The sequence below is a fragment of the Mesorhizobium sp. M1399 genome (assembly GCF_040317735.1).
Taxonomy (GTDB): Bacteria; Pseudomonadota; Alphaproteobacteria; order Rhizobiales; family Rhizobiaceae; genus Mesorhizobium.
In genome coordinates this window covers 1-57,359 of sequence record NZ_JAMYKZ010000026.1, presented here as the reverse complement: position 1 = coordinate 57,359, position 57,359 = coordinate 1, and the positions used below count along the sequence as shown (strand labels likewise).

The window sequence follows — 57,359 nt, the reverse complement described above, 5'->3', positions numbered from 1 at the left end:
ACGCTTGGCTTAGCGCCTGAAGGCTATGCTCATTCAGGGTATCGATGCAGTTCCCCAAGGTCAGCGCCGCCCCCACGACCATCGGTTTCTCTACGCGCCCCCATTTCACTTGCTGGTGAGCAAAGCTCAATGCGCGCTCTGGGTTCGCCTCCCAGAAGTAGATACCGTGACCCAGCCAATCGTAATCGTTCTCGCTTGGCTCGAACTTGTTTCCGGCAAGAATCTTCTCACCGACCGCTTCGTCGCAGCCATGATAGCCCAGTAGGAGATTGGTGCTGAGTGCGTGATACATGCCAATCGTAGTCCTGTCCGTTCTTCGCGGGCCTTCCCAGAGCCCGCTCGGTCAACATCAGGCGGCGGGGCGTGCTCGTGTCAAGGGCAAGCCCCTCCTAAGGCGTCAGATGCGAAGGGACGATTTTAAATATTTTATCCGCAAACGGTGACTGCGCCAGCTTCTGCGTTTCAACGCAGCCTTCGTCGCGACCTGGCTCGCCGAAGCATGGCCGTCAATTGCGGCTCGTTCGTCATGTCCCGATCACTCTCCTGATGTCGAACCGCGGGTCGCCGAGCGCGTCCTGGCCGCCATAATGGGGACAGACATTGGCGATGTTCATGTAATGCGGCCGCTGGCTTAGGGTCACCGTCTGCTGATTGCCGTCCAGCTCGAGCCAAGTGTAGGGCTCGCGAGCAGGCAGCCAAGGCGTGAGCATTTTCATGCAAGCGCCGACGGCAAGGCTTGCCAGGGTTCCATTGGTCCATACGACTTGCGGATTGATGCCGGCGGCGCCATACCTGTTCTCCTCCATGGCAAGATTTTCCGGTGTCAGAAACCCGAGGCAGTGCATGCAAGGCTGCCCTGGAAGGCTTACGATCATCTGACCGGCGACCGCGAAGTGCCTGTCGGCAACCGGGGTGATGTCCATTCCGATGTCGATAAGAGGCACGGCGAAGCGGCGCGCGGCGCGCTCCAGATAGTCACGCTGCTGGTAACCGTCCACGCAGCCGAAAATCACGTGGGCGTCGCGGATCAGGCTATCGGTTTCTTGCCACGTTGTGTCCGCCGAGAGGACCTCAGCCCAGGGACGTATGCCCTTGATCAGACGCGTGGCGATGTCAATTTTCTTGGTCCCGACGACAATGTCGCTCTCGGTTCCACCGACAAGTCGGTTCAAGTTGCTGGCTTCCATAGCGTCCGGATCGATAAGTCGGAAATGGCCGACGCCCGCATGGGCCAATTGTTGGGCGATATGAGACCCGCCACCGCCGAGTCCGGCGATCGCCACGCGCACATTGGCGAGGAGTTGCTCAGCTTCAGGCCCGAGGAAGCTTTGGCGTGAAAAGTCCCGGTCCGCCGTCATATGTAAAACTCCGTGCTGCCGTCGCGGGCGGCTCGATCAATCACCAGGCGGGGGCCGATGGTGCTGAACTCATCGATCTTCACCACCTGCTCAGGCGATAGCCAGACGCGTCCGGCGGCAGTTTTCGGGCTCAGGACGATTGCTCCATGCGGCATTTGCGGGCAGACCTTGAAGAAGTCAGGCACGAACTTAACCTGCTCACGAAGGTCGATCCCGCTAAACCAGAGGTGCTTTGAAAGCCCGTGCATATGGGTGTGGAACACGCCGACACCCTTCAGAAGGGCCAGTTCAAGTGCCTTGCGGAGTGCTTCTGACCCGATCATGGCCCCTACCGACGGATCTCTCACATAGTCGTCGTCAGTGACCGGGTAATAGTCCTCGGCAATCAAGGTGACTCCCTCCGCGCCTTCGGCAGCGCGGACCGTAATGAACCCGACGCGTTCATGAGCAAATGCGTGACGACGCTCGAGGTCCGCGCGGACACCAGACAGAAACGATTCTGTTGCGCGGAAAGTGACCCTCAGGGCCGGTACTGCTGGAGGCGGCGAGGAGATCAGCGGCTTGTCGACGCCAGCTGGCTTCGCGAAAACCGTCTGATAGAGCCAGCGCAGGAACCTCTTCATGATCAAGCCGCCTTATCGCTGGCCAGCGGCGCGAGGTGGGCCGCCAGGATTTCATGATACGGCAGGGCAGGGCTGACGTCCCGCCACGAAAACGAGTGCCAATAGCGTCCGAGCAACGGCACGTTCGTTTCGTTCCAATTGACCGGCCCGCCCACGTTCTCCGCCATGTACAATTTCGTCGGATAGGTCGGATTGTTATGGTTCAGGCAGAGCACCGCATCCGTGACGCGCACCTGGTTGCCCACCCACAGGCGCAACTGCTCCATGAAGATCACATTTCGCCACCCTTCGGTCTTGAAGCTGACTTCACCGGAGCAGAGTTCACGGATTTGATCCAATCCGTCGGGAGGTTCGCCTCCCTCTTCGACGCCGTCGCTGCTCATGACGAACCTCCGGTGCGAGCATGGCTCATGAAGCGCGACCCTTCGCGCACGGTGACGGCGTTAGAATCATCGAGGTCCTTGAGGCCGTTCGGCGTGATTTCGGCAAGAATCTTGGCGGGGTCAACGCCGACCTCGGCCTTCAATTCGCTGACGATCCACTGGCCACCGCGGACGCGCTTCGGCACATTATCGACGAGGATAGTGACCTTATCGTCGCCGTGGCCAGGGTTGCCGCCGCCGTGACCGGGATTGCCGTCACCGCCGTCATGGCCAGGGTTGCCGCCATTGCCGCCCTGGCCGGAGTTGTCTCCGGCGCCGGAATGCCCTTTACCCTTCTCTTCGTCCTGATCGCTCATGTTAGTTCTCCTTGATCCAGAGGCTTACACGATATACAGTTTCTCAACTAATTTGCTGCTATATACATAGTTTTTATAAGTGTCAATGGAGTGATCCATATGAACGATCCGGATGTGCGTTGGACGGTGGCCCAGCGCTACGAATTCATGGAATGGCGTATTTACTGGACGGGTTCGGTCAACCGCAAAGACCTCGAGACGAGGTTTCAGATCTCGTCGCCGCAAGCGTCGGTCGACTTCCGGACTTATCAGGACATCGCCCCCGGCAACATCGAATACGACGCGTCAGAAAAGTCGTATGTGAAGACTCGGAATTTCCGGCCGGTTTTCCTGACGCTGTCACCAGAACGCTATCTGGCACAGCTACGCGCCATTGAGTCGGGCGCGGCGCGCCTGGCTGACACCTGGTTCGAGAAGACGCCGCCGGTAGAGACCACCCCGGAAATGTCACGCGGACCTGAGGCTTATGTTCTCCGAGCGGTGATCGACGCGATCGAGACGCGCTCCCAAATCGATGTCTTTTACCAGTCGCTGAGCCGGACAGGGCGGAGAACGATATGCCCTCACGCCCTGGTCCACGACGGGTCACGTTGGCATTGCCGGGCGTTCTCAGTCGACCGCCAGGAATTTAGGGACTACGTGCTTGGGCGGATCCTTTCGTTCTGGCCACCGGAGCCCTGTGACGTTGATCCTGCCGATGACCTGGAATGGTCGACTGAGGTTGTTCTTAGGATCAAAGCCCATCCAGGTCTTGATGCGGAGCAGAGGGCGGCCATCGAGCACGACTTCCGTCTTGAGGGTGGTGAGCGCAAGCTGAAGATGCGGCTTGCGGTGGCCTTCTATTTCGTAAAGCGCCACAACCTCGACCTGCAGGCCAATCAGGACATCCCTGCGTCGCGCATCCAGCTATGGCTGGAAAACCTGGAAGAGCTGAACAGTGAGATCGCGTCTGCGAAAGAACGCTCCAGACGGCTCATTGCGGGCCGGTCGCCGGCGCGGTGATGTCAGCAAGAGCGAACTAAACTGCTCCCGTTACTCATATTGGTCACCGGCATAAAGTTGGGCGACTTGGACTTCGACAGAATTGGCCTGAGCTTCGGTTCGGGCCTGGAGATCGCCCCGGATGGCATTTCGATTTGTTCACACGGCCGACATCCATCTCGATTCGCCACTTCGCTCGCTTGCGCTGCGCAGTCCCGAGCTTGCCGAGCTGGTCGGAGATGCCAGCCGACAGGCGTTCACTGCGATTGTGGATTTGTGCCTGGCGGAGGGTGTCGATGCGCTTGTGATCGCCGGCGATCTTTACGATGGCGACCAGACCTCGATGAAGACGGCGCGCTTTCTGGCTTCCGAGATGACGCGCCTCCATCAGGCCGGTGTCAGGGTCTACATGATCCGCGGCAACCACGACGCCATGTCGCGGATTACGAAGCAGCTCGTTTTGTCCGACACGGTGACCATTTTTGGCGGCCGCTGCCAATCTGTGGTCCAGTCTGGCGCTGGGGTAGACGTCGCATTCCATGGGCTGAGCTTCGCCAGCCCCAAGGCGCCCGATAGCCTGCTACCCAAATATGCCGCCCCGCAAGAAGGAGCTGCGAACATCGGCATAATGCACACGAGTCTGGCCGGCTCCCCAGGCCATGACGTCTATGCACCCTGCAGTGTCGCCGACCTGCACGGCCACGGCTTTGAGTATTGGGCGCTTGGCCACATTCACGTTCGAAAGGTGTATTCCGGCGCGAGCACGCTCGTGATGCCAGGGATCCCTCAGGGGAGGGACATCAATGAGGCTGGCGAGAAGTCGGTCACGCTGGTGACCATCCGCGACGATCGTTCCGTCGAGATCGAGGAGAGGCTCACCAGTGTCGCGCAATTCGAGCGGGTGAGCGTCGATCTCACTGGGGCATCGGAATGGAGCGAGGCCATCGTCCGTATCCGAGCAGGACTGGAGCATTCCCGGGAGGCTGCGAGATCGCGCTACCTTGTTGCCCGCCTTGGCTTGGTCGGCACGTCTGCGCTTTCGTGGTCGCTGATGCGCGACCGCGACTTGGCTGTCGCGGAAGCCGAGCAGGCAGCGGAGCAGGTAGGCGACACCTGGGTGGAGAAGCTGGAGCTTTCTCTTTCGGCTCCCGCTGTCGGAGATCTAGGAAGTGTTGCCGATCCTACTTTGGAACTCGCGCAGTCCATGCGCGCCAATGCCGGCGTAGAAGCATTTCGATCCGAAGCGCGAGAATTCGTGTTGAAGACGATCGCGGACCTGCCGCCCGATGCGCGGGGCTTCGCCGGCAAGGACGAAGCGGGCCTCGAACAGTTTCTCGACGATGTGCTTGTACGCGGCGTGGACCTGGTCACCGCGAGGCTCAAGGCAGGTGCAACGCGATGAGATTGCGGCGCCTTGATCTGACCCGCTACGGCAAGTTCACCGACAAGGCGATCGACTTCGGAGAGAAGCCGGTTTCAGGTCCCGATCTGCATATCGTTTTCGGGCTGAATGAGGCCGGAAAATCGACCGCGCTTTCCGCGTATCTTGATCTGCTCTTCGGCATTGAAGAGCGTAGCCGCTACAATTTCCTGCACGAGTACAGCTCGATGCGCATCGGCGGACAGCTCGAATTCGAGGGGCGGGTGCTTGCCGTTTCCCGCACTAAAAGCCGCGGCAACTCACTGCACGACGCCGAAGGCCAGCCACTGAGCGAAATTGCCATTTCGGCGCACCTCGCGGGGTTGTCCCGCGAAGCCTATAGCAGCATGTTCTCGCTGGATGACGAGACGCTGGAAGCAGGGGGCCAGGCGATCCTTGAATCGCGTGGCGATCTCGGCAAGCTCCTTTTTACCGCCAGCGCCGGGCTTGGTCATGCCAGCGATGTCTTGGCCGCATTGGAGACGGAGGCAGACGGGCTTCACCGGAGACAGGCCCAGACCACCGAAATCGCGCTGCTAAAGAAGCGCTTCGCAGAGCTCAAGTCACGCAAGAAGACGATCGACACCCTGGCCTCCACATTCGAGGCGCTCGAGACGGAGCGGGTGGAGGCTCAGGATAAGTATGATCGCAGTCTCGCTGAACGCTCGGTGTTGTCGTCGCGCCTGGCTACTATCGACCGGCATGCGCGCGCCGCGCCGCTCCTGGCCGAAATCAAACGCAAGGCGAGCAGACTGGCTGAACTGCCTGACATCCCGTCTCCTTCCAGGATCTGGAGCGGCAGCGTCGCGGACTTGATCGATCAGGACGCGCGGCTAAGAACGCGTCTCCAGGCGAATGCCGATGAAATCGATCGGGCGAAGGAAAAGATCGAAGCAATCGCTATCGACGACGCTGTCTCAGCGATTTCCGAACAGGTGCGAGGACTCGCCGATCGCAAGGCGCGCTATCTGTCCGCGGGCATGGATCTGCCGACCCGCAAAATGGAAGTCCAGATGCTCGACCAGATGGTGGCGAACTGTCTCGCCGCGCTCGGAAGATCGGCCGAACAAGATCCGTCCCGGCTCATCCTGCCGGCTTTTGTGGTTGGCACGCTTCGAACCATGGCCGAACAACGCTCCGGGATCACGACGAGCCTGCGGATGGCCCGTGACGAAGCCGCTGCCGCGCTCGACGGGCTCAACGCTGCACGAGGTCGCGTTGGCGAGGATAGGGCGGTGCCCGAGCCGGCAAGAGCCAGGCTGATGGCAGCCGTGTCGGAAGCGAAGGCCAGCAGCCACGCACGGGAGATAACAGAAGCACGCCCGTTCGAGGACGAGCGGCAAACAAGGTTGGCGGATGCGATGCGGCGGCTCCAGCCGTGGTCGGGAGATGCGGACGCACTTTCGAAAATATCGGTTCCTCCACCGACGCAGATGGCTGCCTGGAAAACCCTGGCCGCTGACCTTCAAAGGGACAAAGCTGTCTTCTCCGAGCGTCTGGCTGAGCATGAACGAAGTCAGGTTGCTCCTTCGTCACGCCTGGCTGCCGTCCGCGCCTCCGTCAATCTCGCCGATGACGAAGCAGCTGCAGCCATTCGACGTGACAGGGAAGCGGCCTGGCGAAATCACCGGGCCGACCTCCAGGCGGAAACCGCAGACGCGTTTGCCACGGCATTGGCCAGAGACGATCATGTCAGCGCGGATCGATTGGCCCATGCGGGCGAGCTGGCAGATCTGCGCGCAATCAAGCAAAAGGCGGTCGAGACCGAAGCGGCAATAGAGCGCCTAAGCTGCCAACTCGCCGGGGTGGCCCAGCGCGCAGAAATGGCGTCCGTTGAAATCAAGCGAATGGCTAGTGCCTTGCTTGAGGATTGCCAGGCGCAGTCGCTCGGACTGCTGATCGGACTTCTCGATGAGCGCCTTTCCGCGCGCGCTGACGCGCTTGCCGCTTGGGATGACCTCCTGCTCGCACGCGCAAGGATTGAACGTGCAACTGCCGAAGGAGAGCGGATCCGTCGCGGATTGGCTGCGGGTCTTCAAAGTGTTGGAATCCAAACCGAAGCCGGGGAGGCTCTGCACGCACTGGTGGTCGCCGCCGACCGCTTTCTTGACAGGCAGGTGAAGGTCGACGCGGAACGAGCGGAAGCGCTGAGGAGCGTCGCCGCTAGGGAAGAGGAGCTGGCCGCCAGGCGGCTCGCTGTTGAAATTGCCGAGAGACGAGAAGGTGCATGGCAGGCCGAGGTCAACGAAACGCTTAAGGGTACCTGGCTCGAACAGGCATCGCCGGGACTGGGCTTGGCAGTGTGCTCGATCAGTTGTCGGAACTGTCAAAGGCACTGCAGGATCGTGAGGCCATGCGCATCCGTATCCGCAAGATGGAGGCGGATAGGACTGCATTTGCTGAAAAGGTGGCCCGCCTTGGTGCGCAGGCCGGCGAGCTTGCAAGCAACGAGGCGCCAGAACAGGTGAGCGTCAGGCTGATAGAGCGTCTAGAGCATGCCGAGCGTGCCCGTGAGGCGAGGGCAAATCTCCTCCTTGACGTTCAGAAGTTGCAGGACGTTCGAGAGGCACTGAACGCGGAGTTCGCGGCACACGAGACGACAAAGCAGGATGTGCTCGATGCCTTTGGGGTGAAAACTCTCCTGGAGGTCGTGGAGCGTGAACAGCTTCGCGAGAGAGACGGCCTGCAGAGTGAAGTGGACGAGCTTGAAGAAAGACTCACGAGCGAGCTCGCCCTCAACGACTTCATCCAGGCGCAGTCATTGCTGGAAGGCCTCGATCTCGATGGGCGAGCAGTTGAAAAGGCTGAAGTCGAGCGGCGGCTCGCCGACCTCGATGCATCACTGCAACAGCAACTCGTCCGGCGAACCCGGGCCACCGACAAGCTCGATGCGATCGGCGGCGACAGCGCAGTTGCCCGGATCGACGCCGAGCGTCGCACCGTCCTTCTTGAAATCGAGGAGAAAGCCGTCCGCTTTATCGAATTGAAGCTTGGCGTGATGTCAGCGGTGAGCGCGCTCCGGGTCTATCTCGAACGTCACCGCTCTGGAATGATGAGCGAGGCCTCCGACGCCTTCGCACTGATAACGCGCGGCCAGTATACAGGCTTGACGACTCAGCCGGTAAAAGGCGGCGAGGTCCTCATCGCGACACAGCGAGATGGCCAATCCAAGGTCGCAGACACTTTGTCGAAAGGCGCGCGTTTTCAGCTCTACCTGGCTCTACGCCTCGCCGGATATTACGAGTTTGCCAAGCTCAGGCCCGCTGTTCCGTTCATCGCCGACATCATGGAGACCTTCGACCATCTCCGGTCGGAGGAAGTTTTCCGCTTGTTCGGCGAGATGGCCAGTGTGGGCCAGGTAATCTACCTGACCTATCACCAGCACTTATGCCACATCGCCAAGGTGGTCATTCTCGACGTGATGATCCACGAACTCGGGTAATTCGAACGGCATTGTTGTTGGCGCGTTCTCGAGCTAAGTCGCATCGCCAACGACCGCTTCGCGCCTGTATTGCGTCATAGGAGAGACGCTTCGCTTGGTTTTTCAATTACGTCAATCTACCGGGTCGCACTGCCTGACCTCGATCGCAGCTCGGACGAAGGGATCTGGTCACTTTGCGAACTGTGGCAAGGTCTGCTTAGGCAGATCCTGCCGTGCGGCGTGAGCACAGACCCGCAATCAGTGAGTCGACCGGGGTTGTGTATCGGCGCCACCATTGAAAAGTCGGGCGACTGCCTTCAAGATCAACTTGGCGCTGAAGTAAGAACCGAAACGTTGGATTTTGCTATCCTTCGTCCCGTCTGCGAAGTCCACAACGGACTTGATGATCAGCCAATGCGGCTGAGGTTCAAGCGCCTCGTGGGATGCCCAGGCCACCGCGAAAGCTTCCATATCGATCCCCAGAATCTTGCGCTGTTGGCTCGCCACGCCGGTGAAGAATTCCTTATGGTTCTGAACGGCCGCGCCCGAGGCCATCGGGCCGATATGGAAACTCGGCATTTCGGACGGACGGTAGCCTGGGCTTTCCCGGTAAATCTCCTCAATCAATTCCACGTCCGACGCCAACTCGGTCAGTATGGCCACCACCTTAGCTGAGGCGGCTGCTTGGAAAGGCGCGGCCTCGAACACAACTTCGCCGCCCATCTCGGTGAACTTCCCGCTCCCGTAGTCCCAAGTGAGGTTTGCGCCGATCGCGTCACCAAGATCGCAGTCTCCCCGTCTGCCGGCGCAAATGCCCGGCATCGCAACTACCAAAGGCCTGAACAGGGCGAGCGCCTTGGCTACGCTGACACCGGCCGATACCAGTCCCATCTGTGGTAGGCACAATGCCATAGCCGAGATTCGGGCATTTCCGAGCGACAATTCCGATCGCCGATAGAGGTGCGGATCGCCACTATAGGTGACGACTTCCCAAGTCGAGTTGGCTGCCCTGAAAAACTCGGATAGCTCGGGGTCCTGCAGGGCGCAGACGATCAACAAGTCGCAACGCGGCAGCTTCACCTCGGTCGAGCCGGCCGCATCCGCCGCAGTGAATTCTTCGCGGGCGCGAAGATATCTCACCTTCTCCATCAGCTTAAGTTTCCACCCGGTCTTGGTCGGGCTCACCTCCTCCAGGTGCCAGGAGTGATCGGCGAACACCCCCCTAGAATGTTCCATCGCGTCTGCATTGGCGGTGAGGCCGAAAATGTACTCGGGCGGCGCGACATCGGCTCCGCGATGGATACGCTTGAGCAACTCCTCTCCGCCAGTGAGATTCGGCGCCTCGCCTATCCTGTGCGGAAGAAACATGTCGATGATCAAAAGATCGAAGTACGTGTTCCTGAGTTCCTTTAGCGCTGCGGCAGCGGTAGTGACTACGACGATATTGTCTCGCCCCACGCCCGACTCCTCGAGCACACCTGCAATCTCCACGACTTTGCCGTTCTCGTCGTCGACAATAAGTACTCGCATCTATGCTTCTAAACCTGCTCTTGTTTCCTTGATAGCGACTTTCCAGTCTACCTGGGACGGGTTGTAGTGCACTGCCCGCATATAGATCCTCGGATATCTAGTTCTAAGTTCTTCATCCAAGCTGCTGAGGGTAATAAGCCGAGGCGCCATGCCGAAAGTCTCGAACATCGAGACGATGATTATTCTGGTCTGGAACCCCATGCGATTTATGCGCATGACGAATTCCTTGCCGGCGAACGGAAGTAGTTCGGTAGGCGCCCCCTTGCTGTCCTCGGCCGAATAGTTCGGCAAGGTCATATCGAGGACGATCAGATCCGGTGCGAACTCTCGAGCCAGGCGCAAGCCAGAAATCAGCGCTGTGGCCTGAAGCGTCGTGTCTTGGCCGAACTCGGCCTCGTAAAAGGCTACGAGCTGCTCTCGCTTCCTAGGGTTGTCCTCGACAAACAAGGTTCGCACGGGATTGCCCTAAATGTTCACAAGGCTGAATATCATGCTGACGCGGAACCGCGACTTTTCCCGGTCCACGCTTACGATCGTGTTCGGCTTACCGTCTCTTACGGTCGACCGGGCGACCTTCGCCAACCCGGAGCCGCCCTCTTTCGGGAGCTTCTTCTCATATTCCCCCGTTCGAATCTTCTCGTTGTTGTCCGCAGCCGCGCGTTCGGCCTTGTCGAGATCCGTGCACTCGCTGGTGAAATCGACGCCCAGAGCGTCGTCGCTTATTACGGTCACGTGCACATCTATCACGGGCGACAGTGATCCGGAATGTTCATAAACATTGGTGAACAGCGCCTTGAAGACCTCGATCAGGATGTGAAGAGAGTATGTGAGCGAAATGCCCGTGTCTCCCGAGAAGTAGATCTTCGGCTCGAAACCGGAATAGAGGCGCTTGGCAATCTTCTGTGCCGCCAGAATTATATCAACCAAACGCAAGGGCTCAACATCGGTTGACCGAGCGACGTTGTGCCAGGAAGCTATGTCCCCTATCGCGTTGCCCAAATCCTGTCTAGCGCGCATGACCGCGTCAGAGAACGGCGACAACCTCTGCTGACCGGTGGCGTTGCTGATGTCCTCCTCGAGCTTGTCTAGCAGCTCGCCAAGCTCTTTCGCCAGGGTGGAATAGACGTAGTTGCGAGCATTTGCCAGATTATTCTCCACGTTGGCCCAGAAGACCGTCGTGAACTCGGACAGAAATGCCGGAAAATCTGAGACTTCGGCGAATCGGGAACATAATGACAGAACCGAAGCTTCGCTCCAGTCGGCGACAACCAAGCCGCTCGGCTTGTCGGGTCGGCGCACTTGAAGTAACTCTTCCTTGATCAGCTCGAGCTTCGAGTCGAAAGCCTCGGAGAAATTCGCTAGGATAGGACCGATCGAATTGGCGAGGTCCTCGTATCCGCTGTCGAGGTAGTAGGCCTTCCAGAAGCAGTTCTCCGAATAGTCGTTCAGGCCCTTTGCGGTAAGGATGTTCTCGGTGCTGAGCGGGCTGCGCAAGTGTGCGGCGACAGCACCGTGGCGCATGCCGAGACTGAGGTAGGAATCGACGCCGTACCTGGGGTCCAGTGCAAATCTCTGAACTAATTCGGTCAGGATGGTCCGTGCAATGTCCAGGGATTCGTTGTTCGGAACCTTGAAAGTGAACATTTCGGAGCTTCCAGAAGTGAGGTGTGCCAGGAACTCGACGTCCGCGTTGCGCTCCACGGGTAGGAGACCGGCGTCGATGAAGTCTCTGAGCCGATTGAACTTCGGAGCCAGATCAGTGATAGCCCACTTCGACAACGCATCTTCGTCGCACTGGACTTTTCCGATGTGGAAACGCTGCAGTAACTCGTCAATTGTCTGCTGTCCGATGATTTCGTGGATTTCGGCACGATAGAATTCTTCGTTCGGCGGGTCTGCGTCCACCAACATAAAGAGGATCAGTATCCGTTGCTCCTCCATCTCTTCCTTGGACAGGAACTCGAGGGACTGCCGGAGCGAGGTCGTGGAGCAAGCCTCGAAGAAGAAATCGATCAGGACAGGACTATCCGCAGGTAGCTCGCTGGGCTTAAGTACCGAGCAGGTGGACAGGTACTGCTCGACGGCGATGTAAACTAAATTCTCCCCCTCCTCGCCAAATTGGGAAGCCGTGCGTGCTAGGGCGACCGCCACTCTTGGATCGCTTCCGATACTTGCGACATCATCTTCGGTCAGCTGCTGGAGCAGCGCAGCTGATGGGAAATAAGCTACTCCAAGGCGGTCTTGGCTCGTGAAGTCATATAGCAGAATGAGCACGTCCTGTATTCTTGCTTCTTCCAATCCGCAAAGGCAGGCGATCCGAAAGAGTTCGCGTTTCTCGAACACGGACGCTACGGACCGAAGCGCTCCCCTCATAGCTTCGAAAGTCAGCTCTACCGCCGGAGCGGCCTCGGCTGACTGTCGTTCACCCGATCCGAAGTGCCTGGAGGCAAGGGTCCGTCTGAAAATCGCCGATCGGACATCGGCCACCGAACGCGCCGTTTTCACCGCATACAGCGACGACGCCTGATATCCCCTCGGACCCTGGGGCTGAAACATGAACTCGTTAGCCAGCGCGGTCTCAAAGATACGGTCCGCAGGAGTTTGCTCGGCATCCGCAATTCCCAAGGTCTCGAGAAATCGGGAGGTTGAGCCGTCCATCAGCGGCAGGCCGAGACGATCCAGATCGATGTCGTTCCTGATGGAGAGGAGAGGATTGGCGCGCCAGTCGCCCACTTCAGACATGAACCCGATAACTTCGTCGATGTAAGGCAATTCGGCGGCGCCGCCCAAGGCTGCGGGGTCCGACGTGATTACATTGACGAGCGCCTCGTACTGATCCATGGCCGGAAAGTACGAGAACATGCCGCCAAGCTTTTCATAGAGGGTATGGTGAAGAAGCGGATGGAAAGTCACCACGTACAAGAATAGCGAGACGCCTTCTTCAGACAGGCTGTTGAATAGAAACCTATTGAGAATGTCCAAGACATCGTCGGGATGGCGGTCTCCCTCACAAGCGATGGCTTTGCAGTAATAAATGAGATTGGAAATGGACGACGTCGAAACATAGGCGTTGCTATTTAGCCATCTCCGCTGCGCGTCCAGCCCCGAGACTCGCGAAGTAGCGAACAGTATCTGTGTGATTGCAGAAAAACTCCACATGTCCTCCTCGATCTCACGCAATGCCGCGTGCAAGGAAGGGCCATAGTCTGGTACCTGCGAGTTCTCGATCCTCACGTTGCCGTTGTGACGTCTTATCTCCGTTGCATGCATGTTCACGGTGGCAAGCGTCCACCTGACCAAGTCCTTAAGGGTACCGTCGGCGGTGTTGATATAATTGGGAAGTTGGAATGACCGCTTAGGACGCAAGGAAACGAGAGGCCGTTGATGGCGGTAGCGAGGGACGTACCATCGGAAAAAGTCTATAAGTTCCGGGAGCGTGGACTTTTTCCAGACCGCATTGACGATCTGTACAGATCCCCCGTTCGCCCTGACCAAAGCCTTGCCATCCGTAAGGGGAGCGGTTTTGCGGCGCGCAGGTACACGCCTGTTATTCTTGCTCTGCTTGCGCTTCATTAACGTCCAACGCCTCTAGATTTCTGCCCGAAAGTAGCGACCTAACCGATTCATTCACACATAGCCATTGGGCAGACTCGCGACGGAAGAACAAAGGGCCGATGTCGCACAAGCTCTTTGCGTTCTTCACGACGAAGCCGAACTAATAGGGGGAAAATCCATGAAAGGTGATGCCTGTCATCTTGCGAACGGAAGAGGAGTGAGATGTCTGGCTCCAAGCACCATGTCGGAAGCCTGGGTCCGTCAGCGGCTTATGAGCTGACCGTCTGCTACCCCTTTGTGAACGACGGAACCCGACCGTCTGCTTTCGTGATGAGTTTCGGGCGCCGGCAGGCGTACGAAAGTCCCCGAGGAAGGAACCCGCGGGCCACAGTCGATGGCTATGGGGATTTCGATTTGCGGCTGATGTCGGCGATTGCACGACCGAGGCTGGGAAGCGCTGGGATGAATGCGGACAGGCCGCCTCGTTGCGCCTCCGCGCGGTATTGCCGGCACGATGAACGGCTTGACGCTGCCCTTTCGGTCTCGGTGATCACCATGGACATGGGTGGGTCCGTTGCCGGAGGCTGAGTACCTACGGCTGAACGCTGGATCATGCCATGCCGGGTCATGGAGCGGTCTCCCGGTTCGTCGCGGTTGCGTCCGGCGGTCCGCGTGGCTGGCTCCAGCGTTCGAACGTCTCGATGACGATCATGCGGCCGCCGCAGCAGGGGCACGACGGGCGGAAGTCGTCCGGTTCGTCCGAGGTGTCGTCATTGGACGGCGCGGCGACGCTCAGCAGTTCACGGGCGCGCGCAAGGCTGGCCTTGCGAGCAGAGCCGGCGAGCAGGCCGTAGTGCCGGATGCGGTGGAAGCCGCGTGGCAACACGTGGAGCAGGAAGCGGCGGATGAACTCGTCGGTCGCCAGTGTCATGACCTGCTGGCGATCGGCGCCGTCGCGGCGATAGTCCTTGTAACGGAAGGTGACGCCGCTCTTGTCGAAGGCGATCAGCCGGCTGTTCGAAATCGCGACCCGATGCGTGTAGCGCGACAGGTAGGCGAGCACCGCTTCCGGCCCGGCGAACGGCGCCTTGGCATAGACCACCCAGCGCTTCTTCCGGACCGGCGACAGGTGGCGCAGGAATGCCTGCCGCTCGGTGAGATGAGCAATTGCGCCGAAGAAGGCTAGCTGGCCGGCGTCGTGCCACGCGACCAGCCGGGAAAGGAACAGGTGGCGGAACAGCTTGCCGAGCACGCGTACCGGCAGCAGGAAGGCCGGGCGCGACGAGACCCAGCGGCTTCCGTCCAGAGCGATGCCGCCGCCGGGCACAATCATGTGGACATGCGGATGGTGGGTCATTGCCGAGCCCCATGTGTGGAGCACGGCAGTGATGCCGATGTGCGCGCCGAGGTGCTTCGGATCGGCGGCGATGGTCAGCATCGTCTCCGATGCCGCCTTGAACAGCAGGTCATAGACCAGCGCCTTGTTGTGGAACGCGATCTCGGCGACTTCGGCCGGCAGCGTGAATACGACATGGAAGTAGCCGACCGGCAGCAGGTCGGCTTCGCGCTCGGCGAGCCATGTACGCGCGGCCGCGCCCTGGCACCTGGGACAGTGCCGGTTACGGCAGCTAATGGGCATCGCCCATTAGCTGCCTTATGGGCAGATCCAGTAATGGGGAGTCGGCGTGGCGTCGCTGACATTTTCTGTGAATCTCGGCGCTTCTTGTCTCCATAACTGGGTGTGCTCGCGGCCCCATCGACTTGGCCACTGATGGCCGGTCACAAACGGGGACGAACATGTTGGAGACCTACTTCTCGGCATCGAAGATTCTGGGGCATCTGCGGAGCGGGCCAAGCGGGCCATACCTCGACGGCTTCGCAGCATCACTCGAACGGCAAGGCTACAGCCCAGACACGGCCGTGCGCTATTTGCGGGCGGCAGCCCATGCCGGCCACATCATGATCGAGCGCGGCGTGAGCCTGGGAGACATCGATCTGGCGGCCTTCAGCGAGCACCTGCGCAGCTGCAGGTGTCCGCGCGTCAGAGGCGGCCGGCGGAACCACCACACCATCTACGGTGCCCGGCTCTTTCGACGGCACCTTATCGAGGTCGGCGTCTGCCGATCCGCGGCCGTGGTAACGGCGCCCGCCGAGCCCAAGTTGGTCACCGACTTCAAGGCCTGGCTGCGCAAGCATCGCGGGGCATCCGATGCCACCATCAGGCTCTACGCTCGCGACGCTGCCGGCATAGTGATAGCGCTCGGATCCGCCCCGACTGGCTGGAGTCCGGCCGATGTTCGCGGCTACTTCATGGAACACGCGAGCAAGTGCGGCAGCGGCACGATCGAGAAGATGACGACGAGCCTACGGGCATTCCTGCGATACCTTGCAGTCGAAGGCTGCTGTCAGGCGGGTCTCGACAACGCCGTTCCAGCTTACGCCCATTGGCAGCTTGCCGACATGCCGCGATATTTGTCGGCCGAGCAGGTCAATCAGTTGATCGCCGCCTGTGATGGTGACACCAGTGCGCGTCGACGTGATCTCGCGATCTTGCTGTTGTTGGCCCGCCTCGGACTGCGGGCCGGCGACGTGGCGCAACTCCGTCTCACCGACATCGAGTGGCAGGCGGGCTCGCTCCGGGTCACAGGCAAGGCGCGCTACGAGGTCCGCCTGCCGCTCCCGCAAGACGTCGGGGATGCGATCGCCGCCTATCTCGAATGCCGTCCGTCCGCCTGTCGTAGCGATCGCGTGTTCCTGCGCACGATCGCGCCTTGCCGACCGTTCCGGAACGGCGATGGAATCTCGTCGGTGATGAAGCGCGTCATGAAGCGCGCCGGCATCGTGACGTCGGTAAAGGGGGCGCACGTCCTGCGGCACACCGCGGCGACCGAGATGCTGCGCTGCGGCGTTCCGCTCGAGAAGATCGGTCTGGTCCTCCGCCACCGAGGCATCGACACGACGGCCTACTACGCCAAGGCCGATGTCGCGCTCTTGAAGCAGGTCGCTCAGCCCTGGCCGGAGGCGCTGTGATGCTGGACGCGATCGAGACCTATCTCGCCCTGCGCCGCGCCACGGGCTTCGCGATGTCGAATGCGGAGTACCTGCTGAAGAGCTTTGCCGCCTTCGCGGCCGAGCGCGCGCAAACGCACGTTGAGACGCAAGCGGCGATCGAATGGGCCGCGCTCGGGCCATCCGTGGCGCAACGCGATGCACGACTCAGAGCCATCTGCCGCTTCGTGCGCCACACCCAAGTCGAGGACGCCGGGCATGAGCTGCCGCCCGCCAATCACTTCGGTGCTCGCAAGAGGCGCCGCACACCGCACATCTACTCGGCAGACGAGATCAATCGCCTGATCGAGGCTGCGCTGCGGCTTCGGCCCAAGGGCAGCTTGCGCCCGCTCACCTTTGCAGCCTTGATCGCGCTGCTCTCGGCCACCGGGTTGCGGATCTCAGAAGCTCTGAGGCTCACGGTTGCCGACGTGACCGGCGACGGCCTGCTGATCCGCGAGACCAAGTTCCGCAAGACGCGCCTGGTGCCACTGCACGACACGGCAGCAGCAGGCCTGGAACGCTATCTGGCGCATCGACGGCCGCGCTCGCACGATGATCCGGTGTTCATCGACAAGCGTGGTCGGGCACTCCGCTACATCGCGGTTAAAGAGCTCTTCGACAGGCTGGTGGGCATAGCTGGCATCCGATCGAGGACGACGCGCCGTCCTCGGCTGCACGATCTGCGGCATACGTTCGCCGTGCGTGCGCTGCAGGGCAGCCCGGCCGGCCGAAGCCGATGCGGGGCGCATATGGCGGCGCTGGCCACCTACATGGGCCACGTCAACATCTATGCGACCTACTGGTATCTCGAAGCTACCGCTGAGCTCATGCGCGACGTCGCTGCGGCCGGCGAAGAGTTCCTGTCGGAGGGACGGCAGTCATGACGCCGATCGCTCCTCTCATTGAAGCGTTCCTGCGCGAGACGCTCTCCCGCCAGCGAGGCGTCAGTCGGCACACGCAGGACTCCTACGCCCTGAGCTTCCAGTTGCTGTTCGTGTTCGCCGCCGAAAAGCTCAAGGTCAAACCCTCCCTGCTAACGTTGGAGCAGATCGACGCTGGCTTGGTGAGCGCCTTCCTCGAGCATCTCGAGGACAACCGAAAGAACGCGGCTGTGACGCGCAACGTGCGACTGGCGGCGATCAAGTCGTTCTTCCGCTTCCTCGAGTACCGGCAACCGGCAGCACTGGATCAGATCCGCCGCGTCCTGGCGATCCCGTTCAAGAAGACGGATGCGCGCTTGGTTCCCTATCTACTGCGGGAGGAGTTACAAGCCGTGCTCGACGCGCCCGATCCCACGACGTGGGAGGGCATCCGCGACCGCGCCATGCTGCACCTGGCTGTCTGTGCGGGGCTGCGCGTATCCGAGCTGACCGGCCTGAAGATCGAGGACATCGACTTGCCGTCGATGAGCATCCGCGTTCTCGGCAAGGGGCGGAGGGAACGAACACTGCCGTTATGGAAGAGCACAGCCACAGCACTGCGCGCATGGCTTGCCATTCGCGGCCAGCCCGCCGTGCCCGAGGTGTTCGTCAACGCCCGGGGAGAGCCGCTGAGCCGATGGGGCTTCGCTTATCTGCTTAAGCAGCACGCCGCGACCGCGGCTCGCAAGCAGCCCGGTCTCGCCAAGAAGCGCGTTTCGCCTCACGTCCTCAGGCACACCTGCGCAATGATCGTTCTGCAGGCGACGCATGACATCCGGAAAGTGTCGCTATGGCTGGGCCATGCCACGCTGACGACGACCGAGGTCTACACGCGTGGCGACCCGACTGAAAAGCTCGATGCGATGGAGGCGATCATTCCGCCGCATCTGCGACGGGGAGCCTTCCAGCCGTCCGACAGGCTGATAGCACTCCTCAAGCGCACCTCGTAATGGTGAGCCGGGCTGGCGGCGACTGTCGCAAGAGCGTGATCAAGTCGTCGCCGACTCCCCATTACTGGATCTGCCCATAAGGCAGGAATTGTAGGCGATGCGCCACTCGCCGCAGTCCTCCCAGGCTTCGACATGCCCGCCAAGGGCCGCAGTGCGGCAGTGCTCGATCGCCGACATGACCTTGAGCTGCTGCAGTGTCAGATGCCCTGCATGGGCGGCCCGGTAGGCCGGCCCGGCGGTGCGGAAGATGTCGGCAACCTCGATCGAGGCGCGCACGCTCAGCCGTCGGGTAATATCTCTTCCGGCTTGAACAGGCCAAGCTTGTCGAGCGGGCTCGTCACCGTGCGCACCGTGCGGGTTGCAACCTTGGTGTAGAAGGCGGTGCTTTTTAGCTTGGCGTGCCCGAGCAGGACCTGGATGATCCGGATGTCGGTGCCGTCCTCCAGCAGATGGGTGGCGAAGCTGTGACGCAGCGTGTGCGGCCCGACCCGCTTGGCGATGTCGGCCGCCTGGGCCGCCTCGACGACCACCCGATAGAGCTGCCGCGTGCTGATCGGCTTCATCGGATGCTGCCCCGGAAACAGCCAGCCCTCGCGGTGCATCACCCCCTGCTGGCGGCCGACCTTCCACCACTGGCGCAGCAACAAGAGCAGGTCTTGCGACAGCATGGCGTTGCGATATCGCCCGCCTTTGCCACGCTCGACGCGCAACAGCATGCGCTTGCTGTTGACGTCAGCGACCTTCAGCATCGACACTTCGGCGACGCGCAGCCCTGAGCCATAGGCGACCGACAGCGCGGCCTGATGCTTGAGGCAGGTGGTGGCGTTGAGCAGCCGGGCGACCTCGTCGCGGCTCAGTACCACCGGCAGCTTGCGCGGGTGCGCCAGACGAACCAGCTTGCGCGCCAGATCGGGACGATCGACCGTATGCGTGAAGAAGAAGCGCAGCGCCGACACGATGCTGTTCATCGTCGGCACGGGAACACCGTCGTCCTGCTGCTCGATCTGGAACCGGCGCAGGTCGTCGGTGGTCGCTGTGTCCGGTGAACGCCCGAGGAACGTCGCCAGGCGTCCGATGTCGCGGAAATAGTTGCGCTGCGTCTCCCGTGAGAAACGCCGCATGTTCATGTCATCGATCAGCCGCTGACGAAGTGGACTGATAGGTGCATCAAGAACAGGATAGGGCATGGTCAGGCTCCTTGTTAAAGAAGCCTGATGCTCTGCCGCTGCCGAACCATCCTCAATGCGAGCGTGACGTCCGGTTCGTGATCTCTACCTCACCCCATGCGCCCATCCCGCGCAGCGGGTTCGTTGTGTGCCCAGCATGTTCAACCGCTTGGGGGTGAAAGTCCCCTAGCCAACCTGATGGAGGTGAAGGCTTAGCAAAGCGCAAGGGCATTACCGCGAGGTGGTGTCTGAAGGAAGCGTGGAGCAAAACCGCGACCTGACGAACAGAAACCGGATATGAGGCATCCCTGGCCGGACGAGCGGGCAACGTGTCGCGAAGTCCATATCCATCAAAGGGCAGGGCTGTAGATCCGGCAGGTGCGCGGGGAAGGCGATTGAGCTTACCTGGGGAGGCCTGCGTCATGTTCCGACTTCGGAACTGAGGGAACCGCAAGGTGACCTGACCGTGATGCAGGAGTCAGCAGAGGGCGTAGTAGGTGATGCTGTCGGCAAGGCTAGTGAGGCACTCCAAGGCCGAAAGGCGGAGCAAATGGATAGGCCGAGCCGGAAACGATGACCGAAGGCCCGAACGATTGGAAGCTGTCAGGCGAAGTGAGAAACTGACCCCCTAACGAAACGAAGAACTGACCCCTCATTTTTGAGAGGATCAGTGGATGCAAGAAGAATTTCCATCGAAGCTCGCCTTGTCGACAACAATGCGGGTTGAGGAGATGCGGTCGGGGGAAGAAGTTTCAGCGATGGTTCGGCTGCATGAGGTCGGCTGGGGTGCGAAGCGCATTGCGCAAGAGTTCGGTTGCGCGCGCAATACGGTTCGCCGCTATCTGCGTGAAGGTGGTGTCGTGGCGTATCGCCAGCCTGCTCGTCGAACTGCATTCGACGGTCTGGACGATTGGCTTAGAGAGCGTTTCTTTCGTCATGATGGAAACGCGGATGTCATTCGCCAGGAATTGGCGAGCGAACATGGTATCGTGATCGGGCTTCGCTCGGTGGAGCTGAGAGTGAAGCGCTGGCGGCGGGAATTGAAGGCGCAGAAGCGCGCGACGGTTCGCTTTGAGACGGCGCCAGGTCATCAGATGCAGATCGACTTTGGCGATACGCGCGTGTGGATCGGCGGCGAGCGGTTGCGCGTTCACCTGTTCGTGGGGACGCTGGGCTATTCGCGACGGGTGCATATCCGCCCCTCTTTACGGGAGCGCCAGGCGGACTGGTTTGATGGGATGGAAGGAGCCTTCCTGCGCTTCAGCGGGGTTCCAGCGGAGGTTCTGCTGGATAATGCGAAGGCTCTGGTCGAGCACCATGACGCGGTGACGCGCGAGGTGAGGTTCAATGCCCGACTGCATGCCTTTGCCCGCTACTGGGGCTTTACGCCACGAGCTTGCGCGCCATATCGGGCCCGCACGAAGGGCAAGGACGAGCGTGGGGTCGCCTACGTCAAGAAGAACGCGATCGCCGGCCGCCGTTTCGAGAGCTGGGCGGCGTTCGAGGCGCATCTGGATCGGTGGACGCGCGAGATTGCCGACCAGCGTGAGCATGGCACGACCGGCGTCGCGCCTGCGGAACGTTTTGCCGCTGAGGCCGGTGCGCTTCGGCCGCTTGCAGGCCGGGCGCCGTTCGGACAACTACGTGATCTGGTGCGCAAGGTTCAGGCGGACTGCGCGATCGACCTCGATACGAACAGCTACTCAGTGCCCTGGCGCCTGATCGGAGAGAGCGTTCAGGTAGTGGTTCTGGCCGGTCGCGTCATCATCCGTCATGCGGGCCGGGTGGTGGCTGATCATTCCCAATGCCAAGGCCGCCGACAACGGATCGTGGATCGGGCGCATTTTGTCGGCGTGGCTGGCGCCGAGGGACCAGTGCGCGCAGCAGCCCCTATAGAGATTGCTCCTTGCGCCTTGCTGCGGCCGCTGGCGGAATACGAGGCGGTTGTCGGGGGAGGCTGGTGATGACGACCGTGGATCACGACATGCTGGTCGCGACACTCGACCGGTTGAAGCTGACGGCAATCCGCGATCAACTCGACACGCTGCTGGATGAGGCCGCACGCTCGAAGATGACCTTGCGCGAGGCTTTGGCTTTCCTTGTGTCGCGCGAGATCGCGCGGCGTGACGAGCGGCGGATATTGATGTCGAGCAAACTGGCGCAGTTCCCGTTCATGCGCGAACTCGACGGCTTCGACTTCGACGCGCAGCCATCGCTGGATCAGGGACAGATCAGGGAGCTTGCGACCTGCCGCTGGATCGCCCACGGCGACACAGTCCTGTTCCTTGGCCCTCCGGGCACGGGCAAGACCCATCTTGCAGTGAGCCTTGGCCGCGAGGCAATCCGCCAGAATTACAACGTGCAGTTCGTCACGGCAGCCACGTTGGTTGGCCAAGGCCCACAGCGACGGCTCGCTCGACAAGCAGTTGACGATCCTGTCACGGCCGAAATTGCTGATCATCGACGAGCTCGGATATCTTCCCTTCGAGGCCAATGCCGCCCACCTCTTCTTCCAACTGGTGTCCCGCCGCTACGAGAAGGGATCGATCCTGATTACCTCCAACCGTTCGGTGGGTGAATGGGGGAGCGTTTTTGGAGATCCCGTGGTGGCCACGGCAATCTTGGATCGCCTGCTTCACCATTCAACTGTGATCACCATCAGGGGGGACAGCTACAGGCTGCGCGAAAAGCGACGGTCCGGCCTTCTGCAGAAGGTCGGCTCGGTGCCCGAAACAAACGAAACAGCAAACCAATGAAGGGGTCAGTTCTTCAGTTCGCCAAAGGGGTCAATTCCTGGATTCGTTTGACAGAAGCGGCAAGTAGGACTGGCAACTCATGAGTGGAAAGCGGCAGAAGACCCAGTATTCACTGGCCCTGGAACCGAGGGACCGGGGTGAAGCCCCTGTCAGCGGTTACCAAGGGGCCGAACCACTCATGGCGAAGTCGGCACCCGAAAGCCCGGCTTGGACGGAACAGCTAATGGAGACGGTATGTAGCCGAGAGAATCTGGAAACAGCGTGGAAACGCGTTCGAAGTAACAAGGGTAGCCCAGGCGTGGATGGGATGACCATCGACGACGCCAAGGGCTACCTGCGTGAGCACTGGCCAAGCATCCGGTCTCGATTGCTTGAGGGAACCTATCAGCCGCAGCCGGTCAAGCGGGTCGAAATCCCCAAGCCGGACGGCGGGGTCAGAAAACTCGGCGTGCCTTGCGTCGTCGACAGACTGATCCAGCAAGCCCTGCTGCAGGTCCTCCAAGAGCAGTGGGACCCGACGTTCTCGGAGCACAGCTACGGCTTCCGCCCGGGACGCTCTGCCCATCAGGCAGTAGCCCAAGCGCAATGCTACATTGCCGAGGGTTACAGCTACGTGGTTGACCTCGACCTCGAAAGATTTTTCGACCGGGTTAATCATGATAGCCTGATGGCGCGCGTCGCCGCCAGGGTGTCCGATAAGCGTGCGCTCAAACTCATCCGTGCATTCCTCAATGCGGGGGTGATGGAGGACGGCCTGGTCCGTCCGGTGGACGAGGGGACCCCGCAAGGCGGCCCGCTCTCGCCCCTCCTAAGCAACCTCCTGCTCGACGATCTCGACAAGGAACTGACCCGACGTGGCCACCGTTTTTGCCGCTACGCCGACGACTGCAACATCTATGTTCGCAGCCGCCGCGCCGGCGAACGGGTCATGGCTTCCGTCAGCCGGTTCCTGACCAAGAAGCTGCGGCTGAAGGTCAACGAGGAAAAGAGCGCGGTGGCGCGACCGGAGGAGCGGAAGTTCCTGGGGTTCAGCATCTCGAATGACGGGAGCGAGCGGCGCATCGCGCCGAAGGCCCTCGACAAATTCAAGACGCTGATCCTGGACATGACACGTCGGACACGGGGGATCAGTCTGCCGCAGTTGATCAAAGAGCTGAAGCCATACCTCATCGGATGGCGCGGTTACTTCGGCTTCTGCCAGACCCCACGGGTGCTTACGAACTTGGAAGCGTGGATCCGCCGAAGACTACGCATGTATCTCTGGCGGCAATGGGGGAACGGGCACAACCGCTTCAAGGAACTGCGCCATCGTGGCGTCCCAAAGTTCAGTTCTGCGGCTGCCGCCGGTTCGCCGACGGGATTCTGGCGCATGTCAGGACACCCGGCGGTCCAACAGGCCCTGCGCAACCACTACTTCGAGTCTCTCGGCCTCCCTCGACTCCATGTCTCTGCCCAAGCTTAATCCGATCGAACCGCCGTGGTACGGACCCGTATGCCCGGTGGTGTGGGAGGGGCGGCGTCGCGAGGCGTCCCCCTATCCCGATCATCGGCCCCGTTCCAGCCATTGCTAATGCTCGCCGGAACTGCGGAATGGGCAGGGCTATTAACAACGCACTCTGTATGTTCGTCTTTGTGCTTCGAAAGTCGCATAAATGGCAGTGTGGAACTCAACGGCGGCTCATTGGTTTTGCGGGTTCAGCTCGTGGAAAAGGTCCGTCGGCCTTTCGTGAATGCGGGTTTCCGCATCGCCTACCTCGATTTGGTCGATGACCGCCGGACAGGCGAGGCGGAGCCGTATCTCGCCCGAGAGCACATTCGCGCGCATTATTTCGACGAACGCGCCTATCTTTTCATCCGCAGTGACTGGCCCGCGCACCACCTGTTGCAACCGCTTCGTCCGATGGCGAAAAGTAGGTGTGTGGCTGCGCATTAACGAGTCTACGCCTAAGGTTTGCGGAGCCTCACGCCGGCGCGGCTGCCGTTCTCCGGGATGAACTCGACGCCGGCGGCCTAGAGGGCGATGCGCAAGGCAGCAACGGTTCGCTCTTGGAGCCCTGTCGGGCCGCGACATCTACTTAATGTCTATTTTAGACAGTCGCCGCGACCATAACTTTTGATAACAGGTCAGGGTCGCGGGATGCCGAGCCGCTTGAAATACCGAGTTATGTGCGGGTGCTCGCGATAGTCCCGCCTCAACCGCGCAAGCGCGTCATCATCGCCGGCGAGCGCCATAGCCAAACCGGGAGCGCTTATTCTCCACGGAGCACCGGGCATTGTCTGGTTGTGAAGACGGTGCTTGATCACCAGCCGCCTGAGTGTGTCTTCGCTTACGTTGTAGTCGTACCTGAACAGATCAATCGCCCTCTGGACCGTGATCGCCTCTGCCCGTGGGATGTAGAGCGGCCGAAGCCGTTCGCCTGTTGCCGGCGCTGTTTTGACAGGGCGCGCATTGGTCGTTCGGCCCATCGCGCTTTTCTGCGGCCCGCCGTTTCGCCCGACATCAGGGAACGATATCGCCCCCCATGTATTAGAAACCCATGGACACTATGGAACCCCACGGCCACGGGATGGCGGCCGATATTTTGACATCGGAAGTTGACAATGCCAGGCAGCGCATCCACCGGACCGAGCTCGCGATTCAACGCACTCAAGAAATGCTGGCCGAAAATCTCGCGCTGTGCAGCAGGATACGAACTGCGGTCGAGGCCGCAGACCGCTTGGTAAAGATCGATCCCCCCAGCTTTGAAGGACGTCGCGCGGGTTGAACTGGGCCGGCGTTTCATCGTCGCGACCTTGCGGCACCCTGCCGCAAGAGCCTGCCCTGTTGGCATCACAGCGTGAGCAAACATTGGACAGAAGCATTTCAACGGTCGCTATGTGCAACACCGACGCTAGATCGACACGATCTTCTGTTCAAACAGCGGGGATTAATGCTCGGCGGATCGAAGGGGGCACGGGGGTCTTCGCGCGAGCCAGTTAGCCGATCTCCCGCTCAGAAATTTCAGCCAAAATATTCCGACCTCCTGATGGAACCCGTTCGTTGCGGGCGAGTTACGGCTCATTGGGGACGGACTTCCCGAACATGACAACGAGCAACAAAGCAGACCATCAGTCTGTCTCCGGAGCGTTTCGGAAACTGATCCGTTCCGAAGGCTATCGTCATCACGTACAAACGTTCTTAAATCTGGAGGTCGAACCAGAACTGCCGCCAACCCTACAGTCATTACTTGCGGCTATTGATCGGGCCAAACAGGGGCCGACGGAAGAAGGTCCCTAGCCGGCTGGCTGAGCGTCAGGTCAAAGAGTATAGAGGCTCGCTTCGTGGCTTGTCCCTCTGATTCCCACTCAGAAGTTATCAAACATTGTTCTTGATTTTTCTCGACAGAGGATCATGAATGTTCCCTTGGGTTCTCGCTGAGGTGGGAGGCCTTGTATGAACGTTTGGACGAACTGCCGACCCGACAAAGTGACTGCCAAACACCTCGTTCACGAGCTGATCCTACAAGCCCGTCGCGGCCAAATCATCTCCGTCAAAGAGACTATTGCAGCGGTGCGCCGAGACGGGCCACACCTGGCGGAAACTGACTGCGAGCTGGTGGAGCTTATTGTCAATGTTGCCCCAGCCTTTGGCCTGTTCGTCGGGTTCGATCTTCGCGAATAACCGCCTCCTCAACAGGGCGGACCGTGGCGACACGGTCTCGATCAAAGCTGCACTACGCGAAGCTCGGGAGGCTGCGCCTTGCTTGGTGGCCTCTGACGAAGAACTAACCGAGGCGATCGTCGAGGCAGCAACTGCCATGCCTCTGCGTGGCTTTCGACTGTCGCGAGTAGCTGTCAGCCAACTTCAGTCACTCTGGCATCGCAACGAAAGCGCGCCGTCCTGCGCCATTTTCAATAGCTAGAGGAGTAATCCGCAATTACCTTCGCAACCTGCTCACTCTGCCTGTAGAACGGGAACTGGGCTGAGCAAAAGTATTTGCTGGAGGAACTTGATCGGGCCGACAAAGAGTGACCGCATGGCTCTCCACTGGTTCAACCCTCCGGTCCCGGTCAAGACCGAGCGTCCCGGGATCATCCACAACGTCAACAACGCCGAGACTGCCGGCGAGGAGCTGATGAAGTGGACCAAGCGTGCCCTTGCTGGGACCTCGCGGTGCGCGTTTGCATGGCCGTGATTTTCGACGAGATGGAACCTGAGGAGGCCCGCAAGGCATTCCTGGCTGCTGCAAAAGAGGAGGGGACATTACTCCCCCAATGAGAACTAGTTAAATTGGATGCGGTATAAGGTTCTAGGTGTCTATTACCAACACCGCCTTCGCGAAAGGAGCCCGCCGCCAGTGAGGGAGAGGCGACGGACCCCCCCACAGCGGCTGCACATCCACGAAGAATCCCGCTGCCACCTCTAAACCCGTGAGGGCCTACATCGTTCCCTTAGCTGCGGCTAAAGCGGGGTTGGTCGGCGGGCTCTTGCCGCTCTAAGTTCCCCCTTATGGGTCCTCTCTGGTTCTCTCCACCGGTCTACGTGAAGACGAAACGTCCGGGCATTCGCAATGGGGTCAGCCACGTCGAGGGAGCCGCCGAGGAACTCATGGCGTAGGACACAACCGGCCCCAAGTGGGCCTGCGTGGATGCGTTCGAGGGCAGAGCCTCCCCCCATGAGGTCCGTGAAGCCTTTGAGGCGGCTGCCAAGGAGGCCAACGTGTATCTCTCCCCTGAGTAGGAGGTATCATGACGCCCATCTGGTTCGTCCCTCCGTCCCTCCGGTGTTCGTGAAGACTGAAACCGGTGTCAGGCATGGCTGCAACAATGCGAAGGAAGCCCTTGAGCACCTCAAAATGTGGACCCGCCGAGGGCCTCGCTGGCATAAGGCGGTGACCCTCTGCCTGTCAGCCTTGGCAGGGCGATTCGATTGACCCCCACATAATACGAAAGGCCTTTGAGGCTGCCGCTAAGGAGGCCAACGTGTATCTCTGCCCTGAGTAGGAGTTGTCGTGGCAACCCATTGGTTCTCCCGTCCGGTGTACGTCAAGACCGACCGACCTGGGGTCACCTACGGGTGCAACAACGTCGAGGGTGCCGCCGAGGAACTCATGAAGTGGACCAAGATGGGACCTAAGTGGAGGAAGGCTGTGCAACTGTGCGCCGACGCCTTTCAGGACCGTGTGACTCCGGAAGAGGTCCGTCAGGCTTTCGAGGCTGCTGCCAAGGAGGAGGGGGTGCTCCGTGAGTAGCAGGCCGGTGCCCATGGGAAGGACCCGCTAGGCTCTCTGAATGCTGACCAAGTCCGCGCTGCTCGAAATAGACCCGGATACGAAAGCATTCACTCTGGTCGGTGGGCCATTTTGCACTTCTCGAAACTGGCATCGGAGCTGCTCTGGGCGAGGTAGTTGGCGTCAATGGGGCACGTCGAGTAATCATCAATCGAAACATGGGTTCGACGAGAAGATCAAAGCCGTACGCACAGGGGACCGGAACCGGAATGTCAGGCTTCTAAAGCCGATGGCAGAAACCGGATACGCTGTGGCGGCATTTGAGGGCCCGTTCCTGCTCTTGATTATTGCCTGTGAGCTGTGTGCGAAAATCGGGAATGGAAGGGCCGGAGGCAGGAAGCACGGCCTCAGGCCGAGGCGCTAACCAAGCGGGTCGGCAATGATCGCGAAAAGCTCAACACGGCCGCCAGCGAAACTAAAGAAGTAGTCGCGCGTTGGACGGCGGATAACGCTGTTTCGTCTCTGAGTATGGTTTAGGTCAGAGTGGTCAAGCCAACGTCGCGTAAGGCAATCAATGGGTCGGGCGCTAGTCAAGCGAAGTCGCCCGCTCGTGACGAGGTCACTTTAGCGCCGCCCGCTTTCCGGCCGGTCCAGCTCGCAACGCTCGTGGACACGGTCCCTGCCGGCGATCGTTGGATCCATGAAATGAAATACGACGGCTATCGTATTCTCGTTGCCGTCGGCGGAGGCGAGGCGCGAGCCTACACACGATCTGGTCTGGACTGGTCTAGCCGTTTTCCTTCGGTCCTCTCCGAGGCTCGCAAGCTCAAGGTGCGCTCCGCCCTGATTGACGGCGAGGCCGTGGTTGTCGATGCGGAAGGAAGATCTAACTTCCAGGCGCTTCAAAATGCATTGAAGGGTGCCCCGGCGACTATCGACTTTTATGCGTTCGATCTGATGCAGCTCGACGGCGAAGATCTGACAAGGCTTCCTCTTGTTGAGCGCAAGGCGAAGCTTGAGGCGATCTTGCCTGCCAAAAATCCGGTCCTTCGTTACTCCGATCATATCCTCGGCCGCGGAGAAGAGCTGCTCGATCGCTTCTGCGCTGCCGGCCTTGAGGGCGTCATCTCAAAGCTCGCGGATTCGAGTTATGTGGCGGCCCGCGGCGCAAGCTGGCTGAAGATCAAATGCGTCAGGCGGCAGGAATTTGTGATTGTCGGCTGGACGCCGTCCGACAAGATCCGCGCGTTTCGGTCCTTGATCCTTGGCGTTCATGACCGCGGCAAGCTGCGTTACGCCGGCAAAGTCGGCACCGGCTTCGATACCGCTGAACTTCTTCGTCTCTTGAAGATCATGGCGCCGCTTGAGCAGAAGGCCGCGACCGTCGACGCACCACGCGCCGAAGTGCGCGGCGCACACTGGCTCCGTCCGAAACTGGTCGCTGAGATTGCCTTCACCGAAATGACAAATGAAGGGACGTTGCGACATCCGAGCTATCTTGGTCTCCGCGAAGACAAGAAGCCGGAGGCGGTCGTGCTCGAGACGGAACGTCATGCAGCCGATCTCGCCGCTGCGACAACCACCATCGCGATAAGTAACCGTGACCGCGTCATCTATCCGGAGTCCAACATCACCAAGGGACAGCTTGCCGACCATTACGAAGCGGTCGCGGCGATCATGCTTCCTTGGGTTGGCAGCCGGCCGATCAGTCTGGTTCGATGCCCACAGGGCCGCGCGAAGAAGTGCTTCTTCCAAAAACACGACGCCGGCAGCTTTGGCGACAAAGTCCACCACGTCGGCATCACGGAGAAGGACGGGCACGAGGAACCATATCTCTATGTCGACGATGCCGATGGACTGATGACTTGCGTCCAGATGGGAACGATCGAGCTGCATGGATGGGGGGCTCGGATCGAGGATGTCGAAAAGGCCGACCGCCTCGTGTTCGACCTCGACCCCGATGAAGGCCTCGATTTTGAGGCCGTCCGCGCCGCTGCCTTTCAGTTCCGCGCTATCCTTAAATCGCTGGGGCTTACGACTTTCCCGATGCTGACGGGAGGCAAAGGAGTGCACGTCATCGCGCCGCTCACCCCTGGCGCCGAGTGGCCAGAGGTGAAGGACTTCGCGTCTCGCCTGGCGCAGGCGGTCGCCCGGAGCGATCCGGCCCATTTCACGGCCGTGTTGTCAAAGGCGCGCCGCAAGGGTCGCATCTTTGTGGACTATCTACGCAATCAGCGCGGGGCGACCGCAATCATGCCCTACAGCGCAAGATCACGTCCGGGCGCTCCTGTCGCCGCTCCGATCACGTGGGCGGAGATGAAGACAATAGATGCGCCCTCTCATTTCCACGTCGGCGATGCTCCTGAATTAAACAAACGCGCAGGCTCCAAAGCTCTGGCGGGATGGGGCCGCGCTGACCAATCCTTGCCCAATTTGTAGCGCCCGACGCGGGAAGAGGAGAAAGCCAGCTTTCAAAGGGCAACGCGGCGCTGTTGATCTTGCCTGATTGGAACCTGCGGAGATCGGCCTCGTTTGGCTGAAGCCATGGCAAAAATCAATCCGAGGACCGTCGCCAGTCTTTTGAAGGAATACGCACAACGGGCGTCTATGCGCGGCGACAATCCCTATCGCATAAAGGCATACTTGCGCGCGGCAGACAGTCTGACGGCGCTGTCGCAGCCGCTTGATCGGATCATCGCCGCCGGCGCCCTCACCAACATCCCGGGGATCGGTGACGCGATCGCAGACATCGTGACCAAGCTTTACCAAACCGGCACGCACCCGAGCCTTGAGAAGCTGCGCGAGGATGTTCCAGCGGGCGTGATGGAGCTGTTTGCCATACCCGGGCTTCGTCCTGATAAGATACTGAAGCTTCATCAGGCGCTCGGCGTGAACTCGCTGGCGGAGCCGAGGCCGCAGCAAGAGAAGACCGCATACGCCCAGTCAAAGGCCTCGGCGCCGCGCTTCAGACAAAGCTCCTGCAGAACCTGGCCATCGTGCGAAGCGGCGAAACGCAACTTCACCTGCACAAGGCCGCCGCTCTTCTCGAACATGCGGTCATATCGGTGAAGCAAGAGCATCCAGAGTTTTCGCGCGTCGAAATTGCAGGTGACTTCCGGCGCGGTTGCGAGCTCGTTTCTGACTTGGCCCTGGTAGCGCAGGGCAGAAAGTCGACTGGTATCGAGGATACAACCCTCAGGCTTGTTGTCACGGACAAGAAGCATTTTGGCGCGAGCCTGCTCGAAGCAACCGGGTCGGCAGACCACCTTGAGCAACTGAAGACGTTCGCGGTCGACAAGGGATACACCCTAAGCGCCGATGGGCTTCGTCGCGGGAGAAAACTGATCGCGTCAGCCACAGAGGAAGAAATCTACCAAGCGCTAGACCTGCAGTTTATCGAGCCAGAATTGCGCGAAGGCAGGGGCGAGATCGATCGAGCGGCAAAGCAGAAGCTACCTGCCCTCATTCGGGATGAAGATCTTCATGGCATCCTGCATTCTCACACGACCGCTTCCGATGGCACCGAAACGCTTGAGGCAATGGCTGAAGCCACGCGCAGGCGCGGTTTCGACTACTATGGTGTCGCCGATCATTCGCAGTCCGCTCACTACGCAGGCGGCCTTTCGTTGCAGGAGATTGCTGAACAGCACCGCGAAGCTGATCGGCTGAACAACGCATACAATGGAAAATTTCGCATACTGAAGGGCATTGAGGCGGACATCCTGGCGGATGGCTCGCTCGATTACCCGAATGATATCTTGGAGCAGTTCGATTTCGTCGTCGCGAGCGTGCACAGCCGCTTCAAGTTGCCCAAGAAGGAGCAGACGGGGCGTATCATTGAAGCGATCGGAAATCCTCGGACGACAATCATCGGGCACATGACCGGTCGCCAGCTGTTGCGCCGGCCCGGTTATGATCTCGACGTCGACAAAGTCCTCAAAGCGTGTGCGAAACACGGCGTTGCCGTCGAAATCAACGCACATCCGTGGCGACTCGACCTCGACTGGCGCTGGCATCAAAAGGCACTCGATCATGGCTGCATCTTCAGCATCAACCCGGACGCTCATTCGATCCGCGAGCTCGACCACATGCATTGGGGTGTCGAGATGGCGCGCAAGGGCGGCGTCCCTGCGAAGCGGGTCCTGAACGCGATGCGTTTGACGGCCCTCCTTGCGCATCTCGCACGGCGCAGGCAAATGTCCTAACCTGGCTGTGCGCCCGACCTATCAGCGCAGGAGACCGTCCTTCTCGAAATCGTCCCAGCCGCGCAAACTGGAGTGCGAATTTTCAGCGGGGCAATGGCCAGTTGAAGCTGCAGCTCCGCGCCCGCTTCTTTGCGCACGTTTCAGAGCCGCCTTCCCCGCGCCACGCCGCCTATTCTCTGCAGCTGTCGCTGCGTCCTGTTCGCGCCAGACCGTAACCAGGTCGCGGTCAAGCACATCCTCCACGTGCTGCGGGTCGAACACGTGAAAGGTGATGTTCCTTGCCCGCCCGCGGAGTTTCACCGTTTTCGTCCCGGCGCTCTGCAAGCGACCATCTTTCAGCCAGCGGTGCCGTTCGGCCGTCGAGATCGTCAGAATGTCCTCGATTTCACGGGGGATTACGGGCAGGTCTTCGATATTCTGCAGTGCTTTGGATACGATCCCGAATACCACCTGCACATCATTCTCGGCGCTGAGACAGGCGCAGGGTAAGCACGCGGGACTCGATATGGAGCAGTTTCCTGAAGTCCGTTGGAAGGCGGGCGCGTATTTCGAGAAAAATACCCCTCGCTCTGACGGACGATCCAAGCGTTGCAGCCGGGGTCAAAGGCCACTCTCCAATCAGCTTCGCTGTTGCATTGATTTTTCGGCGCGTGGACATGCCCCTTTATATAGGTCACCGATTGTCGGCAGCGATGAGCCGATCGCAAAGCCAATATGAGTTCTAATCCGCCAGCGGTCTGAACCACGATGCCCAAAGGCGCAACCACGATTGTGAGCGGGGCCGTTTGCAACTTCGGCTAACAGGAAACGGCAGAGTTGATCTCGAAGTGCGATATCAGGCGCGTCGCCGCCTGCCGGCTTTTTGGGGGCCGTTTGCTGTCCGTCCGGTTATTGCCGAGGGACCAGTTAAAGCCGCCGTTCGGCTCACGACCTCTTCGCGGAATACAAGGCAAGTTCAGATCCCGCGGAAGCCGACATTGAACTGCCTCTCCGTTTACACGTTTGGCAAATGTTGCGAATGGAGGGAGTTGCATGTTTGAAGGTTTCTCGCTGGAGCAGATCAAACTTCCGGAAGCGACGCTCAGAGTGCGGGTTGGTGGAAGGGGCCACCGCTTCCTGATGCTGCACGGTCATCCTCGCACCCATGCCACTTGGCATCGCGTGGCGCCGATTTTGGCTGAGGAATACACCGTAATTTGCCCTGGTCTTCGGTGCTCGCCCTTGCGGTGTGTCGCAACACAATCAGCGCGTCCGGTTTGCCGTGAACAGATCTTGCTGATGCACCAGTTCGTCCGCGACGGGCTGACGGAGGCGGCGTGTGCCATTCGGGTGGATGGCCGAAAATAACCCCACCTCTGCATGACGCGAATTGTCCCAGCCCGGGTAGGCCGTTATCGGGTACAGGCAAATACCCTCGAATCGATGCTCCGACACCCATAGCGGCACGCACCTCGTCGCGGCATACACAGTGGAGCCAAGCCGGCCCGCCGGATCCCTCTGAGCCGGTCTCGGCAATGAACATCGGCTTACCGTACCGATGAGCAACCTCGAGCAACATTTCCGACAAAGCGCGGTACTCATGGTGTCCCATCGATATCGTCGGCCCGTTTATTTACCATTGATTGTGCGGCTAGAAATTCAGGCCCACGACATCGACAACATCTTCGCTCCCGCCCAACTCAGGTTCGACGCGGCCCAGCAACATGTCGTAAGCTTCGAACTGCCCCTGACGGGCGTTTTCGGCCCGACCCCGTTCGCTGCGGGTCCGGTCACGAGGAGCGATTTGGATAAGGGGCTCGGCCCAGACAAATCTGCAGGCGGGGTCGATCTCCCGCATTGCACGAACACCCGCGATGGCAGCCTTCACGAGATGCCGCTTGAACCATCCACGTTTGTTCGGCCCCACGCGGGAAATAGCCGACCTCAACAGCCCATGCGAAAAAGGAGATCTAGTTGATGGGACACAACAGAGGCGGTGTTCCGGCGATCGAACGCTGTACGCTCACGGCTTCTGCCGCGAACGAGGCATAGGCATCGATGAAATGCAGCGATCGCTGATCGACATGGTCTGGAGATCCGTAATGGAAGATGTCCCAGATAACCTGGACACCTGCCGATCGGGCCGCCTCGACCATTGGCGCCCAACTTGACCAGTCATAGGCGAAGCTTGCGGAACCGGAGCCTCCACCTAGTGCTCGTCCATACGCCCCACTTCGCTCATTCGAAGTCTTCTTTCAGCAGTCGGCTTCGAACTCGGCCGCCTTGTTAGGACCGGGAACCGCGTTGGCGAAATACCGCATCCAATGGGGCGCGCGCCATCTTCGTTGCTCAGTCCAGCTCGTCCTGGCGCGACCGGGTAATGCCGAACCGATTTGGTCGAGCCTTTGTTCCTGTGGTGGACTGTCCGGAGCTGGGTGGCGAAGGAGGAACAAGGAGGGCCGTGCCAAGTTCGGGGCGATATACCACCGCCGCCGATCGACTCGAGCGGCTGCTCAGCAACAAGAGAGGCACGGGATCACATGACCGTTCAGATTCGACTTTCCGAGATCGACCACGCCAGGCGCGAGGATCGTGGCGACGGCGCTTGGAGCATCGCACCGGACTTGGGCTATTTGCGCCTAGCAATCGTCAATGTCGTGTTCTTCGGCGCACCGGGCAGCGGAGATCGGAACTGGATGCTGATCGATACCGGGTTGCCGACGTCCCGCGGCAGCATTCTTGCGGTCGCGGAAAAGCGGTTTGGCACGAACGCACGGCCGGCCGCGATCATCCTGACCCACGGCCATTTCGACCATGTGGGAACGGTTCTAGACCTCGCGAATAGGTGGGACGTGCCTGTCTTCGCGCATGCACTCGAGCGCCCCTATCTGGACGGAACCGCGTCCTATCCGCCACCGGATCCCTGGGTCGGGGGTGGACTGATGGCGCTGCTTTCGCCGCTTTTTCCACGGGGGCCAATTGATCTTGGCAACCGTTTGGAACTCCTACCTGCCGACGGATCGATCCCCGGAATGCCCGGATGGCGATGGCTACACACACCCGGGCACGCTCCTGGGCATATCTCGCTCTGGCGCGAGGAGGACCGCTCGCTGATCGTAGGGGACGCTTTCATCACCACCGGTCAGGAGTCAGTCTATGAGGTCGCCGTTCAGGATCTTGAGATGCACGGTCCGCCGCGCTACTTCACGCCGGACTGGGATGCGGCGGAAAGATCCGTGAAGCACCTGGCTGCCCTGAACCCGCGGATGGTCATCAGTGGACACGGTGCGGCTGCTGCGGGAGTGGGCATGCGTCAAGCTCTTGACAGCCTGGCTGAGCGGTTCAGGGTGTTCGCCGTCCCGCCGAAATTGAAATTCGTGCGCGAGCCGGCGGCAGTCCAAGGTAGCTGAGGCTAACCGAGCCGTCGTCGTTCTGAAGTATGGTCAAGTTGGGCAGACTCTGTCTCTCGAGCCGGTAGAGTTACCCGTCGGGTCGCGCGCCCCATCGTCGCCGACAAACTCTGACAAGCGGAACAAACCCGGGAGGCGCCGGGTTAGGGCGTTCGATCGGCGCAGGGCGACTGCGGCCAAGCGCCCCGAAGTTCTGCGTCAGGAGAAGACGTCAGATGGAAAACGAGTACCCGAAGGACGCGTCCTGTCCGCCCGCGAGCCGACCGGCAAGAAGTTGTTCGAGTCCACACGCGTCGGCATCCGCCAAGACTTGGCTTTGATTCGCTCATCGGCCAAAACCGTGGAGGAGACCAAATGGCAAATCTGGGAAGATTGGCGATCGCGATGCTTGGCGTTCTGGCATACCAAAACCGCGACAAGCTCTGTGAATTGATTCCGGGAGCGGGGTATCTTAACCCAAACGACCCGCAACGCAGAATTCTGGCTCAGATAACGAATGGCGTGTCGAGGGCTGACCTTGGTGAGATCCTCGACCGGTTCAGGGAGGTGGGGGCAGGATCGAAGGTCGACTCGTGGGTTGGCAGCGGGCCAAACCAACCGATTGAGCCAAGGGACGTCCAAGCGGCAATGGATGAAGGTACACTCACGTCCATTTCGATGCAGACGGGTCTTTCGCGCGAGGAGCTAATCAGAAGGATTGCGCGGGATCTACCCGAGACAGTCAACGAGATGACGCCGAATGGTGAATGGCCGCCTGAGCCGACACATGGTTTGGATAAGTCGACCCTGCTCGACAATGTATCCTAGGGGACACAGCCAGGAATGCAGCCGGCCAAGGCGAGATCCAGGGTGGCAACTCTACACGGGCGGACGCTCCTGCGCGATCGCCTTCATCCGCTCGCGAACCAAGGGTCTGTTTCGAGCGCGCCGAACGCTCAACTGGCCGCCATCCTGAAAATGCGGCACCGCTGCATCGCGGCGCCCTCGCTCGCGTATATCGGTGAGCGGAAGAAGGCGCGTTCCTGGCTGGCCAGAGCGCTGGCGATCGATCCGGACGACTTCGTGACGCAGTACAACGCCGCTTGCATGTATTCCGTGCTCGGGGAAGTGGAGGAAGCGGTGCGGTACCTGGAAAGAGCCGTCGGAGGAAGCGTGAGTCAGAACGTATTGGAACGAATCCGTCACGAAGTCATTTCGACGCCATTCGCGATCACCCGCGGTTCGTGCAGCTTCTTAGTTCACTTGCCTTGTGACGCACAGCTGTACTTGCACAAGCTTCGGCCTGCCTAGCAGCCGCGTTCGGTTTGGGTGGCGGATTCAACTGATCGCAGCAACACACGCTCTTTTCTGAAAGATGGAGTGTGAGCCATGAAGCAGCGAAGTCGCATCTACTACTCGGCCGCTCAGCGCCTGAGATTTGGGTTCGATGGCAGGCGGGCGAGTCGATGAGCTCGATCGGACGACGATTCGATCGGGAGTCTTCATCGGTCCGTTCTTGCCGCCGCGCCTGGGCCTTGCACTGGCGGGCTGCCGGCCTTGCCTGTCGCCGGTGGTGTTTTCCCCCACATTTTGCTTCCGCTGCTTGTGCTGCTCACCTGGCCGCTCGCCATGGGCAAGTATTTCGCCCCGGCATCGTCTCTGCGGGGTTTGCTTCGTCGGCAAAGGACATCGCCAGCTGGCCTCACAGCTGCGGTCGATCGCGGCCGAATCGGGATTGATGCTGGCCGACGCGCTGGCCGGCGGCCGCTTCACCCGCTACAATGATCTGTTGATGCCTGCCGGCATTATTGCCGGGGCCGGCGACCGGTTGTTCGATGCGAAAGCCGAGGCTCTTAGACTACAATCGGAGATTCCTGGTTCCTTTGTCGATATCATCCCGCAGGCCGGCCACATGGTCCACCACACCGCACCGCTAGCTGTTCTCGCCATGGTGGACAGGGTCGCTGCCGCGGCCAGCATGAAGTAGGCCGGCACTGGCGCGATCCCGAAGAAGTGGAATCGCGATTTTCGGAAAAGATCATGCTCAAAAGCAATAGGTAGAACCCCGTCCCGACTCTATCGGGTGGCGAATCCGATGATTTACTTCACGGCGGCACGCACTTCAGCGAACCGCATCCTGTGCATCCATCCGCGCCGGTTCAGCTAACATCGACGTCGAGGTCCCGTATCTTGGGGATCTGGCCAGGGGAACGGCCCCAATTCCGTGTTCGGCTTCTGCCTCTCTTTGTGGCTGCCAGCATCTGGTCGTCTGCAAATCGAGGCCACGGACTGACAAGCACCCCCGCACTACAAGGAGCTGGCGGTCGGAGAACAAATGTAGACATGTTGCACCATCCTTGCGGGTACGGCTTGCGATGCATACTGACGGTCGAGGGCTTAATGTAACCAAATCAACGGCTCGGCGTTTCGGTCAGCGCCGTTGCAATGAGCGAAGCCATAACCTCTGTCACGAGCATAGACTGGCGATTTCATGAATCGCAATTTTCTGGTGATCGAACCTGAGGAAGGCATTGCCGTGCTCAAGGGGCTTGCCTCCTCGGCGCGGATCTCGATGCTGAAACTGCTGCATGAGAAGGGGCCGATGAATGTCAACGAAATCGCCGCCGTGCTGTCGCTTCCGCAGTCGACCGTCTCGACCAACATCCAGGTGCTGGAGGATGCGGGGCTGATCCGCACCGAGAGAGCGAAGAAAGGCAACCGGAAAATCTGCTATCCGACCGCCGAAAAAGTGCTCGTCGTGTTCAAGAGCGAATATCGTGCGGTCAAGAACGACGCGATCGAAGTGTCGATGCCGATCGGGCTTTATACCGGCTTCGAGGTTACCGCGCCCTGCGGCCTTTGTTCGCCGGACGGCATCATCGGTCTGCTCGATGTGCCGAACACTTTCCTCGATCCGGACCGCATGAAGGCCGGTCTGCTATGGTTCACGCGCGGTTTTGTCGAATACCAGTTCCCCAACAATGCCAAGCTCGCCAATGCCGAGATCACCGGACTCGAAGTTGCGATAGAGCTGTCTTCGGAAGTGCCGGGTACCAGCGCCGATTGGCCCTCGGACATCACGCTGACGATCAATGGCGTCGATGTCGGCACCTGGACGTCGCCGGGGGATTTCGGCGACAAGCGCGGCGTCTTCACGCCCTCCTGGTGGAAGCTCAAGGGCTCGCAATACGGTAAGCTGAAGAACTGGCGAATTGCCAATGACGGCACCCATGTCGACGGCCTCAGGATTTCCGAAACCGGCCTCGCCGCACTCGATCTGAAGAGCCATCATTCAATCCGCATCCGTATCGGCGTCAAGGACGACGCCAAGCGCCCCGGCGGGATCAATATTTTCGGCAAGGGCTTTGGAAATTACGATCAGGACATTGTGCTCAGGATCAAAACCGCGTGAATCGACTGGCCGCGTTGCTGCGCTCAGTTACAGTTCATTGCTAGGCTAGGCTTGCAGCTGGCACCGCCGTCCATGAGGCGACCGGCTTGCCTGACGTGTATAGATCCCTCGTCGCAAGCTTTGCCCACTGGCTGCGAATCCCCTGCTACCCTCAATCACCAGTACAAAGGGATCCGTCCCACCAACCAACAGCCAGAGCATCCTCCGTTCCGGCAAATGCCGGAACTTACCATCTAGGCAACTCTCGAAAGTATGTGCCGATCCAAGTCGCACTTGGCCAAGCCGTATCGCCAGCGGTGGTTCGTCGTCTCGCGTCTGCTCTGGTAGAACAAAGTCAATTGCCGGCCTTCGATCATTACGGTCGAATGGCCATTCTCGCCGGGCTCACCAGGGTCGAGAACGGGGCCAACGGAAACGTAGGGACCCTTGACGTCATCGGCGATGGCGAAGAAGACGCGCTGCCGGCTGCCGCGCGGACCTTCGGGGAGGAAGCAGGTGGCGTTGAGAAGCACACGACCGTCCGGCAGCTCGACGAGCTGCGCGCCTTCGATCCCCCATTCGTAATCGGGGTGCTCGCGCGCATTGTGATGTGGCACGTCGAGATGATCGAGTATCTTGCCGAGACGTTTCCATGGCCCGAACCAGGAATCGGATTGGCTGCGCGCCAGATAGACATCAGGCTGGGGCACCCTGGTGAATTTGGGCATGCCTGAATAGACGATATAGCGCTTGCCTCCGACGATTGCGGGGTGGGGATCGTAGATGCCGTCCTCATCGGTATCGGGCAGCGACAATATCGCCGGATTGAGCACCACCCAATGAAAGCCGTCATTGGACACCGCGTGCTCGCAACGTCCGCCGGACTTCATGAATTCGGTCTGGATAAACATGTGGAAGACGCCGCACTCATGAATGACGCCGGGCGCCGCAATGCCAGATCCGGTTACCGGCAAAACGATCGCCTCGTGCTCTGTCCAGGGCCCATAAAGATCCGGCGCTGTGGCGTGGAGGATTTTCCAGCTCTCTGTTGTGACGGTGCCGCTGGAGCCGAAGACGTGCCAGAGCGTGCCGTCGAACACCGGACAAGGGTCCTTCAGATCATCCACAACCTGCGGGTGAAACAATGGAAAGACGTTGGTTTCAAAGTCGATCTTCATTCGCCAGCCATCCCTCGATTCGTCTCGGTCTCCATTCAAATGAACCACCGGCGCGGCTCAGATGAATCGATTCCAAGCGTATTTATAGCTCCGCTGATGAACGGTTGTTGAACGATTGAAGGATTTGAACCGCTCTGTGGCAAAGGGCCACATTTGGGGAGCCCGACCTGACGCGAGGGGCTTCATCATGTGGATCGAATGGGGGCGGCCGGCTCGCTCCTTCTCTGTCGAGCCGTCGCAAGTGGAGCGGACGGCTGGTCTCGCCCGAGACAGTTTGGAGCTATGGAACAACTTATCGGGATGGAAGTTATATAGAAGGCTGCGAACTTCATGTCAAAGCTGCCTCGATTGACTTTTGTTAGTCGAGGCATTTTGTAACTATATCGAAGGATAATCTACATGGAAATGGCGGCGGGCCGGGCCAAAACACCAAAAAACCCTGTACAACCGTCTATTTTAATTTGCTTTTCACACCTCCGATGGAACTTCGTATATCAGAGACCACAACACATTCTGACCCTGGCGTCAAAACAGCAACAGCTAATTTACTTCGAAGAGCCGATCTTCGATGAGAGGCGCCACCCTTCGATGCGGGTGCACAATATTACCCCCAAGATCAGAATAGTGACGCCGCTGATCCCAGTTGGTACTTCCGCGACCAGGGCGGACGCAATCCAGCGCAGGTTCGTCGATCAGATCCTCGCCTCCACGCCGCATGACCGATTGACGACCTGGTATTACACGCCCATGGCGCTACGCTTCAGCGATCATCTCGCCTGTGACGTCTGCGTCTACGACTGCATGGATGAACTCTCCGCGTTCAAAGACGCTCCCGCAGAGTTGACGCAGTTGGAAAAGGCGCTGTTGCAACGTGCCGATGTCGTCTTCACGGGCGGGCAGAGCCTCTACGAGGCCAAGCGCAGCTTGCATCGGGCGATCTTTCCCTTCCCGAGCAGCATCGACGTTACCCATTTCCATCAGGCTAGGGCGCCAGGTGAAGACCCGTTCGATCAGGCCGACATACCTCACCCGAGGGTGGGGTACTTCGGGGTCATCGACGAACGGCTCGACCTTGAACTTATCGCGCATGCGGCTGCGGCAATGCCAGACGTGCATTTTGTCATGCTCGGCCCTGTCGTCAAGATCGATCGGGCGAGCCTTCCCACGGCAGGCAACCTGCATTGGCTGGGCGGCAAGTCCTATGCAGACCTGCCGAACTATCTCAGGCATTGGAGTGCCGGCTGGATGCCGTTCGCGCTCAACGAAGCGACCCGCTACATCAGCCCGACCAAGACTCCCGAGTTTCTTGCGGCAGGACTGCCGGTGTTGTCCACGGCGATCGTCGACGTTGTGCGTACCTACGGCGTCGAAGGCCTTGTCGAGATTGTCGAGGCGGAGGACATCGAGGCCAAGCTTCGCTCGATCCTGGCCCACCCCCGCGATTTCCTGGTGAAGAAGGCCGACGCCTACCTCGCCGACATGTCCTGGGAGAAGACCTGGAGCGCGATGGCTGCCCACATCGAGCGCGCCCATGCGATGAAGAGCGTCGTCCCATTCCTGAGGAGGGCGTGAGCGTGTTCGACTGGTTGATCGTAGGGGCCGGTTTCGCCGGCAGTGTGCTGGCCGAGCGTATCGCATCGCAACGGCAGGAAAGCGTCCTGATCATAGACCGACGAAATCACGTCGGCGGCAATGCCTATGACTGCTACGACGAGGCGGGAATACTAATTCACCGTTACGGGCCTCACATCTTTCACACCAACGCCCAATCGATCGTCGACTATCTGTCGCAATTCACGCAATGGCGGCCTTACGAACATCGTGTGCTGTCGCTTGTCGATGGAAAGCTGCTGCCGATACCGATTAATCTCGACACCATAAACCGCCTCTACGGCCTTGAATTGACGTCCGAGCAGCTGCAGGACTTCTTCGCTTTCCGACGCGAAACGGTCAAAGAAGTCCGCACCGCCGAGGACGTCGTGGTGAGCACAGTAGGCAGAGAGCTCTACGAGAAATTCTTCCGCGGCTACACGAGGAAGCAGTGGGGTGTCGACCCTTCCCAGTTGAGCAAGTCAGTGACGGCGCGAGTCCCGACCCGGACCGATCGCGACGATCGGTATTTTGGCGACAGCTTCCAGAACATGCCGGCAGGCGGGTATACGCGCATGTTTCAGCGCATGCTGGATAGTCCCAAGATCAAGATCATGCTGCAGACCGACTACCGCGAAATTCGCGACAAGATCCCCTTCCAGCAGATGATCTATACCGGTCCGATCGACGAGTATTTCGACTGGAAGCTTGGTCGCTTGCCCTACCGTTCGCTGCGCTTTGAGCACACGACGCTTGATTGCGAGCAGTTTCAACCGGTCGCCGTCGTCAACTATCCGCAGACGGAAAAATACACACGGATCACCGAGTACAAGCATCTGACCGGTCAGCAGAGTCCGAAGACCAGCCTCACCTACGAATACCCCACCGACGTCGGAGATCCTTATTACCCGGTGCCGCGGGCCGAAAACGAGGCTTTGTACAAACGATACGAAGCTTTGGCCGCGGCGTGCCCGGAGGTCTGGTTCGTCGGACGTCTTGCAACATATCGCTATTACAATATGGATCAGGTGGTCGGCCAGGCATTGGCTACGTTCGGGCGCATTCAGACACGCCTGCCAGCAAACGGGATGCTCGTCACGCCGACGCAGCGCGAGGCGGCCGAGTGAATGATGCGCCGGCCTGACCGGCGTCGGGCGACCCACGGCCAAAGAGACCAACGATGTTTCTCGGCTTCTCGGCGAACAGCTCTAGATATGCTGTGCTGTTGATGCAGCTGAAAAGCGCGCACTGTTCGTATCAGCGAGGCTATAGCGCGCTTGCTTGTTGTTCCTCAAACGCCAAGAACGATTGGCGCTGGCGCTCCAACTCGTCCGCAAGTGGCTTGCGAACAGTGCGCGAGCCGTCCGCATGAATGGTGGAGAACAAGCCGACTTCGGCGTGGCGCGAATTGTCCCAACCTGGGTAGGCCGTCACCGGGTACAGGCATATACCCTGAACAGGTGCACCGAGGCTCGTCGCATCGCGCACTTCGTCGCAAACGTAGTGAAGCCAGGCTGGCCGGCCTGAACCTTCGGCGCCGGTCTCGGCGATGAACATCGGCTTCTTGTATCGTTCGGCGACCTCGACCAGCATTTCCGAAAGTGCACGGTATTCGTGGTGCCCCATCGGTATCGTTGGGCCATTCAAGTACCATTGGTTGTGCGGATAGAAGTTGAGGCCGATGACGTCCACAACGTCCTCGCTGCCGCCCAACTCCGGTTCCACGCGCCCGATCAGCATGTCATACGCCTCGAATTGGCCCTGGCGAGCATTTTCGGCGCGCCGCCGCTCGGGGTGAGTACGGTCACGAGGAGCAATATGGATCAGCGGTTCAGCCCAGATGAACCTGCAGCCGGGTTCGGCCTCCCGCATGGCCCTCACGCCGGCGACCGCTGCCCTGACAAGGTGTCGTTTGAACCATCCACGCTTGTTCGGCCCGACGCGGGGGAAATAGCCGACCTCCACAGCCCATGCAAAAAACGAAATCTCGTTGATCGGGCACACCAGGGGAGCCACCCCGGTAGCGGAGCGATGAACCCGAACAGCTTCCGCGGCGAAACGGACGTAGGCCTTGATAAACCCCGGGCCACCTTGGTCGATATGGTCTGGCGAGCCATAGTGGAAGATATCCCAGATAATCTGCACCCCGGCCGCCTGGGCTGCTTCGATCGCCGACGTCCAACTCGACCAGTCGAAGACTCCGGGCGCTGTTTCAATCAGGTGCCAGCGCAAGCCGTCGCGGATCGTGCGAAGCCCAAGCTCGGCACAACGGCGATAGTCGGCATGTGCATGGATGTCATGTGAGGTCGCGCGGATCAGATCAAGACGGGCCCCGTCGGCGCGCCTGTGGGAGGAACACTCGAAACCAGCCATGAAAAAGCTGTCGAACCCGGAAGAGCCTGCCGTGGGCCGACGAGCGGTATCCTCGTTCATACCAACATCCTGTCGCCCAAGGCATGGGCAAGTAATCGCATTCGCAGTCCCCCATTGTCAGTTCCGGTGGCCTAGTCGAAACCGGTCGGCCACCACCACGTCGACGGCTCGGCGGCTGCGGTGTACACGTGTGCCTGGATTGGCGAATACAACCAAGCTCCAATCCCGTCTGCCGGGGGCCGCGGTCGCGTCGATTCGATCCGAAGTTATGCGGCCTGTTGCATCGCCCGTTCGTTGACGCCTGTTTCGCCTAGTCGGGTGAGCGCCTCATCGGTTGCTTTTTCTTCCTTGAGCGTCTGTTCGAGTAGCGGGACGGCGTCTTTCAAGCCAAGTAACCCGGCCCATGTGACAAGAGTCCCGTAGCGCGCTATTTCATAATGTTCGACGGACTGGGCTGCAGCCACGAGACCCGCGTCCAATGCCGGAGCCTCCTCGAATTCCTCCAAAATCTCCTGTCCTTCTTCGATGATGCCGTCGATCGCCGGGCACGTTTTCCCTTGGGCTCTCTTGCCAAAGGCGTCGAAAACTTGCTGCAGACGCTCGATCTGCCCTTCCGTCTCGTCACGATGTTTTTCGAACGCCGCCTTCAACTCTTCGGACTCCGCGCCCTTTGCCATTTTCCGGAGCGCCGTCAGAATCTTGCGTTCGGCGTAGTAGATGTCTTTCAGACCATCATAGAAAAGGTCTTCCAAGCCCTTGGAGCTGCCCTGAGAGCTTTTTTTCGTCGCCATTGTCATCTCCTCTTTCATTTCTATCGACGCATGCATGGCTCTAACTGGACCAGTCTCTTGTTGTTCCTTCGGCGACGGCACACCGGCAGCCAACAGCGAGCGACGGTCGGGTTGACCGCTGATTTCAGTCCGCCGCGCCAGCAGCGGCTTGAGCATCTCGGCTGCGCTCCATTGCGGAAGTTCCGGAATGAGGATCGTCTGCCTGAAGGGTTTCCGCTGTCATCGAGTCCTTGCGGCCGCATTTTTCGCAACGGACCTTTGCCCGCACCTGATCAAGGTTCCCGATCTCTTCTCGGAGTTCGAGAGGGTTGGAGAAGCGCTTAAGGCGTTGGCGTCCCGGATCATTGCAAATTACATGGCCGGACTAGTGGACGAGGAAGAACTACTGTCGGCTTCCCGGCAGGCGCTTGGACGGCAAGTGCAGACCTGAGCGAATCCCCTGGCTAGAATTGGTCCGGAACCGTACAATAGCAAATCGTCAGCAATACAACATGGCCGCTGACGCTTGGGAGCGACTGTCGCACTCTTGGCCCAATACGAGGCATTGGTGTAATGGCGGAAGAACAAGGGCGGCTCGGCCCGAAATCTGAAATCGTCAGCGAGCTCGCGCGAGAGTCAGGCGTATCCAAACACCACATACGCGAGATAATGTCGCTGGTCGGCTTCGATCGCGGCTCAATCCTGAGGGAAGCTCGTCTCCTCAAAAAGAACAAGTAGGGCCGGCGGTTTTGCACGGCGTCGGCGGCATCTGGTCCACCGGCAATGCATTCTGGGCCGAAGCATCCTTCTGGCTGCTCGGCTTTGCCCTGTTGATGAGCGCTGCCGCGGCGCTGGCCGGCTTTGCCGATTTTCTTGGAAATTCAAGGGTGCGGTCCATCAATGCCGCGTGGCACCATATGGTCGGCAATGTCGTGGCCATGGTGCTGGCGCTGGCCAGCTTCATGCTGCGCCTAAGCGCCGGTACCGCCGAGGGCGCCTTGCCCTGGGGCCTGGCGCTATCAACGATTGTCGTTCTGCTGCTCGTCTACACCGGCTGGAAAGGCGGAACGCTTGTCTACGAACACAGGGTAGGCGTCCATCCCGAAGAGGGTGAGGATCTCAACTCCCGCCCGGAATTATCCCGATAGGTTGACGAATGGCCGAACTGCGGGGAGCCGTCGTCGTGGTCGCCGGCGCCTCGAGCGGCATCGGCAGAGCGACTGCTCTGGGTTTGGCGCGCAAAGGCGCACGGCTAGTGCTGGTCTCAAGAAACGTGGACGCACTCGACAAGGTCGCCAAGGAGTGCGCCGGCTTGGGCGGTGAGGCGCTGACCTTTGCCACCGATATGGCGGACGATGCGGCCCGTGGAGAATGCGCAGCTTTGCCGTGTCGCGTTTCGGCAGGATCGACGTGTGGGTGAATTGCGCCGCAGTCCTGCTTTTCGGCCGCTTCGAGGAAATCCCGCCGCATGTGTGATCAGGACGTTTCTGGTGGATGGCGCCGGTACTGAACAAAGCTTGTGACCAGTCGGATGCGGTGAGTGGAAGAGCCCGCCGGCTTCCCCAGCCCCCTTGGGGTGCAACCTGTAGTGAATGGACTGAAGACAATCTTGCCGTCCTGAATGACGGAACTGTCGGCGCCCTCAATGGCGTCGGACCTGGACGAAGTTGCCGACCAGATCAGCAGTGCATAGGGGCCGCGGACCTGTTTTGCGATGTAGTTGAACTCACCTTGAGGCAGCTGCTCGCGCAGGCGTTTGGACGACAGGCGGACGGCATCATGGCCTCTAAATTCGAATTCGCGGTCAAGAGGACCACGTCCACAGCATAGTTGCGCCTAAGATCCTCCTCGATGTCGCCAGCGGCGCGAAGCCTCAGATGGTCTTCGAAAACCCCCTCTGCGGCCGAGCACGTCACGTCTCCTTTGCAGTACCGGAAAGGCCGTGGACAGCCGTCTCGTCCTTCGCGATGCTGAACGGATGCGACCGCGGTTTGTTCCTGAGGCCAACATGCGCTGGAGCCGGATTGCCTTGCACCCCCGATCACAAACGAATGAGAACATTCAATCGGGGTCCTCATGGCTTCCGCCATCGACATTCTGGCATGCTGACCAGCGACGAGGTCGGCAATTGTCCAGGACTAGAGCGGCCGGCCAGGTGCGCTTGCAGCGGTGCCGGGGGGACCTCACGCTCCAAGGCCGTCCTGGCCTTCGCCAGCGACAACCACAAGGCCTGCAAAAAAGCTTCATCTGCTTGCGGTGTTAATCCGACCTCCTTGCAATGTTCAACGATCCTGTCCTGAATCGACACTGCGGTTTCATACCCTTGGACAACCCTTGCCAGAACGTCCTGACAGGTGCCAATCGCCACCTCCCGAATGTGGTCAGCGACGGGAGAGAGGGCAGCACGGGTGACATCATGAGCAACGGGGCGTCCCGATCAGTCGGATGTATTCCGCCTCGGGCTGCCCATAAGAACGATCCGCCAACGCGCGTCTATAGCAATAGCTTCAGCCTTCAATTGAACAAGCAATCGTGCGGGGACCGGTCCTCACCCATGACCAGGGCTGATCCGGTCATACCGTCAAAGCCAATAATGCCAACCTCGGCCTCGACCTCAGCCCGAAGCTTCGCCACCATTGACCCGAGACCGCTCTCGAAGAAATCGAGGTGTCAATCGGGACCGAGGCCTGCTCCAGGTGCGTCGTCAGTCCCAAGTGACGGCCTTCGAGGTGAGGCTGCAGCAATGTCAGATCCGGCGCGCTCAGGCGCCGCAACAGTTCGTTCTTGAACGAGGTTTCCATCTGCGCTGTCTCCCGATCGGGGCGGAAGCGCGATGGTCGCTCACAGCTGACGACGCCCTAACAATTGTCGACAGTCAGAGGAAAGTATACCTAAAAGGGCCGGGAGTCTCAAAAAGCTACTATGCTGACCAGAGAAGCTCGTCAGTTTGGCGATCATCAAGATGCTGCTAACAAGCAGTGTCCACCTCTACTGGTCGAAGGTTGCCTTCGCAATCTGGTGTGCGTCTTTTGTCGAAGCATACGGCCCCAAACTGATCATCCTCTGGGGAAGCCAAGCGGTATCGACGCTGCCTGAAAACTTACGCGCAAGCGCTCCACACTTTCGGGGCGGCGCTTTGTCGATCGCCCAGAGTAGTCAAGCACCCCTTCTTTATCCCATAGTATTCGTCTTCGCCTATTGCTCCTGAACGGCAGAGGTTTGCGGACGATTTCGTGCTGCTTCGGCAATTTCCGGGATGTATTTCGTCGCGGTGCAGCTTCGGTTCACATTGGCGCGTGCGTCGAATACCTCTTTCTCGCAGACCCGCTTGGCGAGCTCGATAGGCACATGAACTGCCAGAGGCACTTCCACCTCGGAGATTCCAAGCTCCCGTGCGATCTGCTGTTTCACTTCGTGCCTGCCAGGCGAAACGTCGACGCCGACATCCTCGGCATCTTCGGTTGTCGATGATGCGCCTTGCCCCGGAAGATCTTGCTGCTCGGTCTGAGCAAATGACTGCACGGCAAAGAGTTGCAACGCGAACACGGCGAGCGGCAAAATTCGTTGGAATACTCATGCCTGGCTCCTGCAGGTGCCTTTAACAACGGCAAAGTGTTTGAAGCGTTCCAGAGGCGGGGATGCGCGCGCTTAGCGGCAGTCGAGGCGGGTTTTTTCTGTTGGCGTGGAATACGATATGGCGACCATGGTTGGGTGCCGACAGCCGACTGTGCTGGCACATCGGAGTGTAGGAAGTTGCCTACCGAGAAAGAAAGACAAGCCAGGAGACGAGCGCGCCTCGGATGCTGCACGAGGATTGACCGACATTGAGCCTGCGGCACGAGACGCAAAGACCGCGGCTTCGGGAGCAGCGCCTGAAGGCCGCACTTGCTGTGACGTCGGCCCGCGGCATCTAAACCGACGAGGACACCAAAACCGCGAAAGCCTAGCAGTCACTTGCACCACACGGGAGCTTGCATTCAACCCCACGGTGCTCAAGATCCAAGTAGGCTCTGCAGCTCTCTAGGCTCAGAACGTCGTGCACCCAAGTTAGATCCTGCTGCAGCAGTCAGGACTACCCCAGAACGAATATGGCCAGCAGGGCAACAAGGAGAACAAGGGCGATCGCGGCGCCCCAGATGAGGACCTTTCCGGTGCCGCGTTGCTCTTCCTCGCGAGAAACGTCTTTCGCCATTCCATGCATCCTTTGCGAAGGTCCAAACTGAGCAACGTGCCGTGCCAGGCTGTTCCCAACGCTCTCGGAGCCAACTTGGTGTCAGTCCAACTGCCGGTTGCCGTAGGGCTTCTTCGCTCTAGCGCTATCGGCAATACAGCGCGGCTCTCCTCTGAGCGCGACCGCAGCTCCCTTCAGGCAAGATGCGCGAGCAGACGGATATCTATCTGACCGAAAGCAAAAGAAACCACGCGTGCCCCACTGAAAGCACAAGGAAGCGCAAAGGTTCCTGAACTGATGCTCGGCTGGCGGGAACTTGCTCGCCAGCCGAGTTGAGTTCAGGCGGTGGTCGGGGGAGATCAGCCAGCCACACGCTGGTGATTCCAACCTGAGCCGATGTGCCAATCAGCAACCTTCGTCGGTCTTTTTGACCTGGCCTGGCGCGGCGGTGTTGGCTGCCGTGTCCTGCTGACCTGGCGCAGCCTGCTGAGCGCTGCCAGTCTGCTGGCCGGGCGCGCAGTCTCTGGCCGAGTTCGGATTTGTGGTGCCGCTGGTGGTGGTCGTGTCGGTGCCTTGATCGCCGGACATGTTGGTCCCGCTGCTCGTCGTGCCGGTGCCCTGATCCGTCGTGCTGGGCATGGTCGTCGTGGTCGAGGTTCCGCTCGTCGAGGTTCCGCTCGAAGTTCCGCTGGTCGTCTGGGCAAAGGAAAGCCCGGCCGACACCGCCAGCACGGCCGAAGCCAAAAGGATGCGTTTCATCTTCTTTCTCCTGTCTGAATGCGCGGGATGCGCCTGGCAAATTGAACAGGCAGACAGAAGGAGTGTTCCACGATGACGTTCAACTTTTGTAACTCTGGTCGTAGGTCAGCCTTAGGATGGCCGGCGTATATTAGAACCTCATGACGGCGGCTCGAGTCGAAAAGCAATCAACGAGCGGAGAGGCCGTCGCGTTCCTTGTGACTGCGGTGGCGCGGTGAGGCACAAGGCTCAATGCGGAGCGCCAGCGGCCGCGATCAGCGCCTCGTCGAGAATCCACTTCAGCTTCGCCGAGCGCTGGTAGCTTCATCTGCTTGCCGTTCTTACTTGCCGGGAACGACATGCAGCGGTCGCAGTATGCCATGCGGGACCTTCAATATGTCGCCGTATGTCGCCGCGTCGGATGGCCAGGAAGCGGCCAGTGCCAGTTGGACTTTGTGATGGAGCGGCGCAGCGGCGAGCGTCCACGGGCCGTTTTCCTTGCGCCGATCTTCCGCGATCTTGGCCTTTTCCACGCATCGCTGCAGGATTTTCGCGAGGTGAATTGAGACCCGCCACGACACTGATCCTCGGCGACTGTCAAGAGCCGTTCGGCGGGCTCTACTCCGGAACAATGTCCTCTTCTGAAAGTTTTTCCTTACATCGCAAAGGAGATTCGAGATGTCAGAAAGCCGCGAATGGTTTGTCCAATGGCTTAGAGATGCCCATGCCATGGAAGAGCAGGCCGAAACGATGTTGAACGGGCAGTTGGGTCGCATCGAGAACTATCCCGAGCTGAGCGACCGGATCCGACAGCACCTCGACGAGACGAAGCAGCAGGCTGCCCGGCTGAAGACTTGTCTCGATCAGATGGACGAGGGTTCATCCACGATGAAGGACGCTGGCGGTAAGCTGACGGCGATGGCGCAATCGCTGAGCGGCGTCTTCGCTGGAGACGAGGTGATGAAAGGATCGCTCGCGAGCTACACGTTCGAGCACATGGAAATCGCCTCCTACACGATCCTGATTGCCGCCGCTCGATCGCTCGGCGAAACCGAGGTTCTTCGGGCTTGCGAAGAGAATCTGCAAGAGGAAGTCGCGATGGCGGATTGGCTGAAATCCCGTCTTCCCTCCACGACCGAGCAGTTCCTTGTGCGGGCCGAAGCGGACAGTGACAGCGCCAAGCGGTGAGCGGGTGGGGACGCAGTCATCGTGAACTGGGTGATGGGGATTCGTCCGCCAGCGCGTCCCCTTCGTGAAGGCTGGACGACGAACACGCCTGACTGTAGCAGGCGGTTGTCGAGTTGCGCATTTCCAGAAATTGCTACGACGAGCGATGCTAATATTGCGGCGTCGTCACTTAGAGAGTTGAAGCGTTCGTCTGCGCAAGCCTGGTCGAATACGCATTGGCACTAGCCAAGATCGGAAGGGCTAGCGCAGCGCTCGGCGAGATCAAGCTTGAGGGGGCGTGTTAAAACGTTCGAAACGAGGTCGCGATAGCGGAATGCCCGAGAACACTCGTCCCTGATCACTGAGCAGTGCGTGCGCGGGCACCGGCAGCGCCAAGCCGGATCGAAGAAAGTTCGTCCTGACAGCGGACAGAGCGCGCCGTTGCGCTCACGTTATGGGGTCGGCAGCACTTGCACGGTTCGGGGTGAATTCCGCTTCAGCCGGTCGCTGGCGGTTTCGCTGAAGGCCGTGACCGACCGGCCGACGATCATCATGCACCGCTTTGTCCGATCTTCTCCGCCGTGCGCAGCGTCATCGCGCCGTCCGTGGTTCCAGAATATGCAATCCGATGGCTGAACTCGTCGGGACTCGATAAATGTGAGCGCGGCATCATACTTTGCCTTCAGGACGACTGTTTCTCTGCAATGACCTCTGTCTACGCTCATCCAGTTCGGTCGGTGTCCATCTGCTCATTCAGACGTCGTTGATAGGCAAAGCCGACAGCCGCGGCGACTGCCAAACCCGCCGCCGCCAGAAGGAGTTTGTCCTCGGTATGCTCATTGCCCGATGCGTCTTGAACAGCTAACGAAGCTTCATCGAAGGGTGCGGATGCTTTTGCGACAGTCTCGCCCTGGTGCGGCCCAACGCCGCTATGGCGGATACCCGCAGCCAGACGTTCTGTCTTCTCTTTAACAGTTTCCTTGGCGACGCCGGTCAACTCGGCAGCTTCGCGTTTTATTTTGCCAGCCGTTTCAAGAGCGAAATCACTGACGCTTTCCGCCAAATCGCTAGATTGCTCCTTCAGGCGCTCCTTGGCGTACGATAGGTGATCAACCTGCTGCTCGCTGGGTGGCCGGGCTGAATTGGTCCGCAACAAGCTGATCAATCCCGCTCCGACGAGTGCGGTTGCGATCGGCGGATGGCGGAGGAAACGCCACCCCAAACCGGCCCCAATCGCCAAAGCAGCGCTCGGATTGGCAGCCGCCTTGGCCTTGAGATCGTCAATAATCGCCTGCGCCACCGATTGCATTGAGGCTCTTGCTTTCTCCACCAGCGCATCCTTTGCCTCAAGCGCTTCGTGTTTCAAATCATCGGTAAATTCGGAGAGCGTGTTTGGCGACCGAAGTGTCGACAAGTCCTCGGCGAGCTTAGCCCGGGCAGCCTCAACTTCGTATTCAAGATGCTCAAGTTGCGGATCGGCCATCATAAATCTCTCTTGCCACCGGGGCGGGCAGGTTTGCTCGACCGAGCGTTGCCCGACCGCTGCGATTTGGCCGTTATTCCTTCCGAAGGGGTGGCGCTGCCCGGTTGCAGCTTGGCGGCCGGAGTGGATGAACCGCTCGATCCACTTGGGCTTGGCGAAGGCGGCTGCACGGGTTCACTTGATTGCTCTTCTGACAAGGCGCTTCCAAAGGCGCCCGCAACGTCCCTTGCGACCTCCTTCAGGCCGTCCGAATTCAGCCCATGTTCCTCGGCGGCGCTTTTGAGCCGTTCGCCCGCCTTTGCTGTCGAGGACTTCAAGCGTTCCCCAGCTTTTTCAGCAGCATCCGTCAATCGCTCTCCTGCTGGGCCGAGCGTGCGCCTCTCGACATCGCTGGCCGGCAAAGCAGCAGCTATAGCGGCACCAGCTGCGAAGCCGGCCAGAACAAAAGCCAATGGCTGTTCTTCCACCATGCGGCCAATCGTGTCTTGCAACGTTGATTGGGCTTGCTGCACCACGCGCCCTGACTTCTCGGATACGGAGCGACCGGCCTGTTCTGCGTATGACGCGGCGGATGATGCGTACTGACTTGCGGTTTCACTCACCTTCTCCCCAATGCCGGCTAAATTGTCGCGCATGGCCTCTGCTGTCTCGCTAGCCTCTTCCTGCGCTTTGGACGCCCCGCCGCTGGCGGTGCGTACGTGCGGAGCATTTTGGCGCCCGTCGGTTGCACGGGATTGCTCGCGATGCCCGGCACTTGAACTGCGGCTGCGCATTAGCAGCGCGCACCCTGCTGCGACGAGCAGAAGGCCTTCGGGATTGTTCCTAGCGGAGCTGAGAAGCCATTCTTTCGTTCCAAAATCCTGGACCTGTGAATTGCGGCTCATGTTAATTGCTCCTTGGTTGTCGCAATATCCTGCTTTATTTGGCTTATGGAGTGTGTCGGCAGAAGTTCTTTTTGCGCATCAGCGCGGCCCCGATAGTAGGCGAAAGCAGCGGCGAGGGCCGTTGCGGCCGCGACGATCAGACACGACCAGTGCAGGGCCATCCCTAAGCTGGCTATTCCAAGTACGAGGGCTTGCACTAGAAGCAGAGCGGCGACCACTCCCAGCACGCCAGCAGCAGACATCCACACACCTGCTTGGAGCTTCGTTGAGACGTTGGCGGACAGCTCCGCATGCGCCAGGCGCAACTCTTTTTGAAAGAGGTCCGCGACGTCCGCCAACACTGCCGACAGTGCTTGAGGGAGAGGCGAATTCTTCAGTTGTTCCTGTGCCATCAGATCAGTTCGCTCCCTGCCGCCTTCCCTTGATGGACTCTGGTGCGGGAGGCGCGCTCTTCAGTGTGCGGAACGTCAAAAAGCCCGCTACGGCGGCCAGCCCAAACACCAAACCCGGCTTGCGCCTCGCCAAATCGGACGCTGCAAGAACCAGCTGATCGACGGACCTGTCTCGCAGGTCGTCTGCGTATCCATCAAGCCTATTCGCGAAGGTGCGCACGACCCCAGCGACTATCGGTGCGTTTGCGTCGAGGTCCTCGGCCGCACGCTTGGTCGAACTCGCCAGTTGGCCCATCACCTCGGCGCCGCTGCCGACCTGACGGTCCAACATCTCCTTCACCTGATTGGTCACGGTGGACGCGCCACCAACGGCCGCCCGTTTGGCGGTTTCCGCTGCCCCTTGCGCTATGTCGGACGCTTTGGATAACGTGCCGCTTACGGTCGCTCCTATGTCTTCCGAGGTACCGTCACCAGCTCTTACCGCAGTCGGGGGACGCCGTTCAGAATTCCGGTTGTTCATGGTTTCCTCCATTCGAGGAGCAAACGGAGGTAAGGCCCGTTGGTTCCCAATGAGTGACTATCTGGGGTGTCAAGTTGCGTTTGCGAACTCGTGGCGCGCATCGCGTGCTTTTGCATTGGGAATGATGGGTAGCTTGCGGGCGGGCGCAATGCGAATAGTCATCTTTTCCTTTCCTGTCTGAAGGCGCGGGGGGATCATATCTGGCGACGGTGAGCACGATGAGGAAGAGGATGGAGCGCGGACCTTTACGGCCGCCGCGCACCGGTCTTCGACCGCTGCGTCTGCCGCTGTCATTGGCGATCGGCGCCAAGCCCACGAGTTTGGCGATGGCCTTATTGGAAAGGTGTCAATCTCGGACAACTCGGCCATCAGGAGTACGCGGGGCCCTTGACCGAACCGAAGGCCTGATCGAGACAGGCCCACAGCGGATCGTCGTCGAGTAGCGAGGCGATCTCGCCCTTCAAGTCGGCGGCTCTGACGCTTGAGCAGAACAATGAACCTCGTCGAGGCTGGCGAGGTTTCGGCATCGGCGACGATGCTTTTGCGTTGCTTCTGGATGGTGAGATCGCCAGTCACCTGGGCAAGCCGGGCGACCAGCGCCTTGAGCCGTTGCTCACGCTCGGCTGCAGCCGCTTGACGATGGCGTGCAAATTGATCTGCGCGCTACGCGTTGCGCTCGTCCAAACGCGACTGCTGGTCGGCGGCATCGGCCGGTCCGCCCAGTGTGTCGGCGACCGTGGCACCTCGCGCACCCATCGGCTGCTGCGCACCTGTGGTGGTGTCCATCGCTGTCTGATGCTCCATCTCGGAATTCAGCTCCGCACCTACAACCAGGATAATCACAGAAATCCAAGTCCACATCATCAAGCCGATGACTGCCCCAAGAGCTCCATAGGTGGCGTTGTAGTTGGCGAAGTTTTCAAGATAGTAGGAGAAGCCTATCGAGACTGCGATCCAGACCACAGCGGCGAGGAAGGCGCCCCATGTCGCCCATTGCCACTTTGCCCTTTCCCGGCTGGGTCCGTAGCGGTAAATCAGCGTGATCCCGACGCCCACCATGATCAGCATCATCGGCCACCGAAAGATCCGCACAAGGGCTTCGGTCCAGCCGCCGAGGTTCAGCAGCACAAGCATGGCCGGCACAATCCCCACCGAGATGATAAAGCCGATACCAATGAGGATGGCGCCAAGTGTGAAGCCCAAGGCCAGGACATTCAGGTGGATGAAGCCGCGCTTTTCACTCTCCTCGTAGGCGATGTTCATGGCTTCGAATAGCGTCTTTATGCCGTTACTGGCGCTCCACAGTGCGACGGCAAGGCCGAAGATGAAGCCGAAGCTGAGCGCGCCAGCCTTCTGAGCGGCCAAGGACGCAAGCTGAGATCTGATAATATCCAGACCTCCCGAAGGCAGTACGCCGCCAAGGAACGCAATGTGCTCAGCGATGGTCTGAGGATCGGCGACGAAACCATAGATGGACACGAACGCGGCAAGCGCTGGAAAGAGGGCAAGAAGCAGATAGAATGCAGCCCCCGCCGCGATCAGCATAACACGGTCCTCGGTTACCTCAGCAAAGACCCGCCACAGCACGTCCTTCCAGCCGCGGCTGGGAATCTCTGACGGCCATTCGGCATTGCGTCCGCGGCTCTCCCGTTCGGCCCGCCGCTCAAGTTGCACTTGACCTTCGTAAGCGTCCTCGGTTGTTTTCTTCGACATGGCCGCCGGTCCGGAGCATCTTCTTCGCGGGGCAAACGTATAATAGCGCCAAAGGATGCAGGTGCAGACCTGCGCTTACAAATAAACATCCGCCGCCTGCAGCAACACCTGCGCCATCCCCACTTGGCCCTTCGGCTCCCATGCCCATCGGCTGAGCGTGCATGTTGTCGGGACGACGCAGCCTGATCTAAATCCTCATTGCGCTGGATCACTTTAACGACACCCACGTTACCAGCCATGATCTCACTCGCGCCTGAACATCAGTTCGTCAACGCCGGAAGTATTCGGCTTCATGCAGTTCAGGCCGGGCCTGCCGAGGGTAAGCCGGTCATGCTCCTGCACGGCTTCCCGGACTTCTGGATCGGCTGGAGACGGCAGATCGGTACGCTCGCTTCCGCCGGATATCGGGTCATCGTTCCCGACCAGAGGGGCTACAACACAAGTGACAAGCCAGAGGGCATCCGCGAGTACACCCTCCCCAAGCTCCTCGGCGATGTCGTCGCCCTGGCCGACGCGCTCGGCATCGGAAGGTTTCACCTCGCCGGCCATGACTGGGGCGGCATGGTCGCTTGGGCCGCCGGGGCAAAGTTGCCTCATCGCCTGGACAAGCTCGTCATCCTGAATGCGCCCCATCCCGAGGTGCTGTTTACCCATGTCCTGCGATCTCCGACGCAGTTTCTGCGGAGCAGCTACGCGGTTTTCTTCCAGAGCCCCTTGCTGCCCGAAGCCGTCTTGGGTGCGCGCCGCTCGGCCTTGCTCGCACGAGCACTCAGGACATCCAGCCGGGAAGGCGCCTTCGAAGAAGAGGAGATTGCAGAATATCGGCAGGCTTGGGAGCGGCCGGGGGCGCTGACCAGCATGCTCAACTGGTATCGCGCCTTGCGCTTTCGCCCGAGCCTGAAGGAGCGGATCACGACGCCCACTCTTGTTATGTGGGGGATGCAGGACCAGGCTCTGGAATCCGGGCTGGCCAAGCGCAGTCTCGCCCTTTGCGACGATGGCCGCCTGCAGACTTTCGAGGAGGGGACGCATTGGGTTCAACGCGAAGAGAGCAACGCGGTGAATGCGGCGCTTCTGGCGTTCCTGGAGGGCTGAGGAACTCAAAAATGGATAGAAACTGGGGGCAGCGTCAGATGGAGCCGGAGGAGGCCTGCAGGGCATTCCTGGCTGCTGCAAAAGAGGAGGGGACATTACAACTAGCTAAGTTGGATTGCGGTATAAGGGTAAGCGCGAATTTCCCCGCACCTTTTGCTGTTGAGTGCTCTGATGCATGAGGTGTCCACCAAAATAGGTGGACACCTTGTGATGGAAGAAGATGAGCAGAAACTGCGGGTGAGGCTTGTCGGTCGGGACGGGCGACGCCGATACGACCCGGCATCGAAGGACCGTCTTGTCTCGGCCTGTCTTGAGCCTGGCGTGTCGGTATCGAGGCTTGCGCTCGAACATGGGGTCAATGCGAACCTTCTTCGGAAGTGGATAAAGAAGCGGGCGGAGACCCAGTCCCTCCCACAGCCCCCACCATCGGCGTTCATCCCGGTTCAGATTGAAAGCACTTCCGATCGGGCCTTGCTGCGACAGAGCAGCATGGCTGCGGTGGATTTGCCGGGGACTTGCGATGGGGCACGTAGATCGGCATCGAAAAGGACAGCGCCTTTTTCCTCTCCAGCCAAGGTGAGCGCGTCGCTGCCGAACGGCGTGACGTTGACGCTGGAATGCGGTGATGTGGATGCGTTGAC

General features: G+C 59.9%; 51 protein-coding genes and 6 pseudogenes (1 of these 57 running past the window's edge). 33 read left to right on the top strand and 24 right to left on the bottom strand.

The genetic code is table 11. The features are described 5' to 3' along the window. The 5 genes from NKH05_RS29890 to NKH05_RS29870 all read right to left on the bottom strand — a co-directional run. Positions 1-292, bottom strand: partial view of a hypothetical protein gene (locus tag NKH05_RS29890; RefSeq protein WP_353026759.1) — the 5' portion only. The gene continues 275 nt to the left of window position 1, outside the view; only the first 292 of its 567 coding nucleotides appear in the window; its start codon is at positions 290-292; its stop codon lies beyond the left edge, outside the window. A gap of 232 nt (positions 293-524) precedes the next feature. Continuing rightward, a complete protein-coding gene (locus NKH05_RS29885; RefSeq protein ID WP_353026758.1) occupies positions 525-1,358 on the bottom strand; it encodes a HesA/MoeB/ThiF family protein in 834 nt (277 codons plus the stop codon). After that, entirely contained in the window at positions 1,355-1,981 is a 627-nt protein-coding gene (locus NKH05_RS29880; protein ID WP_353026757.1) for a hypothetical protein, read from the bottom strand. Before NKH05_RS29880 ends, NKH05_RS29885 begins: the two co-directional genes overlap by 4 nt. Before the next feature lie 2 nt (positions 1,982-1,983). Next, entirely contained in the window at positions 1,984-2,364 is a 381-nt protein-coding gene (locus tag NKH05_RS29875; RefSeq protein WP_353026755.1) for a hypothetical protein, read from the bottom strand. Then, on the bottom strand, positions 2,361-2,720 hold the full coding sequence (locus tag NKH05_RS29870) for a hypothetical protein (RefSeq protein ID WP_353026754.1): 360 nt from the start codon (positions 2,718-2,720) through the stop codon (positions 2,361-2,363). Before NKH05_RS29870 ends, NKH05_RS29875 begins: the two co-directional genes overlap by 4 nt. A 99-nt stretch (positions 2,721-2,819) precedes the next feature. Between NKH05_RS29870 and NKH05_RS29865 the strand changes: the two genes are divergently transcribed. From NKH05_RS29865 to NKH05_RS29850, 4 genes are all read left to right on the top strand, one after another. Further along, positions 2,820-3,722: a WYL domain-containing protein gene (locus NKH05_RS29865; RefSeq protein WP_353026752.1), complete on the top strand. Its 903-nt coding sequence runs from the start codon at positions 2,820-2,822 to the stop codon at positions 3,720-3,722. Between the two features lie 121 nt (positions 3,723-3,843). Then, on the top strand, positions 3,844-5,103 hold the full coding sequence (locus NKH05_RS29860; RefSeq protein WP_353026751.1) for a metallophosphoesterase family protein: 1,260 nt from the start codon (positions 3,844-3,846) through the stop codon (positions 5,101-5,103). Further along, the gene (locus NKH05_RS29855) at positions 5,100-7,589 is read left to right on the top strand and encodes an AAA family ATPase (RefSeq protein WP_353026750.1); all 2,490 of its coding nucleotides are present in this window, start codon (positions 5,100-5,102) and stop codon (positions 7,587-7,589) included. The genes NKH05_RS29860 and NKH05_RS29855 overlap by 4 nt, the downstream gene beginning before the upstream one ends. Next, on the top strand, positions 7,475-8,563 hold the full coding sequence (locus tag NKH05_RS29850) for an ATP-binding protein (RefSeq protein ID WP_353026749.1): 1,089 nt from the start codon (positions 7,475-7,477) through the stop codon (positions 8,561-8,563). The genes NKH05_RS29855 and NKH05_RS29850 overlap by 115 nt, the downstream gene beginning before the upstream one ends. 237 nt (positions 8,564-8,800) lie before the next feature. Here the strand turns inward: NKH05_RS29850 and NKH05_RS29845 are convergent, their stop codons facing one another. The 4 genes and pseudogenes from NKH05_RS29845 to NKH05_RS29830 all read right to left on the bottom strand — a co-directional run. Then, positions 8,801-10,072 carry a hypothetical protein gene (locus NKH05_RS29845; RefSeq protein ID WP_353026747.1) on the bottom strand — a complete coding sequence of 424 codons (1,272 nt, stop codon included), beginning with the start codon at positions 10,070-10,072 and terminating at the stop codon, positions 8,801-8,803. Then, positions 10,073-10,528 carry a response regulator transcription factor gene (locus NKH05_RS29840; RefSeq protein ID WP_353026746.1) on the bottom strand — a complete coding sequence of 152 codons (456 nt, stop codon included), beginning with the start codon at positions 10,526-10,528 and terminating at the stop codon, positions 10,073-10,075. A gap of 9 nt (positions 10,529-10,537) precedes the next feature. After that, entirely contained in the window at positions 10,538-13,645 is a 3,108-nt protein-coding gene (locus tag NKH05_RS29835; protein ID WP_353026745.1) for a hypothetical protein, read from the bottom strand. Positions 13,646-14,252: 607 nt separating this feature from the next. Continuing rightward, positions 14,253-15,257: pseudogene (locus NKH05_RS29830) on the bottom strand (IS91 family transposase); the annotation flags it as partial. A 167-nt stretch (positions 15,258-15,424) separates the two neighbouring features. Between NKH05_RS29830 and NKH05_RS29825 the strand changes: the two are divergent. The 3 genes from NKH05_RS29825 to NKH05_RS29815 are packed head-to-tail and all read left to right on the top strand — an operon-like array spanning position 15,425 to position 18,548. Beyond that, positions 15,425-16,657 carry a tyrosine-type recombinase/integrase gene (locus tag NKH05_RS29825; protein WP_352706841.1) on the top strand — a complete coding sequence of 411 codons (1,233 nt, stop codon included), beginning with the start codon at positions 15,425-15,427 and terminating at the stop codon, positions 16,655-16,657. Beyond that, positions 16,657-17,562, top strand: a complete 906-nt coding sequence (locus NKH05_RS29820; protein WP_352706844.1) for a tyrosine-type recombinase/integrase — start codon at positions 16,657-16,659, stop codon at positions 17,560-17,562. The genes NKH05_RS29825 and NKH05_RS29820 overlap by 1 nt, the downstream gene beginning before the upstream one ends. Next, entirely contained in the window at positions 17,559-18,548 is a 990-nt protein-coding gene (locus NKH05_RS29815) for a tyrosine-type recombinase/integrase (RefSeq protein WP_352819823.1), read from the top strand. The genes NKH05_RS29820 and NKH05_RS29815 overlap by 4 nt, the downstream gene beginning before the upstream one ends. 81 nt (positions 18,549-18,629) lie before the next feature. Here NKH05_RS29815 and NKH05_RS29810 read toward each other — a convergent pair. Both NKH05_RS29810 and NKH05_RS29805 read right to left on the bottom strand, forming a co-directional pair. Continuing rightward, positions 18,630-18,824 (bottom strand): annotated as a pseudogene (locus NKH05_RS29810) (transposase zinc-binding domain-containing protein); the annotation flags it as partial. Positions 18,825-18,826: 2 nt separating this feature from the next. After that, positions 18,827-19,735, bottom strand: coding sequence for a tyrosine-type recombinase/integrase (locus NKH05_RS29805; protein WP_353026744.1), 909 nt, complete (start codon positions 19,733-19,735; stop codon positions 18,827-18,829). Between the two features lie 653 nt (positions 19,736-20,388). On the opposite strand from NKH05_RS29805, the gene istA reads away from it, so the two are divergent. The 12 genes and pseudogenes from istA to NKH05_RS29740 all read left to right on the top strand — a co-directional run bounded on the left by istA (position 20,389) and on the right by NKH05_RS29740 (position 31,885). Further along, positions 20,389-21,678 carry an IS21 family transposase gene (gene istA, locus NKH05_RS29800; RefSeq protein ID WP_352618700.1) on the top strand — a complete coding sequence of 430 codons (1,290 nt, stop codon included), beginning with the start codon at positions 20,389-20,391 and terminating at the stop codon, positions 21,676-21,678. Next, positions 21,678-22,470, top strand: a pseudogene (gene istB / locus NKH05_RS29795) (IS21-like element helper ATPase IstB). Before istA ends, istB begins: the two are co-directional and overlap by 1 nt. Positions 22,471-22,549: 79 nt before the next feature. Next, on the top strand, positions 22,550-23,932 hold the full coding sequence (ltrA, locus tag NKH05_RS29790; protein ID WP_502913288.1) for a group II intron reverse transcriptase/maturase: 1,383 nt from the start codon (positions 22,550-22,552) through the stop codon (positions 23,930-23,932). Between the two features lie 198 nt (positions 23,933-24,130). Next, positions 24,131-24,403, top strand: a complete 273-nt coding sequence (locus tag NKH05_RS29785) for a hypothetical protein (protein ID WP_353026740.1) — start codon at positions 24,131-24,133, stop codon at positions 24,401-24,403. Positions 24,404-25,007: 604 nt separating this feature from the next. Beyond that, the gene (locus NKH05_RS29780; RefSeq protein ID WP_353026739.1) at positions 25,008-25,235 is read left to right on the top strand and encodes a hypothetical protein; all 228 of its coding nucleotides are present in this window, start codon (positions 25,008-25,010) and stop codon (positions 25,233-25,235) included. 668 nt (positions 25,236-25,903) lie between these two features. Then, positions 25,904-26,131 carry a hypothetical protein gene (locus NKH05_RS29775; protein WP_352458909.1) on the top strand — a complete coding sequence of 76 codons (228 nt, stop codon included), beginning with the start codon at positions 25,904-25,906 and terminating at the stop codon, positions 26,129-26,131. Between the two features lie 355 nt (positions 26,132-26,486). Next, positions 26,487-26,645 (top strand): hypothetical protein, encoded by a 159-nt coding sequence (locus NKH05_RS29770; RefSeq protein ID WP_353026738.1) that lies wholly within the window; start codon positions 26,487-26,489, stop codon positions 26,643-26,645. Further along, positions 26,636-26,728 carry a DUF982 domain-containing protein gene (locus NKH05_RS29765; RefSeq protein WP_353026736.1) on the top strand — a complete coding sequence of 31 codons (93 nt, stop codon included), beginning with the start codon at positions 26,636-26,638 and terminating at the stop codon, positions 26,726-26,728. The genes NKH05_RS29770 and NKH05_RS29765 overlap by 10 nt, the downstream gene beginning before the upstream one ends. A 366-nt stretch (positions 26,729-27,094) precedes the next feature. Continuing rightward, entirely contained in the window at positions 27,095-27,190 is a 96-nt protein-coding gene (locus tag NKH05_RS29760; protein WP_353026735.1) for a DUF982 domain-containing protein, read from the top strand. Positions 27,191-27,461: 271 nt separating this feature from the next. After that, positions 27,462-27,701 carry a DUF982 domain-containing protein gene (locus NKH05_RS29755; protein ID WP_352516193.1) on the top strand — a complete coding sequence of 80 codons (240 nt, stop codon included), beginning with the start codon at positions 27,462-27,464 and terminating at the stop codon, positions 27,699-27,701. A gap of 522 nt (positions 27,702-28,223) precedes the next feature. After that, positions 28,224-30,119: a DNA ligase D gene (ligD, locus tag NKH05_RS29750; RefSeq protein ID WP_353026734.1), complete on the top strand. Its 1,896-nt coding sequence runs from the start codon at positions 28,224-28,226 to the stop codon at positions 30,117-30,119. Between the two features lie 105 nt (positions 30,120-30,224). Next, positions 30,225-31,885: pseudogene (locus NKH05_RS29740) on the top strand (DNA polymerase/3'-5' exonuclease PolX). Positions 31,886-31,906: 21 nt separating this feature from the next. Here NKH05_RS29740 and NKH05_RS29735 read toward each other — a convergent pair. Further along, a pseudogene (locus tag NKH05_RS29735) lies at positions 31,907-32,543 on the bottom strand (hypothetical protein). A 374-nt stretch (positions 32,544-32,917) separates the two neighbouring features. On the opposite strand from NKH05_RS29735, the gene NKH05_RS29730 reads away from it, so the two are divergent. The 6 genes from NKH05_RS29730 to NKH05_RS29705 all read left to right on the top strand — a co-directional run bounded on the left by NKH05_RS29730 (position 32,918) and on the right by NKH05_RS29705 (position 38,665). Next, positions 32,918-33,232 carry an alpha/beta fold hydrolase gene (locus tag NKH05_RS29730; protein WP_352467863.1) on the top strand — a complete coding sequence of 105 codons (315 nt, stop codon included), beginning with the start codon at positions 32,918-32,920 and terminating at the stop codon, positions 33,230-33,232. 1,172 nt (positions 33,233-34,404) lie between these two features. After that, a complete protein-coding gene (locus NKH05_RS29725; RefSeq protein WP_352690976.1) occupies positions 34,405-35,274 on the top strand; it encodes an MBL fold metallo-hydrolase in 870 nt (289 codons plus the stop codon). Positions 35,275-35,628: 354 nt separating this feature from the next. Beyond that, positions 35,629-36,081, top strand: a complete 453-nt coding sequence (locus NKH05_RS29720; protein WP_352503351.1) for a YidB family protein — start codon at positions 35,629-35,631, stop codon at positions 36,079-36,081. A 15-nt stretch (positions 36,082-36,096) separates the two neighbouring features. Next, positions 36,097-36,564, top strand: coding sequence for a TPR end-of-group domain-containing protein (locus tag NKH05_RS29715; protein WP_352690974.1), 468 nt, complete (start codon positions 36,097-36,099; stop codon positions 36,562-36,564). A 427-nt stretch (positions 36,565-36,991) separates the two neighbouring features. After that, positions 36,992-37,240: an alpha/beta fold hydrolase gene (locus NKH05_RS29710; RefSeq protein ID WP_352637609.1), complete on the top strand. Its 249-nt coding sequence runs from the start codon at positions 36,992-36,994 to the stop codon at positions 37,238-37,240. A gap of 504 nt (positions 37,241-37,744) precedes the next feature. Continuing rightward, positions 37,745-38,665 carry an ArsR/SmtB family transcription factor gene (locus NKH05_RS29705; RefSeq protein WP_353026731.1) on the top strand — a complete coding sequence of 307 codons (921 nt, stop codon included), beginning with the start codon at positions 37,745-37,747 and terminating at the stop codon, positions 38,663-38,665. Between the two features lie 233 nt (positions 38,666-38,898). Here NKH05_RS29705 and NKH05_RS29700 read toward each other — a convergent pair whose 3' ends face one another. Continuing rightward, positions 38,899-39,822 (bottom strand): glycoside hydrolase family protein, encoded by a 924-nt coding sequence (locus tag NKH05_RS29700; protein ID WP_352467857.1) that lies wholly within the window; start codon positions 39,820-39,822, stop codon positions 38,899-38,901. A 399-nt stretch (positions 39,823-40,221) separates the two neighbouring features. Between NKH05_RS29700 and NKH05_RS29695 the strand changes: the two genes are divergently transcribed. Both NKH05_RS29695 and glf read left to right on the top strand, forming a co-directional pair. Next, positions 40,222-41,394: a glycosyltransferase family protein gene (locus NKH05_RS29695; protein WP_352467856.1), complete on the top strand. Its 1,173-nt coding sequence runs from the start codon at positions 40,222-40,224 to the stop codon at positions 41,392-41,394. A 2-nt stretch (positions 41,395-41,396) separates the two neighbouring features. Beyond that, positions 41,397-42,539, top strand: a complete 1,143-nt coding sequence (gene glf, locus NKH05_RS29690) for a UDP-galactopyranose mutase (protein ID WP_352492345.1) — start codon at positions 41,397-41,399, stop codon at positions 42,537-42,539. Positions 42,540-42,678: 139 nt separating this feature from the next. Here glf and NKH05_RS29685 read toward each other — a convergent pair whose 3' ends face one another. Together NKH05_RS29685 and NKH05_RS29680 are read right to left on the bottom strand one after the other, a co-directional pair. Continuing rightward, positions 42,679-43,845 (bottom strand): glycoside hydrolase family 1 protein, encoded by a 1,167-nt coding sequence (locus tag NKH05_RS29685; protein ID WP_352690969.1) that lies wholly within the window; start codon positions 43,843-43,845, stop codon positions 42,679-42,681. A gap of 206 nt (positions 43,846-44,051) precedes the next feature. Then, the gene (locus tag NKH05_RS29680) at positions 44,052-44,576 is read right to left on the bottom strand and encodes a YciE/YciF ferroxidase family protein (protein ID WP_023677856.1); all 525 of its coding nucleotides are present in this window, start codon (positions 44,574-44,576) and stop codon (positions 44,052-44,054) included. 187 nt (positions 44,577-44,763) lie between these two features. On the opposite strand from NKH05_RS29680, the gene NKH05_RS29675 reads away from it, so the two are divergent. The 3 genes from NKH05_RS29675 (at position 44,764) to NKH05_RS29665 (ending at position 45,975) form a co-directional block, all read left to right on the top strand. Then, positions 44,764-45,006 carry a hypothetical protein gene (locus tag NKH05_RS29675; RefSeq protein WP_352473700.1) on the top strand — a complete coding sequence of 81 codons (243 nt, stop codon included), beginning with the start codon at positions 44,764-44,766 and terminating at the stop codon, positions 45,004-45,006. A gap of 298 nt (positions 45,007-45,304) precedes the next feature. Further along, complete coding sequence (locus NKH05_RS29670) at positions 45,305-45,703, top strand: DUF2231 domain-containing protein (RefSeq protein ID WP_353026729.1); 399 nt, start codon at positions 45,305-45,307, stop codon at positions 45,701-45,703. An 8-nt stretch (positions 45,704-45,711) separates the two neighbouring features. Further along, positions 45,712-45,975: an SDR family NAD(P)-dependent oxidoreductase gene (locus tag NKH05_RS29665; RefSeq protein ID WP_352690966.1), complete on the top strand. Its 264-nt coding sequence runs from the start codon at positions 45,712-45,714 to the stop codon at positions 45,973-45,975. A gap of 1,775 nt (positions 45,976-47,750) precedes the next feature. Here the strand turns inward: NKH05_RS29665 and NKH05_RS29660 are convergent. The 3 genes from NKH05_RS29660 to NKH05_RS29650 all read right to left on the bottom strand — a co-directional run bounded on the left by NKH05_RS29660 (position 47,751) and on the right by NKH05_RS29650 (position 49,997). Beyond that, complete coding sequence (locus NKH05_RS29660) at positions 47,751-48,113, bottom strand: hypothetical protein (RefSeq protein WP_353026728.1); 363 nt, start codon at positions 48,111-48,113, stop codon at positions 47,751-47,753. A 1,018-nt stretch (positions 48,114-49,131) separates the two neighbouring features. Then, complete coding sequence (locus NKH05_RS29655) at positions 49,132-49,485, bottom strand: hypothetical protein (RefSeq protein WP_023680319.1); 354 nt, start codon at positions 49,483-49,485, stop codon at positions 49,132-49,134. 320 nt (positions 49,486-49,805) lie between these two features. Then, on the bottom strand, positions 49,806-49,997 hold the full coding sequence (locus NKH05_RS29650; RefSeq protein ID WP_023680339.1) for a hypothetical protein: 192 nt from the start codon (positions 49,995-49,997) through the stop codon (positions 49,806-49,808). Positions 49,998-50,142: 145 nt separating this feature from the next. On the opposite strand from NKH05_RS29650, the gene NKH05_RS29645 reads away from it, so the two are divergent. Beyond that, entirely contained in the window at positions 50,143-50,652 is a 510-nt protein-coding gene (locus NKH05_RS29645; protein ID WP_352467891.1) for a ferritin-like domain-containing protein, read from the top strand. 700 nt (positions 50,653-51,352) lie between these two features. Here the strand turns inward: NKH05_RS29645 and NKH05_RS29640 are convergent. The 6 genes and pseudogenes from NKH05_RS29640 to NKH05_RS29615 form a co-directional block, all read right to left on the bottom strand. Continuing rightward, a complete protein-coding gene (locus tag NKH05_RS29640; RefSeq protein ID WP_352706226.1) occupies positions 51,353-52,117 on the bottom strand; it encodes a hypothetical protein in 765 nt (254 codons plus the stop codon). After that, positions 52,114-52,998, bottom strand: coding sequence for a hypothetical protein (locus NKH05_RS29635; RefSeq protein ID WP_352706224.1), 885 nt, complete (start codon positions 52,996-52,998; stop codon positions 52,114-52,116). Before NKH05_RS29635 ends, NKH05_RS29640 begins: the two co-directional genes overlap by 4 nt. After that, positions 52,995-53,390, bottom strand: coding sequence for a phage holin family protein (locus NKH05_RS29630; RefSeq protein ID WP_352457931.1), 396 nt, complete (start codon positions 53,388-53,390; stop codon positions 52,995-52,997). Before NKH05_RS29630 ends, NKH05_RS29635 begins: the two co-directional genes overlap by 4 nt. A gap of 4 nt (positions 53,391-53,394) precedes the next feature. After that, positions 53,395-53,742 (bottom strand): hypothetical protein, encoded by a 348-nt coding sequence (locus tag NKH05_RS29625; RefSeq protein ID WP_156948222.1) that lies wholly within the window; start codon positions 53,740-53,742, stop codon positions 53,395-53,397. 237 nt (positions 53,743-53,979) lie between these two features. Continuing rightward, positions 53,980-54,525, bottom strand: a pseudogene (locus NKH05_RS33225) (transposase); the annotation flags it as partial. Positions 54,526-54,573: 48 nt separating this feature from the next. Further along, positions 54,574-55,623, bottom strand: a complete 1,050-nt coding sequence (locus tag NKH05_RS29615) for a YihY/virulence factor BrkB family protein (RefSeq protein ID WP_353026726.1) — start codon at positions 55,621-55,623, stop codon at positions 54,574-54,576. A gap of 237 nt (positions 55,624-55,860) precedes the next feature. Between NKH05_RS29615 and NKH05_RS29610 the strand changes: the two genes are divergently transcribed. Together NKH05_RS29610 and tnpA are read left to right on the top strand one after the other, a co-directional pair. Next, positions 55,861-56,718 (top strand): alpha/beta fold hydrolase, encoded by an 858-nt coding sequence (locus tag NKH05_RS29610; RefSeq protein WP_353026724.1) that lies wholly within the window; start codon positions 55,861-55,863, stop codon positions 56,716-56,718. Positions 56,719-56,928: 210 nt separating this feature from the next. After that, positions 56,929-57,359: IS66-like element accessory protein TnpA (tnpA, locus tag NKH05_RS29605; protein ID WP_353026723.1), on the top strand; the 431-nt coding region annotated here is incomplete at its 3' end.

Bases quoted from the DNA above. Each gene is read 5' to 3' on its own strand.
- NKH05_RS29805 (WP_353026744.1), bottom strand. From the start codon at position 19,735: ATGCCCTATCCTGTTCTTGATGCACCTATCAGTCCACTTCGTCAGCGG.
- NKH05_RS29700 (WP_352467857.1), bottom strand. From the start codon at position 39,822: ATGAAGATCGACTTTGAAACCAACGTCTTTCCATTGTTTCACCCGCAG.
- NKH05_RS29635 (WP_352706224.1), bottom strand. From the start codon at position 52,998: ATGAGCCGCAATTCACAGGTCCAGGATTTTGGAACGAAAGAATGGCTT.
- ltrA (WP_502913288.1), top strand. From the start codon at position 22,550: ATGAGTGGAAAGCGGCAGAAGACCCAGTATTCACTGGCCCTGGAACCG.
- NKH05_RS29850 (WP_353026749.1), top strand. From the start codon at position 7,475: ATGCGCATCCGTATCCGCAAGATGGAGGCGGATAGGACTGCATTTGCT.
- NKH05_RS29815 (WP_352819823.1), top strand. From the start codon at position 17,559: ATGACGCCGATCGCTCCTCTCATTGAAGCGTTCCTGCGCGAGACGCTC.
- NKH05_RS29770 (WP_353026738.1), top strand. From the start codon at position 26,487: ATGGCTCTCCACTGGTTCAACCCTCCGGTCCCGGTCAAGACCGAGCGT.
- NKH05_RS29645 (WP_352467891.1), top strand. From the start codon at position 50,143: ATGTCAGAAAGCCGCGAATGGTTTGTCCAATGGCTTAGAGATGCCCAT.
- NKH05_RS29855 (WP_353026750.1), top strand. From the start codon at position 5,100: ATGAGATTGCGGCGCCTTGATCTGACCCGCTACGGCAAGTTCACCGAC.
- NKH05_RS29695 (WP_352467856.1), top strand. From the start codon at position 40,222: ATGGAAATGGCGGCGGGCCGGGCCAAAACACCAAAAAACCCTGTACAA.
- NKH05_RS29730 (WP_352467863.1), top strand. From the start codon at position 32,918: ATGTTTGAAGGTTTCTCGCTGGAGCAGATCAAACTTCCGGAAGCGACG.
- NKH05_RS29865 (WP_353026752.1), top strand. From the start codon at position 2,820: ATGAACGATCCGGATGTGCGTTGGACGGTGGCCCAGCGCTACGAATTC.
- NKH05_RS29655 (WP_023680319.1), bottom strand. From the start codon at position 49,485: ATGAAACGCATCCTTTTGGCTTCGGCCGTGCTGGCGGTGTCGGCCGGG.
- NKH05_RS29675 (WP_352473700.1), top strand. From the start codon at position 44,764: ATGAGGATCGTCTGCCTGAAGGGTTTCCGCTGTCATCGAGTCCTTGCG.
- NKH05_RS29775 (WP_352458909.1), top strand. From the start codon at position 25,904: ATGAACGTTTGGACGAACTGCCGACCCGACAAAGTGACTGCCAAACAC.
- NKH05_RS29640 (WP_352706226.1), bottom strand. From the start codon at position 52,117: ATGATGGCCGATCCGCAACTTGAGCATCTTGAATACGAAGTTGAGGCT.
- NKH05_RS29885 (WP_353026758.1), bottom strand. From the start codon at position 1,358: ATGACGGCGGACCGGGACTTTTCACGCCAAAGCTTCCTCGGGCCTGAA.
- NKH05_RS29825 (WP_352706841.1), top strand. From the start codon at position 15,425: ATGTTGGAGACCTACTTCTCGGCATCGAAGATTCTGGGGCATCTGCGG.
- NKH05_RS29765 (WP_353026736.1), top strand. From the start codon at position 26,636: ATGGCCGTGATTTTCGACGAGATGGAACCTGAGGAGGCCCGCAAGGCA.
- NKH05_RS29710 (WP_352637609.1), top strand. From the start codon at position 36,992: ATGCTGGCCGACGCGCTGGCCGGCGGCCGCTTCACCCGCTACAATGAT.
- NKH05_RS29870 (WP_353026754.1), bottom strand. From the start codon at position 2,720: ATGAGCGATCAGGACGAAGAGAAGGGTAAAGGGCATTCCGGCGCCGGA.
- NKH05_RS29720 (WP_352503351.1), top strand. From the start codon at position 35,629: ATGGCAAATCTGGGAAGATTGGCGATCGCGATGCTTGGCGTTCTGGCA.
- NKH05_RS29665 (WP_352690966.1), top strand. From the start codon at position 45,712: ATGGCCGAACTGCGGGGAGCCGTCGTCGTGGTCGCCGGCGCCTCGAGC.
- NKH05_RS29685 (WP_352690969.1), bottom strand. From the start codon at position 43,845: ATGAACGAGGATACCGCTCGTCGGCCCACGGCAGGCTCTTCCGGGTTC.
- NKH05_RS29680 (WP_023677856.1), bottom strand. From the start codon at position 44,576: ATGGCGACGAAAAAAAGCTCTCAGGGCAGCTCCAAGGGCTTGGAAGAC.
- NKH05_RS29705 (WP_353026731.1), top strand. From the start codon at position 37,745: ATGAATCGCAATTTTCTGGTGATCGAACCTGAGGAAGGCATTGCCGTG.
- NKH05_RS29725 (WP_352690976.1), top strand. From the start codon at position 34,405: ATGACCGTTCAGATTCGACTTTCCGAGATCGACCACGCCAGGCGCGAG.
- NKH05_RS29875 (WP_353026755.1), bottom strand. From the start codon at position 2,364: ATGAGCAGCGACGGCGTCGAAGAGGGAGGCGAACCTCCCGACGGATTG.
- NKH05_RS29715 (WP_352690974.1), top strand. From the start codon at position 36,097: ATGCAGCCGGCCAAGGCGAGATCCAGGGTGGCAACTCTACACGGGCGG.
- NKH05_RS29630 (WP_352457931.1), bottom strand. From the start codon at position 53,390: ATGGCACAGGAACAACTGAAGAATTCGCCTCTCCCTCAAGCACTGTCG.
- NKH05_RS29845 (WP_353026747.1), bottom strand. From the start codon at position 10,072: ATGCGAGTACTTATTGTCGACGACGAGAACGGCAAAGTCGTGGAGATT.
- NKH05_RS29820 (WP_352706844.1), top strand. From the start codon at position 16,657: ATGCTGGACGCGATCGAGACCTATCTCGCCCTGCGCCGCGCCACGGGC.
- NKH05_RS29780 (WP_353026739.1), top strand. From the start codon at position 25,008: ATGGACACTATGGAACCCCACGGCCACGGGATGGCGGCCGATATTTTG.
- NKH05_RS29880 (WP_353026757.1), bottom strand. From the start codon at position 1,981: ATGAAGAGGTTCCTGCGCTGGCTCTATCAGACGGTTTTCGCGAAGCCA.
- NKH05_RS29860 (WP_353026751.1), top strand. From the start codon at position 3,844: ATGGCATTTCGATTTGTTCACACGGCCGACATCCATCTCGATTCGCCA.
- istA (WP_352618700.1), top strand. From the start codon at position 20,389: ATGCAAGAAGAATTTCCATCGAAGCTCGCCTTGTCGACAACAATGCGG.
- NKH05_RS29615 (WP_353026726.1), bottom strand. From the start codon at position 55,623: ATGTCGAAGAAAACAACCGAGGACGCTTACGAAGGTCAAGTGCAACTT.
- NKH05_RS29835 (WP_353026745.1), bottom strand. From the start codon at position 13,645: ATGAAGCGCAAGCAGAGCAAGAATAACAGGCGTGTACCTGCGCGCCGC.
- NKH05_RS29610 (WP_353026724.1), top strand. From the start codon at position 55,861: ATGATCTCACTCGCGCCTGAACATCAGTTCGTCAACGCCGGAAGTATT.